Origin of the sequence: Sinorhizobium sp. BG8, assembly GCF_016864555.1 — a bacterium.
Lineage (GTDB): Bacteria > Pseudomonadota > Alphaproteobacteria > Rhizobiales > Rhizobiaceae > BG8.
The window spans coordinates 232501-290171 of the sequence record NZ_CP044011.1; the positions used below are offsets into that span (position 1 = coordinate 232501).

Below are 57671 nucleotides of genomic sequence, written 5' to 3' on the forward strand. Positions count from 1 at the left end.
TTTCTTGAACTTTTTTCCGGGATCACGGTTTTCCGGGCTGTTGCGGGTGGTGACACCCCGCAATCCACCGTTAGAACGCCTCTAAACACGGTTCTGCCTTCAGAAATTCACAATTGCGGGGGCAAAAGCGTCGAAGCAGCGTCGCGCGGCGCTTCGAATTTGACTCGCGCGGACGAACATGCGCATCTTTGCCTCCGCTGGACGGCGCCATATCTTTATAGGGACAGAACGCAATCGGCATGATGACGGACCGCAACCTGATCCGATCGCTCGGGAGCGAACCGCCTATATTGGCCGACGGCAGGCGTGCGCCCGACCGACGCGAGATTTCGCTTCGCTGGCTTTCGGGCACGTTCCTCACCGGCATCACATCTTCCATTCTCATGGGCGTGGCTCTCTTTGCCGCCCTCGACGGCAGGCAGCAGCTCGCCATTCCCGCCGAAGCCTATGCCTCGCTCGAGCCGCACGGGCGCGGGGTTCCACCCGCAAGCACCGTGACCCGCGGCGAGCGGATCGTGGAGCCGAGCATCGTTGCGAAGGCCGAGGACAAGAAGATCATGGAGGTTTCCACCATGATCCATGACGGCGAGAAGGAAGTGGTGCGACGCCAGCCCTTCGCGCTGGTGAAGATGGCGCTCGCCGCAAACCACGTGGTCAACGAGGACTATCCGCGCTTCGACCCCCTCTCCATCTTTTCCTCCTCCGCTCCGGACGAGCAGCCGGTCTCCCGCACGGGCACGATCTACGGTTCGGAGGTCGAATCGGAAGTCGCGCTGAAGACCGGCGAGTTCCCGACCGGCGGCTCGGCGCTCGACTACGCAGACCAGATGTCGCTCGACGAGGTCGAGGAGAATGTCCGCACCAACGGTTCCGTGCTGACCGACGGAAGCACGCAGCTCGCCTCCCTCTATTATGTCGACCCGCGGCGCTTCGCTTCCGACGCCTCGGACCTCGACCTGCTTCAGGGACTGACGGCGCGCATCGTCGAAGAGAACATGACCGTCTCCACCTTCGACAGCCTGACGCCGGACGACCCGGAATATGCCGAGGACGTGATCCCCGTGCGCCGCACGCAGGACATCGTCACCCTGATGACGGCGAACGGCTACACCAAGGCGCAGGCCGAGGATCTCTCCGCCTATCTCTCGAAGGTGATCGGCGGCACGGAAGTTGCCGAGGGTGACGTGCTTCGCATCTGCATCATCCAGAAGGGCAAGGAAGCCAACATCGTCAGGGCCAGCGTCTACGAGCGTGGCAGGCACCTGGCGACCGTGGCGCTCGACGACGACGGCGCCTTCGTCGCCGGATCCGAGCCGCCGGCGCTCGATGCGGTCGCGACCGCTTTCGACGACGACCATGGCCCGAGCATGATGAGCGGCCGCGACCTGCCGCGCGTCTATGACGGCATCTATCGGGCAGCGCTCTCCTACGGCATGGGGGCACGGCTCACCGGCGAGATGGTCCGCGTGCTTGCCAGCAACGTCGACTTCCAGGCCCAGCTGCGACCGAACGATTCGCTCGAGGCGTTCTTCTCCGTCGCCGATACCGCCGGTCTGGCCACCGAGGATTCCGAGCTTCTCTTCATCAACGCCAAGTTCGGCGACACGGAGACCCGCGTTTACCGCTTCCAGAACGGCGAGGACGGCTCGGTCGACTACTATGACGAGAACGGCAAGAGCATCCGGCAGTTCCTCTTGCGCAATCCCGTTCCGAACGGCCGCCTGAGCTCGGGATTCGGCATGCGGCGCCATCCGATCCTCGCCTTCTCGCGCATGCACACCGGCACCGACTGGGCGGCCCCGCGCGGAACGCCGATCATCGCGACCGGCAACGGCGTGGTGCTCGAGGCCGGCTGGTCGTCGAGCTACGGCAACCAGACGCTGATCCGTCACGCCAACGGCTACGTCTCGTCCTACAATCACCAGAGCGCCATCGCCAAGGGTGTTCGCGAGGGTGCGAAGGTCACGCAGGGCCAGGTCATCGGCTATGTCGGCTCGACCGGCCTTTCGACCGGCGCCCACCTGCACTACGAGCTGATCGTCAACGGCACCAAGGTCGACGCCATGAAGGTGCGCCTGCCGGGCGGAAAATCGCTCGAGGGCAAGGCGCTCGCGCAGTTCGAGATCGAACGCCACCGCATCGACGACCTCCTCGGCCGTGACGAGAACGCGCCCGAAGTCGCCCGCAAGGACTGAACCTTCCTCTTTTCGCAGACCGCGCGTGGTCGACGCTCCCGGGCGGCCGATCATTGTCCCGAATTTCGACACGGATCATAAGCTGGCGTGACCGCGAACCTGACGTGCCGCGATACGCATCCTGGCCGGCGTCTCGGCCGATGTCCTGGCCAGCCGGGCGCGAAAAAGGCGCGGACCATTCGATCCGCGCCTTCAGCATTGTCATGATGGGGACGTTTACGCCGCCGCCTTGCTTGTTGCCGGCCGTGCCGAGAACAGCAGCCGGTCCGAACCCGAGGTGATCTTGACCAGCGAACCGTCCGGAATGTTTCCGGCAAGGATCTTCTCGGCAAGCGGATCCTGCAGGTACTTCTGGATCGCCCGCTTCAGCGGCCGCGCGCCGTAGACGGGATCGTAGCCTTTGTCAGCCAGCCAGTGGATCGCCTCCTCGTCGAGCTCGATGACGATCTTGCGGTCGGTGAGCAGCTTGCGCAGCCGTTCCAGCTGGATGTTGACGATCGCGCCCATCTCCGAACGCCGCAGTCGATGGAACAGGATGATCTCGTCGATCCGGTTCAGGAACTCGGGCCGGAAGTGGGACTTCACCACGTCCATCACCTCGCTTCGGACCTTTTCGCTGTCCTCGCCCTCGGCGAGCTGGGTCAGGTATTCGGCCCCAAGGTTCGAGGTCATGATGATCATGGTGTTCTTGAAGTCGACCGTGCGGCCCTGGCCGTCCGTCAACCTGCCATCGTCCAGCACCTGGAGCAGCACGTTGAAGACGTCCGGATGCGCCTTTTCGATCTCGTCGAACAGCACGACCTGGTAAGGCCTGCGGCGGACGGATTCCGTCAGCGCACCGCCCTCCTCGTAGCCGACATAGCCGGGAGGCGCGCCGATCAGCCGGGCCACCGAGTGCTTCTCCATGTATTCCGACATGTCCACGCGCTGGATCGCCGTCTCGTCGTCGAAGAGGAAGCGGGCGAGCGCCTTGGTCAGTTCCGTCTTGCCGACGCCGGTCGGCCCGAGGAACATGAACGAGCCGATCGGCCGGTTCGGATCCTGGAGGCCGGCGCGCGAGCGGCGGACGGCGCGCGACACGGCCTGGACCGCATCACCCTGCCCGACCACCCATCTGGCCAGCTCGTCTTCCATGCGCAAGAGCTTGTCGCGTTCACCTTCCAGCATCTTGTCGACCGGTATCCCGGTCCAGCGCGAGACGACCTGGGCGATGTTGTCGGCCGTGACGACTTCCTGCACCATCGGGTCGATGTCTGCCGAATCGCGGTTTTCCGCGTCTTCGAGCTCCTTTTCCAGCTTCGGGATGACGCCATAGGCAAGCTCGCCCGCCCGCTGGAACTCACCCTTGCGCTGGACGATCGCCAGTTCGTTGCGGGCGTCGTCGAGCTGCTTCTTGAGGTCGGCGGCCAGTCCAAGCTTCTGCTTTTCAGCCTGCCAGCGCGCGGTCAGCGCCGCCGCCTGCTCTTCGAGCGAGGCGAGGTCGAGCTCGAGCTTCTCCAGCCGGTCCTGCGAGGCGCGGTCGGTTTCCTTCTTCAGGGCCTCGCGCTCGATCTTCAGCTGGATGATTCGCCGGTCGAGTTCGTCCAGTTCCTCGGGCTTGGAATCGACCTGCATGCGCAGCCGCGAGGCCGCCTCGTCCATGAGGTCGATCGCCTTGTCCGGCAGGAAGCGGTCGGTGATGTAGCGGTTGGAGAGCGTCGCGGCCGCCACGAGTGCCGCATCGGCGATGCGGACCTTGTGGTGCTGCTCGTACTTTTCCTTCAGTCCGCGCAGGATCGAGATCGTATCCTCGACTGTCGGCTCCTCGACCATGACGGGCTGGAAGCGCCGGGCGAGCGCCGCATCCTTCTCGACATGCTTGCGGTATTCGTCGAGCGTGGTCGCGCCGACGCAATGCAGCTCGCCGCGGGCAAGCGCGGGTTTCAGGAGGTTCGAGGCATCCATCGCCCCGTCCGCCTTGCCGGCACCGACCAGCGTGTGCATCTCGTCGATGAAGAGGATGATCTCGCCGCTCTCGGACTGGACTTCGGACAGCACCGCCTTCAGCCGCTCCTCGAACTCGCCGCGATATTTCGCGCCGGCGATGAGCGCGCCCATGTCGAGCGCCATCAGCTTCTTGTCCTTGAGGCTTTCCGGCACGTCGCCGTTGACGATCCGGAGCGCCAGGCCTTCGGCGATCGCGGTCTTGCCGACGCCGGGCTCGCCGATCAGGACCGGGTTGTTCTTGGTCCTGCGCGACAGTACCTGGATGGTACGGCGGATCTCGTCGTCACGGCCGATGACCGGATCGAGCCTGCCCTCGCGGGCTTCCGCGGTCAGGTCGCGCGCATATTTCTTGAGCGCGTCGAAACCCTGCTCGGCATTCGACGAATCGGCCGTGCGTCCCTTGCGGATATCGTTGATGACCTGGTTGAGCTTGGCCGGCGTCACGCCTGCCTTCTCGAGAATGGTCGAGGTCGCGGCGGATTTCTCGATCGCGAGCGCCAGGAGCAGCCGTTCGACGGTGACGAAGCTGTCACCCGCCTTCTTGGCGGCCTCCTCGGCCGTGGTGAAAACCTTGGCGAGCGGCTGCGACAGGTAGACCTGTCCGTTGCCGCCGGAAACCTTGGGAAGCTTCGCCAGTGCCGCGTCGTTTGCCAGCCGCGCTTCCTTGGCGTTGCCGCCGGCCCGCTCGATGAGGGACGAGGCCATGCCCTGGTCGTCGTCGAGCAGCACCTTCAGCACATGCTCCGGCGTGAACTGGGGATGCCCTTCGGCAAGCGCGTACGTCTGGGCGGATTGCAGGAAGCCGCGCACCCGCTCGGAATATTTCTCTATGTTCATTTTCTACCTCCATAGCTCGGCCGGCCCATGAGGCACCGGACGAAGGTTCAGGATCAGGCTCCCGATCAGGCGAGCCTGTCATTCTTATCGGTCGCTCGGCATTGCGCGCGATCAACCATCGGAGGTGAATATGGGGGAAGGTTTTTCGGAATTAAAGAGCGCGGTCTTCCGATGCGTGACGAAATCGGGCGGTGATCCCGGCCACCCGTTTACCCGCGACCAAAGGACGGGCCGAAGGCATCGCCCGTCCGGCCGCGCCAGCGCAAGGCTGTAGACGCGAAAAGCCCGGCATGGCCGGGCTTTCCTTGCATTCCTGACGATGAAGACGCGCCTTACTCGGAGGCGGCTTCCAGAACGGGGGCGTCGCCGCCTTCGGCCGGCGCTGCGTCCTGGCCTTCCTCACCCTGCTTGCCTTCGCCACGGCGAGGACGGCGGGCGCGGGGGGCGCTGCGTCGGCGAGACGGCGCGCGGGCGGCACCTGCCGCACCGGGCGTTTCCTCTTCGAGCGACACTTCCGCGGGCGTTCCCTCGATCACCGGCTGCGGGCCGGTTCCGTCGATGACGGGTTCGGCGACGGCCACGACCTGGGGCTGCTCCTGGACGGGCGCGTCCATATCGTCCCCGTCGCGCTCGAAGCCGTCGCGATCGTTGAAATCGTTCCGGTCGTTGAATTCGCTGCGCTCATCGCGCTGGAAGCGATCCTGCATCTGCGCCTGTGCGGCTGCGATGATGCGGTTGTAGTGCTCCGCGTGCTGCAGGTAGTTCTCGGCAATCACCCGGTCGCCAGAGCTCTGGGCGTCGCGAGCGAGTGCTGCATACTTTTCCGCAATGTGCTGGGCAGTGCCTCTGATCTTCACGTCCGGTCCGGAGCTGTCGTAGGTCCGGGTCAGAGGATTGCCGCCCTTCCGGTGGCCGTTGTTATTGTTGTTATTGTTGTTGCTGTTGTTGTTGTTACGCCCACGGCCGCGCTTGTTTTGCTGTCCTGGCCTCATATTCCGCTCACCCAAAGTATCTTGTCTCGATGATCATGTGTCTGCGCGCCTGATCGGATCGCGCCGGATCAAGCAATCCTCATCAGCGAGGAAACCACGCTGGTAGGTGGCCCTGCCGCCGTAAGACGTCAAATTAACAGGTACCCGCACAAGGCAGTCTTCAACCCTAGCAACTCTTCTGTGAGAGCAACCCTCGCGATCGGGCCATACCAGAACGAATCTTTGTTGTATGACCTCTTGCCTGGTGCGTAATCGCAACCTAGCCCGCTTCCTCGGTGATTCCAAGCCTTTTCTTCGTGCTGCGACAAGAACCCACGTCCGCGCAGCAATTTCAGGAAGTTACGACTGTGCGAAAGACCAGGCAACGGTCGTTTCCGCCCAAATCCCGGGCGCTGGCGCACAACGCGAAACCGTTCTGCGCCAGTATGTCGATCACCCCCGCCTTCTGGTCGTAGCCGATCTCGAAGGCAAGCACGCCGTTGCTTCTGAGGAAGCTCTTGGCTTCTGCGGCGATCGACCGGTAGGCATCCAGCCCGTCCTCGCCACCATCGAGCGCGAGTCTGGGATCGTGGCGCTTCACCTCTTCCGAGAGGGTCTCTACCACGGCGGATGCGATGTAGGGCGGGTTGGAGACGATGATGTCGAAAGTGCCGGTTAGGGCCTCGAACCAGTCGCTCCTGACCGCCTCGAAACGGTCTCTCAAATTGTTTAGATCGGCATTGCGGCGCGCCGTTTCAAGGGCGTCCTCGGAAAGATCCGCGCCGACGCCGCTGGTGCCGGGCACGCTGTCGAGCAGCGCAAGGCAGATCGCCCCCGTACCCGTGCCGAGATCGAGGATCCGGCACCCGCCCGTCGCCTCGACGATCCCGCGCGCGAAGGGGATGAGTTCGTCCACGATGATCTCGGTATCGGGCCGGGGTTCGAGCGTTCCGGCGGAAAGCGAAAGCGTCAGCCCGCAGAAGGGTCGCCAGCCGAGAATCCTGTAGACGGGCTCGTGCGCGAGACGCCTTAAAACGCCGTCCTCCACCTTTCGCGCCTCGTCTTCGCTGAGCTTGTTCGATCCGCCCGTGATGAAGGCGATGGCGTCGAGACCGAGAAGGCCGCCGATCAGGAGACGGGCCTCGCGGGCCGGATCGTCTATTCCTGCCCGCTGGAACCTGAGGCGCGCATCTGTCAGCGCCGCCGAAAGCGACCCGTCACCCTTCATCATCCCTGTTCGCCGAGCTGCGCCAGCTGTCCGGCCTGGTAGTCGGCCAAAAGGGCGTCCACCACTTCGTCGATTTCGCCCATCATCATCCTGTCGAGCTTGTAGAGCGTAAGGTTGATCCGGTGGTCCGTCACGCGGCCCTGGGGAAAGTTGTAGGTCCGGATGCGTTCGGAGCGGTCGCCGGAGCCGACCTGGCTCTTTCGCGAGGCGGAACGTTCGCTGTCGGCGCGGCTGCGCTCCATGTCGAAGAGCCGTGCGCGCAGGACCTGCATCGCCTTGGCGCGGTTCTGGTGCTGCGACTTCTCGGAGCTGGTGACGACGATCCCTGTCGGCAAGTGCGTGATGCGCACGGCCGAGTCGGTGGTGTTGACGTGCTGTCCGCCCGCGCCCGACGAGCGCATCGTGTCGATCCGGATGTCCTCGGGACGGATCTCGATGTCGATCTCCTCGGCCTCCGGCAACACGGCGACGGTGGCGGCCGAGGTATGGATGCGCCCGCTCGCCTCCGTCTCCGGAACCCGCTGCACCCGGTGCACGCCCGATTCGAACTTCAGCTTGGCAAACACCCCGCGCCCCGAAACGGTCGCGATGATTTCCTTGTAGCCGCCGGCCTCACCTTCGCTCACCGAAAGCACCTCGACCTTCCAGCCGTTCGCCGCCGCGAAGCGCTCGTACATGCGGAAGAGATCGCCCGCAAAGAGCGCGGCTTCGGAGCCGCCGGTACCGGCGCGTATTTCGAGGATGGCGCTCTTTTCGTCCGCCGCGTCCTTCGGCAGCAGCAGGATCTGCATGTCCTGCTCCAGCCCCTCGAGCCTGCGCCTGAGGTCCGGCAGTTCCATTTCGGCGAGGTCGCGCATCTCGCGGTCGGTCGCCTTGTCGGCAAGCAGCGTCTCGAGGTCGTCTATCTCGGCGACGGTCTTGTCGTGCTCGCGGATTTTTGCGACGACCGGCTGGAGCTCGGAATATTCCGAGGCGAGGCGCACATAGGTCTCGGAATCCGGCCCCGCGGACATGCGGGCCTCGATCTCGCCGAAGCGGCGCTCGAGTTCGCGCATCTTGTCAACGGGAAGCTTCGCCACCGGTCACTCCAGTACTATGAATTCAAAGGGGCACGCCATGCTCGGCGGCAAAGTCCGTCAGCATGGGGCGCAGGGACCCGATCGACTTGGTATCGTCGAGCGCCGGGTTCAGTACTCCGGCGAGCTTTTCGACGTCGAGCGCGAGCAGCATCGATTTGACCGGGCCGATCGAGGTCGGTGCCATCGAAACGGAACGGAAGCCGATGCCGAGCAGGGCCATCGCGGAAATCGGCTTGCCCGCCAGTTCGCCGCAGAGCGTCACCTGCGTATCGTTGCGCTCTCCCGCCCTGACGATGTCGCGCAGGATCCTGAGGAAAGGCCGGCCGAGCGGGTCGAAACGGTCGGACACCCGGGCGTTGCCGCGGTCGACCGCCATCGCGAACTGGAACAGGTCGTTCGATCCGACCGAGACGAAGTCCACCTCCGCCATCAGCTCGTCGAGCTGCCAGAGCAGCGCCGGCACTTCGAGCATGGCGCCGAACTGCAGTTTTCGCGGCAATTGCTCGCCGATCTTGGACTGGCGCTGGATTTCCTTTTGCAGAAGCTCGCGCACTTCTCTCAGCTCGGAGACCTCGGTCACCATCGGCAGCATCAGGCGAAGCTCGGCGCCCGCCGTCGCGCGCAGCATGGCGCGAAGCTGGGTGCGCAGCAGGCCCGGCCGGTCGAGCGACAACCTGATGGCGCGCCAACCGAGCGCGGGGTTCTCTTCCTCGTCGGCACGGAAATAGGGAACGACCTTGTCGCCGCCGATATCGAGCGTGCGGAACGTCACCGGCCGGCCGGCCGCCTGCTTCAGGACGCTGCGGTAGAAGGCTTCCTGCTCTTCCGCCTTCGGCATCGTCGAGGCGATCATGAACTGCAGCTCGGTGCGGAACAGGCCAATGCCCGAGGCGCCCGATTCGGTCAGGTGCGGCAGGTCGACGATCAGCCCGGCATTCATCTGCACGTTGATCGCCTTGCCGTCCTTCGTCACCGGCTCGACCGCGCGCAATGCTCGGTACTGCTCCTGCCGGCGGGCGCGGAATCGCACCTTTTCCTCGTAGGAGCGCTGGAGATCCTGCACGGGACGAAGGTGGACCAGCGCGTCGTCGCCGTCGATGATCACCGGATCGCCGTTTTCCGCAAGCGCCACGGCACCGGCCGACTGCCCGACGACGGGAATGCCCATGGCGCGCGCGACGATCACCACATGGCTGGTGACGGCGCCTTCTTCGAGGACCAGCCCGCGCACGTTCTGGCGCGGATAGTCGAGCAGCTCGGCGGCCCCCATGGCCCGCGCCACGATGATCGCGTCGTTCGGAAACGCATTGGCAGACAGCTTGGCGCCATAACCGGTCAGCTGCCGTAGCAGGCGATTGGCGAGGTCGTCGAAATCGTGCATCCGCTCGCGCAGGTACGGGTCCGTCAGCCGGATCATCCGCGCCTTGGTCTCGCTCTGCACCCGCTCGACGGCCGCTTCCGCCGTCAGGCCGTTGCGGATCGCTTCCTCGAGCTTGCGCACCCAGCCGCGATCATGCGCGAACATCCGGTAGGTCTCGAGCACCTCGCGATGCTCGCCCTCCATCGAGACGTCGCGCCTGGAGAGCATGTCGTCGATCGAGATCCGGAGCGACCCCAGCGCTTCGGCAAGCCGGCCCAGTTCGTGTTCGGAGTCCTCGTTGAGCAGATTGGTGACGACGATGCGCGGCTCGTGGAGCACCACATATCCGAGGCCGATGCCTTCGTTGAAGCCGCTGCCCTCGATGGTGACGGGGCGCGACAGGTCGAGTTCGAGGCCGGGCTTGGTGATCTTCTTCAGTTCGCCCGTCGCGACCATTTCGGCGATCACCATCGCCGTCGTCTCGAGCGCCTCGACCTCGTCCTCGCGGTAGGTCCGGCTGGCCTTGTTCTGCACGACGAGAACGCCGAGCGCGCGGCCGGTGCGCAGGATCGGCACGCCGAGGAAGGAGTGGTAGATCTCCTCGCCCGTTTCCGGGAGATAGGTGAAGGCGGGGTGCGACTGGGCGTCGGAGAGGTTGAGCGGGCGGGCGCTGGCGGCAATGGTACCGACAAGACCTTGGCCCATCTTCAGTTGCGCAAGGTGGACGGCGCCCGGATTGAGGCCCTCGGTAGCATAGAGCTCGAGGACTCCGTCGGAACGCAGCACGTAGACGGAGCACACCTCCGCCACCATGTTCTGCGCGATCTGGCGTACGATCTGGTCAAGCCGCTCCTGCGGCTCGAGCGGCTCCGCCATCAGTTCGCGCAGCCGCTTGAGAAGGACACGCGGACCTGCGGAGAGGTCTCTCATCACGCAACGTCTCCCCGAAAATGACGATACCAACCGTGCCCTTCGACGCCGGCTGATAAGCGGCGCGAAACTAACGGTGAATCACTTCTTATCGAGACCGTAGACGGAATGCAAAGTCCTGACCGCGAGTTCAGCATAAGGACCGTCGATAAGAATGGATATCTTGATCTCGGAGGTGGTGATTGCCCGGATGTTGATGCCCTTTTCGGCAAGCGCGCGGAAGGCCGACGCTGCAACGCCCGCATGGCTGCGCATGCCGATGCCGATGACCGAAACCTTGACCAGGCCCGCTTCGTGCTGGATCACGTCGCAGCCGACCTTTTCCTTGGCGGTCTCGAGCACCTTCAGGGCCTTGTCGACGTCACCCGAGGGGACCGTGAAGGTCATGTCGGTCTTGGAGCCGTCCTCCGAGATGTTCTGCACGATCATGTCGACGTTGATATGGGCCTCTGCGAGCGGGCCGAAGATCGCGGCCGAGACGCCCGGCCGGTCGGCGACGCGGCGGAGCGAGATCTGCGCTTCATCCTTGGCATAGGCGATGCCGGTTACGACTTCCTGTTCCACGATTTCATCCTCATCACAAATCAGCGTGCCGGGCGGGTTCATCAGATCGCCCATGCCCGGCGCATCGGGGTCTACGAAACTGGAACGGACGAAGGTGCGCACCTTGTGCACCATCGCGAGCTCGACCGAGCGCACCTGCAGCACCTTGGCGCCGAGGGATGCCATCTCCAGCATTTCCTCGAAGGCGATCTTCTTGAGGCGGCGCGCCTTCGGCTCGATGCGCGGATCGGTCGTGTAGACGCCGTCGACGTCCGTGTAGATGTCGCAGCGGTCCGCCTTCACCGCAGCGGCGATGGCGACGGCGGAGGTGTCCGAGCCGCCCCGGCCGAGCGTCGCAATGCGGTTGTCCGGGCCGATGCCCTGGAAGCCGGCGACCACGGCCACCTGGCCCTCGCCCATGCGGCGGATGATTTCCGAACCGTCGATGTCCATGATGCGCGCGGCGCCGTGGGCGTTGTCGGTCTTGATGGCGATCTGCCAGCCCTGCCAGGACCGGGCATTGATGCCCATCGACTGCAGCGCGATGGCGAGCAGCCCGGAGGTCACCTGCTCGCCCGAGGCGACGATGGCGTCGTATTCGCGCGCGTCGTAGAAGGGCGAGCTGGCGCCGGTAGCCTTCGGCATACCCTGAACCCAGGCGACGAGCTCGTTGGTCTTGCCCGACATGGCGGAAACGACGACGGCCACTTCGTGGCCCGCATCGACCTCGCGTTTCACATGGCGCGCCACATTGTGGATACGGTCCAGATCTGCGACGGAGGTTCCGCCGAATTTCATCACGATGCGTGCCATGGATATCTACCGGTACTGAATGTTCGCGCGAGCGCGGGAAGAGGTCGCGGCGTCTCATAGCGGAAGAGGACGCGGCGTGCAATGGCGAGCGGCATGTGGCCTGCCTTGGCGCTGTGCGGGAATTGCCGCGAAAGACGCGGCGTGGCTATGGTGGCGCGGATCTTGCCGCCGGGGAACGGATGGCGTTCCGGCTGGGAAGTGGAAAGGGAGAGCGATGTCTGCAGATGGCGGGCGGCCGCAGATCGGGTTGGATCGGCTGAAGGGAATCCTGGATTTCATTCAGGCGGCGGAAGGACTGAAGGACACGCTTCGCAGCGGCACCACCTCCAGGGGTCGGCGCGAAAGCACCGCCGAGCACACATGGCGCCTCTGCCTCATGGTGATGATGTTCGGCCGCGAACTTTCCGGCTGCGACCAGCACCGCCTTCTAAAGCTCTGCATCGTGCATGATCTCGGCGAGGCGATTTCCGGAGACGTCCCGGCGATCCACCAGGGCCTCGACGACGGGCGCGCCGCACGCGAGCGGGCGGATCTTTCAGCCCTTTGCGCGCCCCTGCCCGCCGACCTCTCGGCGGAAATCCTCGACCTCTGGGACGAGTACAGCGCGGCCGCCTCCCCGGAGGCGATCTTCGCCAAGGGCTTCGACAAGCTGGAGACGATGCTGCAGCACACGATCGGCGACAATCCCGCGGGCTTCGACTACGACTTCAACCTGACCTACGGGCTGCAGCACACCGATCGCCATCCGCTGCTGCGCGAAATCCGGTCGCTGGTGGACGAAGCCACCCGGAAGCGCGCTGAGGATCAGGGACCGCCCGGCTCATAGCGTGCGGCCTCGCGTCCCGCATCGTTGGCTTGCGCTGAATGCCACTCGATAGGCCGGAACCGAGCAGCCGCTCGGCCTCTGCGCGCGAGAGGCCGGCGTCGAGGAGCAGGTGATTGTTCCCACGCAGCACGATCATGGAAAGTGCTTGCCGCTCCGCCGCCGCCTGCCGATGGTCGCACCACAGCGTGAACAGCCGCGTCCAGATCCGTCGTGTTGATTCCGCCCATTCCATGAGGGCATTCCTCCGTTCATCCGTCGGAATCATCCTCCAGCGATAGACATTCGACAAACGAATAGTCATGATGCCAGCCATCAGGAAAAACGATTGCTCGAATGGATTTTCCCCTCGAAAGCGAACTACTGCGAACCTTCCTCGTTGTGGCCGAAACCGGGAACGTCACCCGCGCCGCAAACGCCCTCGGCCGCACGCAGTCGGCCGTCAGCATGCAGGTCCGGCGCCTGGAAGAAATCGTCTCGAGCCCGCTCTTCGCGAGAGGCGCGCGCGGCGTCGCGCTGACGGAGGAAGGAAGCCGGCTGCTTCCCTACGCCCGGCGCATCGTCGGGCTTGTCGACGAGGCCGCCGGCGCCATGCGGACGAGCCCGCTCGAAGGCGCTGTCCGTGTCGGCATTCCCGAGGAATATACCGAGACCATCCTGCCGCGGGCGCTCGCCGCCTTCGCGGAACGCAACCCCCGGACGGAGGTGACGGTCCGGTGCGGCTATTCCTCCCAGCAGCTCGCAGCGCTCGACCGCGACGAACTGGATCTCGCTGTCATCTTCGACTGGGACCACGCGACCTCCGGCGAGATCCTCGCCCTCGACCCGACCGTCTGGGTCACGGCGGACCTCCACGGAAGCCACCTGCGCAACCCCGTTCCCGTCGCGGTCTACTGGAACTCAAGCTGGTGCCGCGACTTCGCCATCCGATCGCTGGACCGCCACGGCATCTCCTATCGGATCGCCTACAGCTCTGACACGAGCAGTGGCCTGAGGTCCGCCGTCTCCGCCGGGCTGGCGATCGCGCCGCTCGCGCGCAGCAACATCCCGCCCAATGCGCGCGAACTGACGGCCGAGGACGGGTTCCCGCCGATTGACACGTCACGCGTGGTGCTGAGGCGCAATCCCCGCCGCGCGAGCCCCGCGGCCGATCGCCTCGCCGAGATGTTGCGCAGCGCCTTCGCCCCGCTCCGGCCCGCAGATGGAAGTGCTGGCTAGGGAACCGCGTCCTCGTTGCCCCTCCCCGGGGGAGTTCAGGCCACGGTGGGCGTGGCATCCATGCGGACAGCGGAGCCTCGTTCACCTCCGCCGACTGCTGACAGGGTCGAAAATTGATGTGGGTTCCCGCGCGGCGCCCGCCTCTCCCTCCTTCATTAATATTCACCCATACGGTTGACTATTAATCGAATTTTCTATATTCAACCATATGGGTGAACAAATGGACGAAGATGCCCTGTCACGAATTCTGAAGGCCGCCGGCGATACCACGCGGCGACAGATCCTGACGCTTCTCGTTCAGGAGGGAGCGTTGAGGGTGACGGCGCTCGCCGCCCATTTCGACATGTCCCTGAATTCCGTCTCCAAGCATATCAAGGTGCTGGAGGAGGCAGGCCTCGTCACCCGCAGGACTTTGGGCCGCGAGCATTTCATCGCGGCGGAGCTCGAACCGCTGGCCCTGACAGAGCGCTGGTTCGCGCAGCTGAAGTCGATCTGGGAACTGCGCCTCGCAGCGCTGGAAAACCTACTGGTTCCGAAGGAGGAAAGTGATGACCGAGCTTGAACTGACAGTCAGCCGCAAGATCGCCGCCCCGCGCGAGAAAGTGTTCAATGCCTGGCTTTCGCCGGAAATGCTGGCAAAATTCATGCGCCCCATCGCAGATTGCATCGAGCCCTCCAGGGTCAGCACCGACCCGGTCAAGGGCGGGCGGTTCCAGATCGTGATGGTGACCGCCGAACGGGAAATCCCCCACTCCGGCACCTACCTCGAGATCGATCCCCATTCGCATCTGGCCTTCACCTGGGAATCGCCCCACTCGCTCGACGACAGCGTCGTGACGATCGATCTGGCGGAACTCGATGCCCAGACGACCGAAGTGACACTGAAGCAGGTGAAGTTCCGCAGCGAGGATGCGCGGCTCGGCCACATCAAGGGCTGGACCACGATCCTGGACAATCTCGAGACATCCTTCGCCTAGGGCACGTCTCCCGAAAGGGGTTGCCCGCTCCGGCGGAGCGAGACATGAGACGACCTGAAGCGCGCACCGGTCCCTCGTATCGCATCGCGCTTCAGGCAAGCCCGCGGGATGCCTCCCGTCCGGCATTCCGCCCCTCCTCCCGCGGCAGTGCGGGCAGGATGCCGAAGATGTGATGACGGTTCGGGCTTGCGAATTCCGGCCGCGGCGGTAGGACTGTTCCTGTCCGGTTTTGCCCAAGAAGTCCGCATCGATGTCTGCAAGGTCCCATCTATCACGGCGCACACTGCTCCTCGGCGCAGTTTCGACGACTGCTGCTCTCACAGGCTGCACCACCTACGGAATCGGTCGCGCGCCCTTGCCCCAGGTCGCCCGCCGGCCGATCGTCGTTCCCTCGACTGAAGACCTCGACCTCATGTACGGCCCCGTCGAGGACGATGGCGTCCTGATCCCGCCGGTGCCCTACCAGCAGATCGACCCGAGATACTATCGCCAGCGCGTGATGGATCCGACCGGCGAACAGCCTGGCACGGTCGTCGTCGATACCCCCGGAAGGTTTCTCTACCTCGTCGAGCCGGGCGGCACGGCAATGCGCTACGGCGTCGGCATCGGCAAGGAAGGATTCGCCTGGGAAGGCGAAGGCACCATCCACTGGCGCCAGCACTGGCCGCGCTGGAAGCCGCCGGATGAAATGGTGGCGCGCCGGCCGGAGCTCGCAAAGTATTCGATCTCCAACGGCGGCATGGAGCCAGGTCTCGAAAATCCGCTCGGCGCCCGCGCCCTCTACATCTTCCAGGACGGCAAGGACACGCTCTATCGCCTGCATGGAAGCCCGGAATGGCAGTCGATCGGCCAGGCCGTGTCGTCCGGCTGCGTTCGCCTGATCAACCAGGACGTCATCGATCTCTACGCCCGCGTGCCCTACCACGCCCGGATCGTCGTCCGCCAGCAGCCTGCCCAGCCTGTCTACCAGGCGTTCTGAAGGGAATTCCATGCCCAGCCGCCTCGCCGCGCTCCAGCCCTATCTTCTCTCCGTCCTGCGCATCGTGACGGGCCTCGTGATCTTCAGCTACGGCACGCAGAAGATCCTGCGGTTCCCAGCCGCCGAGAGCGTACCGCCGGTCGGATCGCTTCCCTGGATCGCGGGCCTCTTCGAGCTCGTCCTCGGGCTTCTGGTGCTCGTCGGACTGAAGACCCGCCCTGCCGCCTTCGTGCTGTCCGGCGTCATGGCCTTCGCCTATTTCCTGCGCCATGCGCCCCAGGGCTTCTATCCCGCGCAGAACGGCGGGGTCGCGGCCATCCTCTTCTGCTTCATCTTCCTCTACCTGGCCGTCGCCGGCGCTGGCCCGATCAGCCTCGACGGACAAATGGGCGGCAAACAGGCCCGAACCTGAGAGAACCGCCGGTCGCAATCGCAGGAGCGCGTTGCGGCCCCCTCCCGCTTCACGTGCCGAAGCCGCGCAGGCTTTTCATGATCTCGCGCAACCCGCGCGTCAGGTGCTTGTCGCGCCTCATGACCATTCCCAGCTGTCGAACGAGCCGGGGTTTCAGCGGCGAGGTCGCAAGATAGCCCGCCCGCTCGCGTTTCAGGGCCAGTGACGGCAGGATCGACCAGCCGAGGCCGGCCGCCACCAGCTCCTTGATCGCCTCGACGCTGCCGAACTCCATCGCAGGTCGCGCGCGCTGGCCCGCGGCCTCCATCCATTGGTCCGTCGCCACGCGCGTATTGCCGCCCTCGTAGAGCATCAGGACTTCGACAGCCTCCGCAAGATACCGCGCATCGGGGCCACCCTCCGGCATGACCGCATCCCTCGGCGCGACCGCCAGAAGCTCGTCTTCGTAGAAGGGCTCGACCTCGAATGCCCGGCCGGGCGCCGGCAGCGTGACGACGGCGATGTCGAGCCTGTTCGCCTCCAGATGGCGCAACACGTCGTCCGTGTTTCCGATCGTGACGGTGACCTCCAGTCCGGGCATGCGTTTCCTGGCGGCAGAAATTGCGCGCGGCAAAAGGTGGATCGAGGCCGTTCCTCCGCTGCCGATCCGCACCCGGCCGGCGGTGCCGTCCCGGTAAGGCGCCATTGCCTCCTCCGCGGCGGCGCACTCGTCGAGGATCCGCCTGGCGTGCACCAGAAGCTCGATGCCCGCCGGGGACGCCTGCGCCCGACGCCCGACACGCTCGATCAGGCGAACGCCCAGGCGTTGCTCGAGGAGCTTGACCTGCAGGCTCACCGCAGGCTGCGTCAGGCCGGCCTTTTCCGCCGCCGCAGTGAACGTGCCGAGTTCGACCACGCTGACGAAGGCGGCAAGCTGGTCGAGATTGTACATAGAAGGAATCCTTATGGTTCGCATAATTTCCATAAGCTTCCTTTTGCAAACCCGCCAGCTCAAAGTCTCCTCACCGGCGCAGGTCGAAGGCCTTCCCTCGAAACGGCAGATGGCCCGGGACGGCCGGTAACGAATGGCACAAGGGGAGATCTGGCATGACGGCTGATATCGAAAACGCGCCGGCCCTCGGGCATCGAGGCCAACGTCTCTTCGCGAAGTGGATGGCGCGCCTCGCGGACGGGTTCGCCCGCCATCTGTGGAAACGGCGCAGCCGGCGGGCCCTTTCCGAGATGTCCGACGACCAGCTGAACGATATCGGCATCACCCGCGCCGAGGCGAGACGCGAAGCCGAACGATCATGGTTCTGGGACTAGGGCGCCTTGCTCGTCCGGAAGAACTTTCCCCGGGAAAGCCACTCGCTTCACCCGGTTTCGCTGCTGAGCCAGACACGCGCAAGCAGGACGGACAGCACGGCATGGAGCACGACAGCGGGCCACAGAAGGACGCCCGCAAATTCGCCGCCGAGGCCGAGATAGCCAAGATAGAGCGTGACGACGACGCTGTAGAACAGCATGCCGAGGAGAGCGGAATTTCTCCAGCAGGCCAGCCCCACCGCGATCAGCGCAAGTCCCGCGACGCGAGCAGTCGGTATCCCTGTACCGGCCAGGGCTTCGCCAAGCAGCAACTGCCCCACCAGCGATGGAGCAACCAGCAGGGCGAGGCCCGTGGCGATCTCGCCTGCAGCCGCGATGTAGAGGACAGGCTTCATCGGTCGGGTCACCGTCCTTGCTGTCAGTCTGTTCGTCGCGCCTGTTCATCGCTCAAGCGGCATGCATGAGGGGCGGGCGCCAAGCGTAGCGGCTCACGTTCGCCGCGACGCGTTTTCAGGGCGCGGTCTTGGCCTCGGGTTGCGGCTCCAGCGCGAACGTCAACTTGTCGATCTTGCCGGTGAAGCGGAACGGCGACTCGTAGCGGTACTCCAGAAGCGCGACGCCCGTGCGTGTGTCGAGACCGACGTCGAAGCTCTCATCCTCCGGGAACGTAACCGGGATGCCGTGATCGATGGTGTTCTTGGCGACCTCCTTGCCGTCAACCGACAGGACACCCGTGCCACCCGCGCCAAGTCCCTTTCCATCCGACTTGAAGTCGAACACGATCGTATGCTTGCCCGGTTCGAGTTCCGGCCCCTCCCACATCGTCCGCTTGAGGTCGAGAAGATTGTAGAGGAAGACGACCTTGCCGCGGCCGATGCCGAAGTCTCCCTTGCTGAGGAAGAGACCATAGCCGCCGAAACGCCCGCCTTCGGTGACGATCATGCCCTCGGCGCCGCCCTCGGGTATCTCGACCTCGGCCGTGATCGTGTAGGATTTGTTGAGCGTACTGGGCGCTGCACTTGCCGGTACGCCGCTCAATTCTCCCGAATAGGTGAACTCTGTCCGCCCCGCGGTCAGGCTCGGCCGCGGCGTGTTCCAGCGCGCGAGCGTGGAGTTGTCGAGCGGCAGCACGTTGTAACGCTTCGCCTCAGCGTAGAAGAGGTCCTGCATCTCCTTGAGCTTGTCGGGCATCTTGGCGGCAAGGTCCGTGAACTGCGTCGGATCCTCGTCGACGTTGTAGAGTTCCCAGTTGTAGCCGGTGATCACGTCCGGGGGCGTCTTGGTGCTCAGTTCCCACGGAAGTGTCGCGGGCGTCGTCGCCGCAACCCATCCGTCGTGATAGATCGCGCGGTTGCCCAGCATCTCGAAATACTGCGTCTTGTGCTGCGTCGGGGCGTCGGCCTTCGCCTTGTCCCACGCATACATCATGCTGACGCCTTCGATCGGCTCCTGCTTGATGCCGTCGATCGTATCCGGCTGGGAAATGCCTGCGGCCTCGAGGATGGTCGGCACGACGTCGATGAAGTGGTGGAACTGTCGGCGAATGCCGCCCGCGTCGTTGATGTGGCCCGGCCAGGACATCACCATGCCCTGTGCGGTTCCCCCGAAGTGCGATGGAACCTGTTTCACCCACTTGAAGGGCGTATCCATCGCCCAGGCCCAGCCGGCGGCAAAGTGTGGGAATGTTCGCTCCGATCCCCAGAAGGGATACCAGAGGTACTGGTCTTTCACCGGAACGGACACGCCGTTGAAGGTGGTGAATTCGTTCGGCGTGCCGTTCAGCATGCCTTCGGCGCTCGCGCCGTTGTCACCGCCGATATAGATGATCAGGGTATTGTCGAGCTGCCCGAAGTCCTCCACCGCCTGGATGACCCTGCCGATCTCGTGGTCGGCGTAGGCGAGATAGGCGCCGTAGACATCCGCCTGCCTGATGAACAGTTTCTTCTCTTCGATGCCGAGCGTGTCCCACTCGGGCAACCCTTTCGGCCATGGTGTCAGCTTGGCGTTTTCGGGCATGATGCCAAGCCGCTTCTGGTTGGCGAATATCATTTCGCGCAGCTTGTTCCAGCCCTCGTCGAAGAGATGCATGTCGCTGATCTTCTTCACCCATTCCGGCGTCGGATGGTGCGGCGCGTGCGTGGCGCCGGGCACGTAGTAGACGAGCCAGGGCTTGCCGGGGCAACCTCGCTCAATTGCTTGATGTACTGGATTGCCTCGTCGGCCATGGCCGTTTCGAGGTTCCAGCTCGGATTTCCTTCGAAGGGATAGATGGCGGTCGTGTTGCGGAAGAGGTTCGGTTGCCATTGGCTGGCATCGCCGCCGACGAACCCGTAGAAATATTCGAACCCCATTCCCGTCGGCCACTGATGGAACGGCCCGGCCTGGCTCGCCTGGTAGGATGGCGTGTTGTGGTTCTTGCCGAACCACGACGTGGCATATCCGTTCTCCTTCAGGATCGTGCCGATCGTCCCCTTCTCGATGGGGATGATGGAATCATATCCCGGATAGCCCGTCGCGATTTCGCCGACCACGCCAAAACCGACCGAATGATGATTTCGGCCGGTAATCAGCGCCGCGCGGGACGGCGAGCAAAGCGATGTGGAATGGAAGTTGGTGAAGCGCAGGCCCTGGCTGGCGACACGGTCCATGGCCGGCGTCGGGATGACGCCGCCGAACGTGCTCGGTGCGCCGAAACCCTGATCGTCGGTCATGATGAGCAGCACGTTGGGAGCACCCTTCGGAGGCACGATGCGCGGAGCCCACCATGGCCGCGAATCCGATGCCTTCTGTTCGATGACCCCGCCGAATTTCGGCGTCGGTCCGGGCAGTTGTCCGCCCTCCACCGTGGTCGTGGCCTCGGGTGTGCCAAGCACACCGGTCACCTGTTGCCCCCATGCGAAGGCGCAGCTCAGCGCGAAAAAGCCTGCGCCCGCAAGAATGCTGCGACCTATCCTCATGGCAGCAGATCCTCCGATCAAATGTGGGAACGCGTTAGTATTTTACGCATGCCTAAAATACAATAATTCCGTCGCAGCGGCAACCTTCGCAACCCTGCGCTTTGTCGCGAAGCTGCTCAGCGGGCTCGACGGAAGGCAACTCGCGGCCGCGCCATTGTGGCAACTGTCCTTCCGCTAGCGATCGATCGGCAAACGGGGAGTGATGCGAAAGGCGGTCGGCCGATACCGGCAATGAAATCAGGTTGTTGGGCGATATGCCCGGGCGGAATCTGCCGCCATTTTTCCCCGGCTCGCATCCGCGTGCCTAGAATCCTTGCGTCCCGCCATCGGATACACCGGATGAGCGTTGCCGGCGAGGCGGGACCGGTGCCCCTGCGGTTCGGCGAAAACGCACGCCGGTTGCCGGGGCCCGGGCAGAAAATGGTTTCCCCCTCGACTGGCCGCCCATGCGTCCGGACGGGGCGTGCCTGTGCGGCACATATGAATGGACCGGCGACTGGCCGGGATTGCCTGAAGCCGATCCGGGTTCGGAAAGGCCCGCAACCCCGACTTTCGTGCGCGCCACGGGGCCACTCCGAAAGGAGGGGGCCGGTGAGCCCACCCTGGAAAGGTGCCGGTATCCGCGCAGAGAAGCCGGAGTTGCCCGGGAAAAGACACCGAAGCGGGGCACGTCGCGTGTCATTGTTTGTTTGCTTGTTGAGGCACTCGTCGTGCCCCGGCCGATCCCGACCTCGAGGTCGGGTGGAATTCGGAAAATGAAGAGGAACATGCCCGGGGAACCCGCGCGTGAAGGTCTTGTCGCGTGCAAGGGAGAAGGCGATGACGCAGGACATTGCAGGCACCGATGCCGAACCAGGGAAAGAGGGGCTCTCGCCCGAGCTGCACGACTACGCCTGCAGACTGGCCAGTCGGATGACCGGATTGCCGCATGTCTTGTGCCGCCGGCGCCGCTGCCGCCGGGACCGGCGCTGTCTCGGCCCGCTGGCTTCCGTCTCCTTTTGCGGACCACCTGAAACTGGCTCGGAAATCTTCGAGGTGGATCTGCCGCCCTGCGTCCCCTCGCTCCCCGGCGACCAGTTCGCTGTGTTCGCAACTTACTTCGACAAGATCGAGGCCGTACTGGAGAAGGAACGCGAGTGTTCGCCCAGGGACTTCGACCTCCGCCTCCCTCGCGCACTCCGGGCTCTTCGCTAAAAAGCCGCCCGGAAGGTACCTTCCGGGCGGCTCGTCAGTCAGGGCCCAGGTCCGCTTGGGCCACTATCCACGTAGGATCAGTTGGACTGCCAGCTCTTGACGAGTTCGTCGTAGTTGACCGTCTGCGGCTTTTCCTTCTCGTTCTCGATCTTGAGCTGCGGAGCGAGGTTGCCCTTCGAGACGGCATCCTTGTTCCAGTACTCGAGGTCATGCTCCTCGGCGAGCTTCGGACCGATGTCGCCTTGAACGCCTGCGCGTTCCAGGCGGTTCAGGACCTGTTCCTGCTCGGCGCAAAGCGAGTCCATGGCTTCCTGCGCGGTCTTCGCACCCGAGGACGCGTCGCCGATCGCCTGCCACCACAGCTGGGCCAGCTTCGGATAGTCAGGGATGTTCGTGCCGGTCGGCGACCACTGGACACGGGCCGGCGAACGGTAGAACTCGATCAGACCGCCGAGTTTCGGGGCGCGATCCGTGAAGCTCTTGTGCCGGATCGAGCTTTCGCGGATCAGGGTCAAGCCGACATGGCTCTTCTTCACATCCACCGTCTTGGAGGTGACGAACTGTGCATAGAGCCATGCAGCCTTGGCACGATCTTCAGGGGTGGACTTGAGAAGCGTCCAGGAGCCCACGTCCTGATAGCCGAGCTTCATGCCGTCCTTCCAGTAGACGCCGTGCGGCGACGGGGCGAAACGCCACTTCGGCGTGCCGTCCTCGTTGACGACCGGCAGGCCCGGCTTCACGAAGTCGGCAGTGAACGCCGTATAGGTGAACATCTGTTGGGCGACTTCACCCTGCGAGGGAACCGGACCCGATTCGGAGAAGGTCATGCCCTGGGCGGCGGCCGGCGCGTAGGCCTTCAGCCACTGCAGGTACTTTTCGATCGAATAGACCGAAGCCGGGCCGTTGGTGTCGCCGCCGCGGGCGACGCACGAGCCGACCGGACGGGAATTCTCGTCGACCTTGATGCCCCATTCGTCGACCGGCTTGCCGTTCGGGATACCCCTGTCCCCGTTGCCGGCCATCGAGAGCCAGGCATCGGTAAACCGCCAGCCGAGCGACGGGTCCTTCTTGCCGTAGTCCATGTGGCCGTAGACCTTCTTGCCGTCGATCTCGCGGCCGGTGAAGAACTCGGCGATGTCCTCGTAAGCCGACCAGTTGACCGGAACGCCGAGGTCGTAGCCGTACTTCGCCTTGAAGTCCGCCTTGTTCTTCTCATCGTTGAACCAGTCGTAGCGGAACCAGTAGAGGTTCGCGAACTGCTGGTCGGGCAGCTGATAGAGCTTGCCATCCGGAGCCGTGGTGAAGGAGGTGCCGATGAAATCCTGGAGATCGAGACCAGGGTTGGTGACGTCCTTGCCTTCGTTGGCCATGAAATCGGTCAGCGAACGGGCCTGCTGGTAGCGCCAGTGGGTGCCGATCAGGTCCGAGTCGTTGACATAGGCATCGTAGATGTTCTCGCCGGACTGCATCTGCGTCTGCAGCTTCTCGATCACGTCGCCTTCACCGATCAGGTCGTGGGTGATCTTGATGCCGGTGATGGCGGTGAAGGCAGGAGCCAGCACCTTCGATTCGTATTCATGCGTCGTGATCGTTTCCGAAACGACCTTGATGTCCATGCCGGCAAACGGCTTGGCTGCACCGATGAACCATTGCATTTCGGCTTCCTGGCCAGCGCGATCGAGGCTGGAGAGATCACCGATTTCGGAGTCGAGGAACTTCTTGGCCTCGTCCATCCCGGCGAATGCCGTGCCCGTGAAGGCCAGCAGCATCGCTGCCGTAGTCGTCAAAAGGTGCCTTCGCATCATTGTCCTCCCTTTGGGTTGTGCGACTGCAGTTTGAAAGGCCGGGTTCCTCCCTGGCCCCCCGTCTTCATTGCCTCATGCGTAGCGGAACACGCCGATCGCGTAGACCACGCACAGGGCAAGTGCCCACCACAGGTTGGGACCCACGAGCCCCAGCCATGCGAGATTGATGAATGCTGAGCCGAGCAGCGACACGAAAAGCCGGTCGCCGCGTGTCGTCTCGAAGCGCAGGATGCCGACGCGCGGATTGCCGCCGGGCCGTGCGTATTCCCAGACCGCCATCGACGCCAGGAGCGCAAAAATGGTCAGGAAGAACATCGCGGATGGAAACGTCCAGGCCATCCACCCACCGGGGATGAGCGGCGCGAACCAGTCGCGTGCGCCGTCCTTGACCGGCAGCGACATGACCAGCATGCCGGTGGCCAGCGCATAGATGATGATGACGGCTGCGAATGCGACGGGCCAGCGATTGTTGCGGTTGGCGTTGGCAGCCATCAGACCCTCCCCAGGGCAAAGCCCTTGGCGATGTAGTTGCGGACGAAATAGATGACGAGGGCGCCGGGAATGATGGTGAGGACACCTGCGGCAGCAAGCACGCCCCAGTCCATTCCCGAGGCCGAAACGGTGCGGGTCATGATTGCCGCGATCGGCTTTGCGGCCGTCGTTGTCAGCGTGCGGGCGATCAGGAGCTCCACCCACGAGAACATGAAGCAGAAGAAGGCGGCGACACCGATGCCCGAGGCAATCAGCGGCACGAAGATCTTTGCGAAGAATTTCGGGAACGAGTAGCCGTCGATATAGGCGGTCTCGTCGATCTCCTTCGGCACGCCCGACATGAAGCCTTCGAGGATCCAGACGGCGAGCGGCACGTTGAACAGGCAATGCGCCAGGGCAACCGCGATGTGCGTGTCGATCAGGCCGAATGCCGAGTAGAGCTGGAAGAAGGGCAACGCAAACACGGCGGGCGGCGCCATACGGTTCGTCAGCAGCCAGAAGAACATGTGCTTGTCGCCGAGGAAGCGGTAGCGCGAGAACGCATAGGCCGCCGGCAGCGCCACGGCGACCGAAATCACCGTGTTCAACACTACGTAGGTGATCGAGTTGATGTAGCCCGAATACCAGGCCGGATCGGTGAAGATCACCGCATAGTTCCGGAGGGTCGGGTTCTGCGGCCACAGCGAGAACGTGCCTGTGATCTCCGTGTTCGTCTTGAAGCTCATGTTGACGAGCCAGTAGATCGGCAACATCAGGAAGACGATGTAGAGGGTGGGGACGATCCAGGACAGGTTACGGCGCGGCGCCTGCGTCGCTGCCGTGACCTTGCCGTGGGCTGCGGTCTTGGTTGGTGTGGATGCCTGTGAGGGTGCTTGTGTCTCAACGCGTGCAGTCATGTCAGCCTCCCTCACGCCTGCTCGTCGCTGCTGGTCATGACCGTGTAGAAGATCCACGACAGCAGAAGGACGATGAGGAAGTAGATGAGGGACATGGCGGCTGCCGGGCCGAGGTCGAACTGTCCGATCGCCATCTTGACGAGATCGATCGACAGGAACGTCGTGGAGTTGCCGGGGCCGCCGCCGGTGACGACGAAGGGTTCGGTATAGATCATGAAACTGTCCATGAAGCGCAGAAGGAAGGCGATCAGAAGCACGCGCTTCATCTTGGGAAGCTGGATGTAGCGGAACACGGCCCAGCGCGAGGCGCCGTCGATCTTGGCGGCCTGGTAATAGGCTTCGGGGATCGAGACGAGGCCGGCGTAGCACAGGAGCACCACGAGGCTGGTCCAGTGCCAGACGTCCATGACGATGAGCGTGATCCAGGCGTCGAAGACGTCGTTGACGTAATTGTAGTCGAGGCCGAGCGCCTTCAGCGTGAAGCCGAGCAGGCCGATGTCGACGCGGCCGAAGACCTGCCAGATCGTGCCGACCACGTTCCACGGGATCAACAGCGGCAGCGCCATCAGCACGAGGCAGACCGGCACTCCGAGGCCCTTCTTCGGCATGTTGAGGGCGATCAGGATGCCGAGCGGTATCTCGATCGTCAGGATTATCGCCGAGAAGAGCAGGTTGCGGCCGAGCGCCTCCCAGAAGCGGTCGGAGTGCAGGATCTCGACGAACCAGTCAGTGCCGGCCCAGAAGAACTGGTTGTTGCCGAACGTGTCCTGGATCGAATAGTTGACCACCGTCATCAGCGGCACGACGGCGGAGAAGGCGACCAGCAGCAGCACCGGCAGCACCATGAACCAGGCCTTGTTGTTCCAGGTCTTTTCCATGGATCAGGCCTCCCTGCCGACGCGCCAGGAATTGGCGTAGATGTTGATTGCGGATGGATCGAAGGTGATGCGGGCGTCTGCCGGGATCTCGCCGTCCTCAGGAACGACGATCGCGATCGGCTTGCCGGCGAACTCGGCCCGTACGATCTTCTGGCGGCCGATGTCCTCGACCTTGCTGACGCGAACATGCATGCCTTCGCGGCCAAGGCGGACGAATTCGGGCCGGATGCCGAGTTCGGTCTTAGCACCGGCGGCGACCTTGGGCTGGAAATCCAGGGCAATCCTGTCCGTCCCGAGCGTGACGGTGCTGCCGTCGATCTGCGCCGGCAACACGTTCATTCCCGGAGAGCCGATGAAATAGCCGACGAAGGTGTGGCTCGGCTTCTCGAAGAGTTCCGCCGGCGTACCGATCTGGACGATCTGGCCGTCATACATGACGACGACCTTGTCGGCGAAGGTAAGCGCCTCGGTCTGGTCGTGGGTGACGTAGACCATGGTGAAGCCGAACTGGCGGTGCAGCTTCTTCAACTGCGAGCGCAGCACCCATTTCATGTGCGGGTCGATGACCGTCAGCGGTTCGTCGAACAGGATCGCATTGACGTCGTTGCGCACCAGCCCCCGGCCGAGCGAGATCTTCTGTTTCTGGTCCGCCGTCAGTCCGCGGGCCTTCTTCTTTGCCCAGCCGGCAAGCCCGATCATTTCGATGATCTCGCGCACACGGCGGTCTACCTCCGGTTCGGGAACGTGGCGGTTGCGCAGCGGAAAGGCGAGATTGTCGTAGACGGTCATCGTGTCGTAGATGACAGGGAACTGGAACACCTGGGCGATGTTGCGCTGCTGGGTCGAAAGGTTCGTCACATCCCTGCCGTCGAAAAGGATCTTGCCTTCCGAGGGCTGGAGCAGGCCGGAGATGATGTTCAGCAGCGTGGTCTTGCCGCAGCCGGACGGGCCGAGCAGCGCATAGGCGCCGCCGTCGTTCCACTCGTGATGGACTTCCTTCAGGGCATAGTCGCCCTCCGACTTCGGCTTCTCGCCGTAGGCATGGCGGATATGCTCGAGATTGATGCGTGCCATGGCTTCCTCCTCAGGCCGCCGCCGGACCGGCGATGGCCCTGCCATCCGGGGCGAACGCCATCAGGTGGCGCGTATCGACATAGACGGTGATGTTGGCATCGGGTTCGATGTCATGGATGCCGGGCGCCAGCATGACCCACCGGGTGTCGGCGAATTCGACGTGCACGAAACTCTCCGAGCCGGCAATTTCCGAAATCGCGGTGCGGACCGTGACGGGTGCGGCGACCGGCGTCTGCGGCCTGAGCGCGAGGTGATGCGGCTGGAACGCCACCGTGCACGGGCCATCCGGGATGCCGGCCAGGTGCGCGGGAACCGACAGCACGGGCTCACCCTCGAGCACGAAATGCCCGTTTGCCTTGGTCAGCGCAAAGGTGTTCAGCGGCGGATCGGCGAAGGTCTCCGCGGTGATCAGGTCTATCGGGCGACGATAGACGTCGATGGTGGATGCAAACTGCGTTATCCGCCCTTCCGACATGGTCGCCGTATGGCCGCCGAGAAGCAGGGCCTCGGAGGGTTCCGTCGTCGCGTAGACGAAGATCGCGCCGGATGCGGCAAAGATCTTCGGAAGCTCCTCGCGCAGTTCCTCGCGCAGCTTGTAGTCGAGGTTGGCGAGCGGCTCGTCGAGCAGCACGAGGCTGGCGTTCTTCACGATGGCACGGGCGAGCGCCGTGCGCTGCTGCTGGCCGCCGGAGAGGTTGAGCGGCGTACGGTCGAGATAGGGCGTCAGCTTGAGAAGCTCCGCCGCCTTGCGCACCTCGCGATCGATCGTGGCGCTGTCCGCGCCCTTGATCCGCATCGGCGATGCGATGTTCTCGTAGACGGTCATGGCCGGGTAGTTGATGAACTGCTGGTAGACCATGGCGACGCTGCGGTCCTGGACCCGCACGCCGGTCACGTCCTTGCCGTCGAACCAGACCGAACCGAAGGTCGGCTTGTCGAGCCCGGCCATCAGCCGCATCAACGAGGTCTTGCCCGACAGCGTCGGGCCAAGCAGGACGTTCAGCGATCCCCGCTCGAGCACGAGGTTCGTCGGGTGGACATGCGTCTCCCCTCCGACGACCTTCGCGATATCCTTGAGTTCAAGCATTCATGTCTCCAATGTTCCTCCCAGCCATCGGAATTCACGCTAGTTCACGGACTTGGCAGCCTCCGTCATGTAGTCCTCCAGCGCTGCCGCCTCTGCGGCCGAGAGATGCAATCCGCGTTTCGTCCGGCGCCACAGCACGTCTTCCGCGTGCCGGGCCCATTCATTCTTCATCAGGAAGCGCACTTCAGCCTCGTAGAGATCGCTGCCGAAATGTCTTCCGAGATCCTCGATTGAGACGGCCGCCCCGAGGACGACCACTGCTTGCGTCCCATAGAGACGCACAAGTCGCCGCGCATGGGAAGGACCGAGAAAGGGGTAGCGCTTGCAAAGCGCCTTTACCTCTCCCTCGAAGCCATCAACCGAAAAGTCGCCTCCCGGCAGGTGCGACCGCGCGGTCCATTCGGACCCTTTCTCGCCGATCGCCTTGCCGATTTTGTCCAGAGCCGCCTCCGCAAGCCGCCGGTAGGTCGTGAGCTTGCCGCCGAAAATATTCAGAAGCGGCGCCTCGCCCCCCTCGCCTTCGACCTTCAGCACGTAATCGCGCGTTGCTTCCTGCGCCTTGCTGGCGCCGTCGTCGAAGAGCGGGCGCACGCCGGAATAGGTCCACACGATATCGTCCCGGGTCACGGGTTCTGCGAAATATTCGCTTGCGGCCGCGCAGAGATAATCGATCTCCTCGTCGCTGATATGCGCCGAGCCGGGATCGCCGTCATAGTCGCGGTCGGTCGTGCCGATCAGGGTGAAATCGTCCTCGTACGGGATCGCGAACATGATGCGGCCGTCCGGATTCTGGAAGAAATAGGCCCGCGGATCGGAAAACTTCTTCCTGACGACGATGTGGCTGCCCTGGACGAGGCGCACGTGGTGGGCGTCGTTGCGCCCGAGCGAGCCTGTCAGAACCTTGTCCACCCAGGGACCCGCGGCGTTGACCAGCATGCGCGCCCTGAAAGTCGCGCGCTCACCTGATTCCGTGTTCTCCGTGAGCACATGCCAATGGCCGTTCTCGCGGCCGGCCGAAACCACCTTCGTGCCCACACGGATCTCGGCGCCGCGGTCGGCGGCGTCGCGTGCGTTGAGAACGACGAGGCGCGCATCGTTGACCCAGCCGTCGGAATATTCGAAGGCCTTGGAGAACATGCGCTTGAGCGGCTTTCCGGAAGGATCGCGCGCCATGTCGAGGGTGCGCGTCGCCGGCAGGAGCTTGCGTCCGCCAAGATGGTCGTAAAGGAAAAGGCCGAGCCGGATGAGCCACGCCGGGCGTAGGCCGCCTTTCTGGTAGGGGAGGACAAAGCGCATGGGCCAGATGACGTGCGGCGCCATCGCCCACAGAACTTCCCGCTCCATCAGCGCCTCGCGCACCAGCCGGAATTCGTAATGTTCCAGATAGCGCAGACCGCCATGGATGAGCTTGGTCGAGGCCGAAGACGTGCCGGCGGCAAAGTCCTTCATTTCGGCAAGCACGACGGAATAGCCGCGCCCCGCCGCGTCACGGGCGATGCCGCAGCCGTTGATGCCGCCGCCTATCACAAAGATGTCCCGGATTGCCTCTTCCGCCAAATTCCCCTCCATTTTCGCATTGCACAATTTTGAGCAATTGCGAAAGCATGGAGAGTTAAAACGAAAATTTTTCGAATGTCAAACGAATGTGCATGGAAATCGACATCAGCTTCCAGCGCCGAGATTCGAGGTCTCGACAAGGCGCACATCCTGCTCCTGGCAGATGGTGCGGATGTTCTCCAGCGGACAACGATCGGTGATGAATGTGTGAACCTGCGAAAGGTGTCCGATGCGCACCGGCGCGGTGCGTTCGAACTTGGTCGAATCGGAAACGAGGATGACATGGCGGGCATTGGCGATGATGGCCTGGGCGACCTTTACCTCGCGATAGTCGAAATCGAGCAGCGCGCCATCATGGTCGATCGCGGACACACCGATGACCGCATAATCCACCTTGAACTGGCGAATGAAATCAACCGCGGCTTCCCCGACGATTCCTCCGTCGGTTCCTCTGACGACACCGCCGGTAATGACCACCTCGATCGAGGGAAATCCTCTCAACCTGTTGGCGACATTGATGTTGTTGGTGATGACCATCAGCTCCTTGTGGTCGAGCAGCGATTCGCCAACGGCTTCGGTCGTGGTGCCTATGTTGATGAAGAGGGAGGAATTGTCGGGAATCATCGCGGCGGCGGCCCTGCCGATCGCCTGCTTCTCCGTGGCTGCGATCGAGCGCCGCGCCTCGTACTTCACGTTTTCGTTTCCGCTCGGGAAGATGGCGCCACCGTGGATGCGCGTGAGCGCCTTGCTGTCGCAGAGGTCGTTCAGGTCCTTGCGGATCGTTTGCGGCGTGACCGAGAAGCGCAGCGCCAGATCCTCGACGAGAACCCGGCCTTCCGCCTTCGCCAGATCCAGTATTTCCGTCTGGCGTCCTGTGAGAAACATTCAGTCCTCCCTTGCTTTCGTTTTTTTCATCATATGCAAAAACGAAAGCCTGGCAATTCGTGTTGGTATCGGCGCGATTTGTTGTGATACTGGCCCATCAGCGATCTGTCCGGCGGCGTGTAGGAGGCACCCATGTTTCATCCTGCCTTGTTCAAGGGTTCCAACGTGGTGATCACCGGCGCAGGTCGCGGGATCGGGCTGGAAATAGCCCGTCAGTTCCTCGATTGCGGGGCGCATGTGCTGCTACATGGCGGCAGGGAACCGCGCGGCGCCATACCCGAGTTCCTGGAGACCGCGCTCGCCGAGGCACGCGCGCACGTCGTCCACGCGGATTTCCTGACACCCGACGGTATCGCCGCGCTCGCAAGACAGACGGACAGCCTGTTCGAGCAGGTGGATGTGCTGATCAACAATGCCGGAACAATGGTCGGCAGGTTCCCGGCAGGCGAACTGACGGACGCCCAGTACGAGACGGTGGTGCGCCTGAACCAGACCTCGGTCGTCGAGGTGACCCGCGCCCTGCTGCCCTTTCTGCAGCGGGCGCCGCATGCCGCCATCGTCAATACCGTCTCGATTTCGGCAAGGACCGGCGGGAGCCCGGGCTCAGCGATCTATTCCGCCACCAAGGCTTTCGTGACGACCTACTCCAAGGCTCTCGCCCGCGAACTGGCGCCGGATGGGATCCGTGTGAACTGCGTTTCGCCCGGAACCATCGATACGGATTTCCACCAGCGCTACTCATCGCCTGAAAAGCTGGAAGCGACCCGCAAGTCGATCCCGCTCCAGCGGCTGGGAACGGCGGAAGACTGCGCCCCCGCCTACCTCTTCCTGGCCTCCAACGCGCTCTCCGGCTACGTCACCGGCCAGGTGCTGGAGATCAATGGCGGCCAGCTGATCTGCTGAGGCCGGACGGTCGCGCTCAGCGCCGTACGTCGATGACCGCGCGCCCCTTGACGCCACCCTTGAGGATCAGCGGCGCGAGAGCCGGCAGGTCGCCGAGCCCGTATTCGACGATCATGTCCTCAAGCCTGTCCATCGGCAGGTCCGCCTCGAGCCGGTTCCAGGCATCGATCCGTTGATTGTAGGGTCGCATGACCGAATCGATGCCGAGCAGGCTGACGCCGCGAAGGAGAAACGGCACGACGGTGAAGGACGGGATGGCCGCGCCCGCCGCAAGCCCGATCGACGCGACCGCGCCGCCATACTTCATCTGCTTGAGTATCCGCATCAGCATGTCGCCGCCGGCCGCGTCGATTCCCCCCGCCCAGCGTTCGGATTCGAGCGGCTTGCCGTTGGCCTCGGAAAGCTCCGCGCGGTCGACGATCGAGGCCGCTCCGAGCTTGCGCAGATAGTCGGCAGTCTCCGGGCGGCCGGTCACGGCAGCGACCGTGTAGCCGAGCTTGTCGAGAAGCGCTACGGCAACCGAGCCGACGCCACCGGCAGCTCCGGTCACCACGATCTCGCCCTTGTTCGGAAAGATGCCGGCCTTCTCGAGTGCCATGACGGCGAGCATCGAGGTAAGCCCCGCCGTTCCGATCGCCATCGCCTGGCGGTTGGAGATCTCGGCCGGAAGCGGAACCAGCCAGTCGGCCTTCACCCTGGCGCGTGTCGCATAGCCGCCCCACCAGATTTCGCCCACGCGCCAGCCTGTCAGCACGACCCTGTCGCCGGGGCGGTAGCGCGGATCGTCCGAAGCCTCGACCGTTCCGGAGAAATCGACGCCCGGCACGTGCGGGAAGGTGCGCACCAGTCCGCCCTTTCCGAGAATGCACAGGCCATCCTTGTAGTTGAGCGTCGAATACTCCACCGCGACAGTGACATCGCCGGCCGGAAGGCGCGAATCGTCGAGCTCCTGGACCGCCGCAGAAACCGTGCCGTTCTCATCCTTGTCCACCAGCAGAGCGCGAAAACCCATCTCTCTCTTCCTTCCGGTTCAATCCCTGATGCAATCTATATGATCAGGCCTGTTGGTGCCGCCAGTGTTCTTTTGTATGAGAAGTGACTGGCCTCTGGTCCGGGCGGGGAACCAATGATCGACAAGCTGGAATACTTCATTGCGCTCGCCCGGGAGCGGCATTTCGCGAAGGCCGCGGAGGAATGCGGGATTTCCCAGCCGACCCTTTCGGCTGCGATCCGCCAGTTGGAAGACCAGCTGGGCGTCATGCTTGTCAATCGCGGGTCGCGCTTCCAGGGCCTGACGCCGGAAGGACAGCGGGTTCTCGAATGGGCACGCCGGATCGTCGGCGACGCCCGGACCATGCGCGAGGAGATGCGCGCGGCGCGCAGCGGCCTGTCCGGCCACATCCGGCTTGCCGCCATCCCGACGGCGCTCGCCATGGTGACACGGATTACCGCACCCTTCCAGGAGAAGCATCCGGACGTCACCTTCTCGGTCCTGTCGACGACGTCGCTCAAGATCCTCAGCCTTCTCGAAAACCTGGAGATCGATGCGGGTCTCACCTATCTGGAAAACGAGCCGCTCGGGCGCGTCACCAGCGTGCCGCTTCACACCGAGCGTTACCATCTGATCGTCGCGAAAGGCGGACCGCTTTCGGATCGCGAGAACGTGACGTGGAAGGAGGTCGCCGACCTTCGGCTTTGCCTATTGACTTCCGACATGCAAAACCGGCGCATCATCAATCAGCATTTCGCTGAAGCCGGCGTAACCGTGAAGCCGACGCTCGAATCCAATTCGATGATCGTGCTGCTCTCTCACGTGCGGACCGGGCGCTGGTGCAGCATAATGCCAATAAATATCGCGGAATCCTTCGGATTTCATGAGGAAGTTAGTATAGTTTCCATCCAGGATCCAAACCCGCATCACACGGTCGGGCTGGTGGCCACGCATCGCGAGCCCTTCACGCCTCTGGTTTCTGCACTGCTCCACGAAGCGAGAAACCTTGCAGAAAAGGGCGAATATCGATAGGATTTGCCTATCAAGCGACGGAACAGCTTTATTGACCGTCTGGCGCTTCCCTGAGAGACTTTTCAGACGCCAGGAAGTTGAGGATCGCCGGGGCTCCGGTGCCTGCCTGGTGTCGTAGTTCAACGGCACGCCGCATCCTGTCAGACGCTAAGGTTTGTTCGTGCCGCCCCGGGAGGTGTAAGCATGAATGTGCGGGTATCCGCCGAAGATATCGGAACGCGGACGTTGGCGATCGTCAGCGCGCTCAAGGAACTTGAAGGTCCGCTGCTTCCGATCCTTCACGAAATCCAGGCGGAGTTCGGCTACGTGCCCCCGGAAAGCCTGCCGGTGGTCGCGCGCGAACTGAACCTGTCGCGCGCCGAGGTCCACGGCGTCGTCACCTTCTATCATGACTATCGCGATCATCCCGCCGGCCGCCATGTGCTGAAGCTCTGTCGCGCCGAGGCCTGCCAGTCGATGGGAGGCGATGCCCTGGCGGAGCGCGTGAAATCGCTTCTCGGTATCGACTTCCACCAGACGACGCTCGATGGCGCCGTGACGCTGGAGCCGGTATACTGTCTCGGGCTCTGTTCCTGCGCGCCGTCGGCGATGCTGGACGGCGAGGTGCATGCGAGGCTCGACGCAGCCGCGGTGACCGAGCTCGTGGCGGAGGCACGCCGATGACCGTCAAGATTTACGTCCCCCGGGACACCGCCGCGCTTGCACTTGGCGCCGAGAAGGTGGCGCGTGCCATCGCGGCGGAGATCGAAGCGCGCGGCCTCGACACCGTGATCGTGCGCAACGGGTCGCGCGGCATGCACTGGCTGGAACCGCTCGTCGAAGTCTCGACCGGCCATGGCCGCATCGGCTACGGGCCGGTGCGGGCAGGCGACATCGCCGGCCTCTTCGACGCCGGCTTCCTGGAAGGCGGCAAGCATCCGCTCTGTGTCGGCCAGACCAAGGACATTCCCTTCCTGAGGCAGCAAACGCGCCTGACCTTCTCGCGTTGCGGCATCACCGATCCCCTGTCGCTCGACGACTATCGCACCTATCGCGGCCTGACGGGCCTCGAGAAGGCCGTGAAAATGGAACCGATGGACATCGTTCGCGAGGTCACCGACTCCGGCCTTCGCGGACGTGGCGGCGCCGGCTTCCCGACCGGGATCAAGTGGAAGACGGTTCTCGAGGCGGCTGGCGAGCGCAAGTACATCGTCTGCAACGCCGACGAGGGCGACAGCGGCACATTCGCCGACCGCATGATCATGGAAGGCGATCCCTTCGTGCTGATCGAAGGCATGGCGATCGCCGGCCTTGCGACCGGCGCGACCAAAGGCTTCATCTATACGCGGTCCGAATATCCGAACGCGATCGCCATCATGGGCGAGGCGATCGAGATCGCACGCGCCGCCGGCATTCTCGGCCCGTCCGTCCTCGGCTCCGGCAGGGCCTTCGACATGGAAGTACGGACTGGCGCCGGCGCCTATGTCTGCGGCGAGGAGACGGCACTCCTGAACAGCCTCGAAGGCAAGCGCGGCATCGTGAGAGCCAAACCGCCCCTGCCTGCGCACAAGGGCCTGTTCGACTGTCCGACTGTCATCAACAACGTCATCTCGCTCGCCTCCGTTCCGGTCATCCTCGACCAGGGCGCAGCCTTCTACCGCGACTTCGGGATGGGCCGGTCACGCGGCACGATCCCGATCCAGATCGCCGGAAACGTCAAGCATGGCGGCCTCTATGAAACGGCCTTCGGCTTGCCTCTCGGCGAAATCGTCGACGGGATCGGAGGCGGCACGGCGTCCGGCAGGCCGGTGAAGGCAGTGCAGGTCGGCGGTCCGCTGGGTGCCTATTTCCCGCGCGCCCTGTTCGACACACCGTTCGACTACGAGGCCTTTGCCGCAAAGGACGGGCTCATCGGCCATGCCGGCATCGTCGTCTTCGACGACACGGTCGACATGCTGAAGCAGGCCCGCTTCGCCATGGAGTTCTGCGCCGTCGAAAGCTGCGGCAAGTGCACGCCCTGCCGCATCGGCTCGACCCGTGGTGTCGAAGTGGCCGACAGGATCGCCCGCGGCGTCGAACCGGAAAAGAACCGCGAGCTGCTGGCCGACCTGTGCAACACGATGAAGTTCGGCTCCCTCTGCGCACTCGGCGGCTTCACGCCCTATCCGGTGCTGAGCGCCATGAACCATTTCCCGGAAGATTTTTCACCCGCGCCAGTCGTTGAAGCGGCCGAGTGAGGAGGACGAAAGCCAATGACCTTTGTTCCTGAAATCGACTTTGGCACTCCTGCCTCCATCTCCGAAAAGATGGTGACGCTCACGATCGACGGGCGCGAGGTGACCGTGCCCGAGGGTACCTCGATCATGCGCGCTTCCATGGAGGCCGGCATCGAGGTTCCGAAGCTCTGCGCCACCGACATGATGGATGCCTTCGGCTCCTGCCGCCTGTGCCTCGTGGAAATCCAGGGCCGTGCGGGAATGCCCGCCTCGTGCACCACGCCGGTTGCGCCCGGCATTGTCGTCTCCACCCAGACGCAGCGACTGAAGGACGTGCGCCGCGGGGTGATGGAACTCTATATCTCGGATCACCCGCTCGACTGTCTCACCTGTGCGGCCAACGGCGATTGCGAGCTGCAGGACATGGCGGGTGCGGTCGGCCTTCGCGATGTTCGCTATGGCTACGACGGTGAGAACCACGTCAAGGACCGCAACAACGGCGAAATCAACATCAACTGGGCGCCGAAGGACGAGTCCAACCCCTACTTCACCTTCGACCCGGCCAAGTGCATCGTCTGCTCGCGCTGCGTGCGCGCCTGCGAGGAAGTACAGGGCACCTTCGCGCTCACGATCGAGGGCCGCGGCTTCGACAGCCGTGTCTCCGCCGGCATGCACGAGCAGTTCGTCGAATCCGAGTGCGTCTCCTGCGGCGCCTGCGTCCAGGCCTGCCCCACCGCGACGCTCACGGAAAAATCTGTCATCGAGATCGGCCAGCCCGAACATTCGGTGGTGACGACGTGCGCCTATTGCGGCGTCGGCTGCTCCTTCAAGGCGGAGATGCGCGGAGAGGAACTCGTGCGCATGGTGCCGTGGAAGGACGGCCAGGCGAACCGCGGGCATTCCTGCGTCAAGGGCCGTTTCGCCTACGGTTACTCCACCCACCGCGATCGCATCGTCAATCCCATGGTCCGCGAGAAGATCACGGATCCCTGGCGCGAGGTGACCTGGGAGGAAGCCTTCTCCCATGTCGCGAGCGAATTCCGCCGCATCCAGTACCAGTACGGCCGCGACTCGATCGGCGGTATCACCTCCTCGCGCTGCACCAACGAGGAGACCTACCTGGTCCAGAAGCTGGTACGCGCCGGCTTCGGCAACAACAACGTCGATACCTGCGCCCGCGTCTGCCATTCGCCGACCGGCTACGGCCTCGGCCAGACCTTCGGCACATCGGCCGGAACGCAGAACTTCGATTCGGTCGAACAGACCGACGTCGTCATCGTCATCGGCGCCAACCCGACCGACGGACACCCCGTCTTCGCTTCGCGTCTGAAGAAGCGACTGCGCCAGGGCGCCAAGCTCATCGTCGTCGACCCCAGGCGGATCGACCTCGTGAAGAGCCCTCATGTCGAGGCGAGCTACCATCTGCCGCTGAAGCCCGGCACGAACGTGGCGGTCGTAACCGCTCTCTCGCATGTGATCGTGACGGAAGGCCTCTTCGACGAGCGCTTCATACGGGAGCGCTGCGACTGGTCGGAATTCGAGGACTGGGCCGCCTTCGTCTCTGAACCCAGGCATAGCCCGGAAGAGGTCGAGAAGCTCTCGGGCGTGCCCGCGGAACTGATCCGAGGCGCCGCACGGCTCTTTGCCACCGGCGGCAACGGCTCCATCTACTACGGCCTCGGCGTGACCGAGCACAGCCAGGGTTCGACGACCGTCATGGCGATCGCAAACCTCGCCATGGCGACCGGCAACATCGGTCGACCGGGCGTAGGCGTGAACCCGCTGCGCGGCCAGAACAATGTCCAGGGCTCCTGCGACATGGGCTCCTTCCCGCACGAGCTGCCCGGCTACCGCCACATCTCGGATGACGCCACGCGCGAGACCTTCGAGAAGCTCTGGGGTGTTGCGCTCAGCAACGAGCCCGGCCTGCGCATCCCGAACATGCTGGATGCGGCCGTCGACGGCACCTTCAAGGGCATCTACATCCAGGGCGAGGACATTCTCCAGTCGGATCCCGACACCAAGCATGTCTCGGCCGGTCTTGCCGCGATGGAATGCGTCGTCGTCCAGGACCTGTTCCTGAACGAGACGGCCAACTACGCCCACGTCTTCCTGCCTGGATCGACCTTCCTGGAAAAGGATGGAACCTTCACCAACGCCGAGCGGCGCATCAATCGCGTCCGCCGGGTGATGACACCCCGAAACGGCTACGGCGACTGGGAGGTGACCCAGAAGCTCGCCCAGACGATGGGGCTCGCATGGAACTACCGGCACCCGTCCGAAATCATGGACGAGATCGCCGCGACGACCCCGAGCTTCGCGCTGGTCTCCTACGACTACCTCGACAAGGTCGGCTCCGTGCAGTGGCCGTGCAATGAACAGCATCCGCTCGGATCGCCGATCATGCACGTCGACGGATTCGTGCGCGGCAAGGGCAAGTTCATCCGCACCGAGTATGTCGCCACCGACGAAAAGACCGGCCCTCGCTTCCCGCTCTTGCTCACCACCGGGCGCATCCTCAGCCAGTACAATGTCGGCGCGCAGACGCGACGCACCGACAACGTCTTGTGGCATCCGGAGGACCGGCTGGAAATTCATCCGCACGATGCGGAGAACAGGGGTATTCGCGAGGGCGACTGGGTAAGGCTCGCAAGCCGTGCCGGCGAGACTACGCTTCGCGCGCTCATCACCGATCGTGTCGCACCCGGCGTCGTCTACACGACCTTCCACCATCCCGACACGCAGGCAAACGTCATCACGACCGACTTCTCGGACTGGGCGACGAACTGCCCCGAATATAAGGTGACCGCCGTGCAGGTCTCGCCCTCGAATGGGCCGTCGCAGTGGCAGGTCGACTATGACGACCAGGCCCGCCAGTCCCGCCGGATCGCCGGCAAGCTGGAAGCGGCGGAGTAGGTCGGCAATGGCCAGCGCGTGGCATGTCCCCCTCGCCGTCTTGCCGCGCGCCTTCCCCGCAAGCGGCATGACGCGATGGAGCACGCCCGCGCTCGATGTCGCCCCGCCGGGCCGGCCTCGCGCCGTCGCGGAAGATCGAGGCCGGGGGTATGTCCAACCTTGCCCCGATCTGCCTCGGCACCGCGCGCCACGCCAACGCATGGCGGCACCGATCCGCGAAGGTATGGAGGAGGGTGGCGCTCACCCTGCTTCCTCATGAGCGCATCCAGAACTTCCGTCGAGGTCCCCGAACTCGCCCTGCGCGACGGGAAGCTGAGCCGCCGAACACGCGTCGTGCCCGAGGAGACTCCAGTCGCCTTCAGCTATGGCGGCTCGACCCACGCCGTGATGATGGCGACCCCTGACGATCTCGAGGACTTCGCGGTGGGCTTCAGCCTGACTGAAGGCATCATTTCCGATCCCTCCGAGATCGAGGAGGTGCAGGCGGTGTTCGAGGAAAAGGGCATAGACCTGCAGATCCGTCTTGCCGATCTCCAGAACAAGGCTCTGACCGCCCGCCGCCGGCACATGGCCGGCCCCGTCGGCTGCGGCCTCTGCGGCATCGAATCGATCGAGCAGGCAGTCCGTTCAACCCCCAGCGTGCGTGCGTCGACGCTTACCTTGAGCGAAGAGCAGGTGTCAGAGGCGGTGCGGCTGCTCGGCGGCCAGCAGCCACTGCATCTCCTGACGCGCGCCGTGCACGGCGCCGGCTTCTTCGTCCCCGGCAAAGGATTGATCGCGGTACGCGAGGATGTCGGCCGCCACAATGCCCTGGACAAGCTTGCCGGCGCGGCGGCCCGGGCAGGCTATACCGGCGCTGACGGCGCCGTCATCGTCACCAGTCGTGTCTCGGTGGAAATGGTGCAGAAGACCGCCATCGTCGGCAGTCCCTTCATCATCGCGATTTCCGCGCCGACGGCCCTTGCCATCCGTACCGCCGAAGAGGCTGGAATGACGCTGATCGCGCTTGTGCGCGGCGACGAGTACGAAGTTTTCACCGGAATGGAGCGGATCGTCCCGACGGTCGGGACCGAGGCGCTGAAGGCCGGAAACGGATAGAGAGGATCGGACCACATGTCCAACAGTACCAAGCTGGTTCGCATGGCCAACCAGATCGCCACCTTCTTCAACACCCAGCCGGAGGCCGAGGGCCCGAAGGGCGTCGCCAACCATATCAACAGATACTGGGAACCCCGCATGCGCCGCCAGCTCTTCGACCTCATCGACAATCACGCCGGCATCGGCCTCGATCCGCTGGTGATGAAAGCCGCTCCCCTGATCCGGAGGCCGCCGGCCGAAGTACCGCCGCCCGCGGCCGCAGCGAACCGTTAGAGCGCTTCCGCTTTCCTCTCCATCACGAAGCACAGCACAAACGCTTCTTTCGCAATTGCTCCGGTCACGAGCGACGTTTCGTCGCCGCTTGCCTATGGATGCGGACCTTGCCACACGCTGCCCGCATCCCTATATGGATGCCCGAGAGGACGACCTCCCCCAGATACGGGTGAAATTTCGGGACGACCCGAACCTTCCGATTTGGGGGTTGAGAAATGCGCTCTACACGCGATCGCGTCCGTCACGCGATAAGCTTCGAACTCATTGGCCTTGCTCTTGTCAGTCCGCTTGGCGCCTGGGCGTTCGGGATGCCCGTCGCCGAGATCGGCGTCGTTGGTGTCGTCGGCGCGACGCTCGCAACGGGTTGGAACTACATCTACAATCTGGGCTTCGATCACATCATGCTGCGCCTGAGAGGCGGAACGCAGAAGACGGTGCTCGTGCGCGTGCTGCACGCGGTCCTGTTCGAAGCGGGTCTGCTTGCGGCACTCCTGCCGCTGATTGCCTGGTACCTGGATGTGAGCCTCTATCAGGCCTTCCTGATGGATGTATCCTTCGCGCTCTTCTACATGGTGTACGCGTTCGTCTTCAACTGGGCCTATGACCGGGTCTTCCCGATCGCCGCCTGGCAGCCTGCGGCTCAACAGGAACACGGGCTCCGGTAAGGCTCGCCTCCTGCGCCGGCGAGGGTGGGATCGTCAGCTCTGCCGGTTCCACGTCTCGCCCCCGGCGCATGACTGGAAACGTCAGAACTCCTCCCAGCTCTCCATGGCGAGCGCCTGCGCCGCGCCACCCCGGCGCATCGGTCTCGCCATGGCCGGTACTCGCGGGGCCTGCGCGACCGCCTGCGGCCTGGCCGCCTGTTTCTGAGCGGGAACAGCCGGAGACGCGTTGGCAAGCCGGAAGTGTCGGAGCAACGCGTGCAGCGCATCGGCTTCCCGCGACATGGAGTGGCTGGCGGCGGTGCTTTCCTCCACCATGGCCGCATTCTGCTGGGTCGCCTGGTCCATCGAGTTTACGGACTGGTTGATCTCACGCAGGCCCGTCGACTGCTCGCGGGCCGCCTCGACGATCGCGGCGACATTCGTGTTGACCTCCTGCACCTGCGAGAGAATTTCCTCGAGTGCCGTGCCAGTCTGGCCGACGAGGGAGACACCGTTCCTGACGTGCTCGTTGGATGCCGAGATGAGGCTCTTTATGTCCTTTGCGGCACTGGCGGAGCGCTGGGCCAGTTCCCGAACCTCCTGTGCCACGACCGCAAAGCCCTTGCCGGCTTCGCCCGCGCGAGCCGCCTCCACGCCGGCATTGAGCGCCAGCAGGTTCGTCTGGAAGGCGATGTCGTCAATGACGCCGATGATGTTGGATATCTCGCGGGAAGACTGTTCGATCTGCCCCATGGCACCGATCGCGTTCTGGACCACGATGCCCGACTTCTCCGCGCCATCCTTGGTCTTGGCGACGAGCCGTCCCGCTTCCTCCGCCCGACGACTTGAATCGGCGACCGTGGTGGTGATCTCGTCCAGGGCGGCGGCCGTCTCCTCGACCGAGGCTGCCTGCTGCTCGGTACGCTTCGAGAGATCGTCAGCGGCCGAACGGATCTGACGCGCACCGGAGGCGATCGCCGTGGCATTGTCGCCGACCGTCTGCATGGCGTCGCGAAGACGCGCCACGGCCTCGTTGAAGTCGTGGCGAACCTTTTCCATGGACGGAACGAAAGGGGTGGCGAGCGTCTGGGCGAGATCTCCTTCGGCCAACGCCTTGAGCCCGCTCCCCAGCGACCGGATGGCAGACATGCGCTCTGTGACATCAGTGGCGAACTTCACCACCTTGAAAACCTTGCCGTCGAGGTCCCGTATGGGGTTGTAGGCGGCCTGGATCCAGACCTCTTTTCCGCCCTTGCCGTAGCGGACAAACTCATTGGCGATGAAGGTGCCCTCGGCAAGCTTCTTCCAGAATTCCGAATACTCGGCAGTGCGGACATAGTTCGGATCGCAGAACATGCTGTGATGCTTGTTCTTGATCTCCGACAGGTGATAACCGAGCCCCTTGCAGAAATTCTCGTTGGCGTCGAGGATCTCGCCCGTCGGCGTGAACTCGATGACGGCCTGGGAGCGGGAGATGGCCTCCAGCTTGCTGGCGTCTTCGGAAGCCTTCAGCTTCACCTTCGTGATGTCGATTGCGAACTTGATGACCTTGTACGGCTTGCCGTTTCTGAAGACAGGCGTGTAGGTGGCCTGTATCCAGATTTCCCGACCGCCCTTGGCAATGCGCTTGTAACAGCGCGAATCGAACTCGCCCCGCCCGAGACGCTCCCAGAATTCGCGATACTCGGACGATGCGGCATATTCGGCATCGCAGAACAGGCGATGGTGCTGGCCGACGATCTCGTCGCGCTGGTAACCTACCGCACGGCAAAAGTTCTCATTCGCGGTCAGGATCTTCCCGGTTGTGTCGAACTGGATGATGGCCTGCGACCTGGATATGGCGTCCAAGATGCGGCCGGGATCTGAATTCGCTCCGAATGAAAACATGGATGCCTTCTTGATATCCGATGGCGCGTGGAGCGGCGGCTCTCGAAACCGGATTCACCTCGTTCGTCACCACGTCCAGCGCGCGCGGCAAGGATGACTTGCCACTATGAAATTGTCCGCACGGGCCATGGCGGCGGCCTGCGCGGTGATTGGGTGATTGAGATCTCTGGGTTCGGCTTCATGCCCCTAGCCGCACGTATAATCCTATGATTGAATTTAATGAACTATGAATATAGCTACGCAACATCTTGGAAATGGGAGGCCATTCACGAGCAACGTGCTAATGTTCAAGGCGTTTCACCCCACGTGAGGAGGAATTTCGGCTCGCGTGATATGCAATCTATGATTGCTATTTGTATTATCATTGCCCGACGACCGAAACGACAAAGGCCGCCCACTCTTTCGAGTGGACGGCCCTGAAAATGGATGCTGCGATGCGCCTTGTTGTCAGGCGGCCATGTCTTCCATGTCACGTTCCTTGAACATGCGCGACAGGTTGAGGAAGCAGATCATGCCGTTGTCATGGGCGATGATGCCTTCCGCATAGGCCTTGTCGAACGAGGTCGTCACTTCCGGAACCGGCTGGATCTGATCGCCACGGATCGTCAGGATGTCCGAGACGCGGTCGACGACGAGGCCGACAACCATGCTGTGAACTTCAGCGACTACGATCGCGCTGCGCTCGTTGGCCTCGGTGCTCTTCATGCCGAGCTTGTGCGCGAGGTCAATGATCGGGATCACCGTGCCGCGCAGGTTCATGACACCGATGACGTCCGGCGGCGAATGCGGGATCGGGGTGGAGGGCGCCCAGCCGCGGATTTCGCGGATCGTGGTCGTCTTCACGCAGAACTCCTGATCGTGCAGACGAAACGCGATGATCTCCAGCGAATCGCCGTCAAAGCCGGTTGTTTTGATTGTCGTCATCAGAATTCATCCCCAAGGTCAGTTTGATGCCCTATGGGGCACAACATGACGGCGATGTTAGACGCAATCAGGTTAACAGTCCTTCAAGCTCGGGAGCCCGGATTGATCAGTCGCGAAGCACCGCCTCGAACTGCTCGAGCGCCCAATCCACCTGGTCGGCGGTGATGACGAGCGGCGGAGCTATGCGGATCGTGTCGCCGTGCGTGTCCTTTGCAAGGATGCCGCGGGACTTCAGCGCCTCGCAGTACTTGCGCGCGCCGCCAGCGGCCGGGTCGAGTTCGACGGCGAGCATCAGGCCGCGCCCGCGCACTTCCGTGACGATGTTCGAACGGATCTCCGAAAGCCCCGTCTGGAAGCGCTCGCCCATGCGCGCCGAATTGCCGATCATGTCCTCCTCGGTGAGCACCCGGAGCGAAGCGCGGGCGATCGCGCAGGCAAGCGGATTTCCGCCGAAAGTCGAGCCGTGCTGGCCGGGCTTCAGCACTCCGAGGACCTCCGTGTTGGAGAGGACCGCCGACACGGGATAGAAGCCGCCCGAGAGCGCCTTTCCAACAAGCGTCACGTCCGCCTCGATGCCCTCGTGCTCTTCGGCCAAAAGCCTGCCCGTGCGCCCGAGTCCGGTCTGGATTTCGTCGAGGATCAGCGTGATGCCGTGCTTCGTGCAAAGTTCGCGCACAGCCGGGAAATAACCCGCCGGCGGGATGATGACACCCGCTTCACCCTGGATCGGCTCGACGAGGAAGGCGACCGTGTTCTCATTGATCGCGGCGCGGAGCGCCTCGCTGTCGCCGAACGGCACGTGGCGGAAACCCGGCGCGAACGGCCCGAAGCCCATCCGGGCGTCGGGATCGGTGGAGAAGCCGACAATACCCATGGTTCGTCCATGGAAGTTGTTGGCGCACACGATGATCTCGGCCTTGTCGTCCGCGACGCCCTTTACCTCGTAGCCCCACTTGCGCACGGCCTTGATCGCCGTCTCAACCGCCTCGGCGCCCGAGTTCATCGGAAGCACCTTGTGCGATCCGGTGAGCGCCGCGATTTCCTCGTAGAAATGGGCGAGTTGGTCGTTGCGGAAGGCGCGGGAGGTCAGCGTCAGCTTCTGCGCCTGCTCTATCATCGCCGCCAGGATCTTCGGGTGGCAGTGCCCCTGGTTCACCGCCGAATAGGCCGAAAGGCAGTCGAGGTAGCGATTGCCGTCGATGTCCCAGACATGGACGCCCTCCCCGCGCGACAGGACAACGTCGAGCGGTTTGTAATTGTGGGCGCCGAGACGGTATTCGGTTTCGATCAGATTGGCTGCGTTGGGCGACATCAGGGGCTCCGTTCGGATCAGGCGCTGCGGGTGGGACGATCGAGGATGCGTCGGCCGAAGAGGCTCGCAGTCAGCTCCACGAGAATGCGGGCGCTCTTGCCGCGATCATCGAGGAACGGGTTGAGTTCGACGAGATCGAGCGATGAAACCAGGCCGCTGTCGCACAGAAGCTCCATGATGAGGTGGGCCTCACGGAAGGTCGCCCCGCCGGGTACGGTCGTACCCACGCCCGGCGCGATTTCCGGATCGAGGAAGTCGACGTCGAGGCTGACGTGCAGAAGGCCGTTCGCTGCCTTGATCGTAGCGATGACATCATGGAGGATCCGCGCCATGCCGGTCTCGTCGATCGCGCGCATGTCAAAGACATTGACGCCGTGCTCGGCGATTTCCTCGCGTTCACGCGCATCGACCGAGCGAATGCCGATCTGGTAGACGCGCTTCGGATCGACCAGCGGACGGTTGCGGTCGAGGATGGGCGAGAACTCCGCCTCGCCGCAGAAGTAGGCGACCGGCATGCCATGCATGTTGCCGGAAGGCGAGGTCGCTGGCGAATTGAAATCCGCATGCGCATCGAGCCAGAGCACGAAGAGCGGCCGCCCGACTTCGGCGGCATATCGCGCCATTCCCGAAACGCTGCCCATGGAGAGCGCATGGTCTCCACCGAGAATCAGCGGAAAGCGCCCTGCGCGAGCGGCGTCATGGACGGAAGCATCCAGCGCGCGGGTGAACGCGGCCACGACCTGCAGATGGTTGGCGCCCGGATGATTGGCGAGGTCACGTGCCGGCAGGGGCCTCAGGTCCCCTTCGTCAGTGACGGTGTGGCCGAGTTCGGCGAGCGTGGTGTCGATGCCCGCAATACGAAGGGCCGTGGGGCCCATTGCGGCACCGCGCCGGCCCGAGCCTTCCTCGAGCGGTGCGCCGATCAGGGCGATGTGTTGCTTGGTCTCAGTCATGGTTTCCCCGCAGGTCGCGATTTTCCGGTCTGTGCCGTTGTTGCGCGGGATTATACGCCTTCGCCTGTTGGCAAAAAGCGGGTAAACTGACAGATAGAAGGCCAAATTTGACACTTTGCGAAGATCGATTTGACATGATGATAAGTCTCGATGATCTCGATCATGCGCTGATCAGCGCACTGCGCCACAATGCCCGCACGTCCGTATCGACGCTTGCAGCCATGACGGGCGCTTCCCGGGCGACGGTGACGGCGAGGCTGGACCGCCTCGTATCCTCCGGAACGATCGCAGCATTCACTATTCGCACGGGTACGGAACTCTCGGGCGGAGGGGTTCGGGCGATCGTGATGATCGAGGTACACGGCAAGATGGCGGACCGTGTCGCCATGCAGCTGCGGGGGCTGCCGCAGGTCCGGGCCCTCCACTCGACCAACGGTCGATGGGATTTCATCGCCGAGCTCGAGGACAAGGATCTCGGCACGTTCGACGAAACGCTGCGACGGATCAGGCTTATCGACGGCATCAACCTGACCGAAACCAACATCCTGCTGAAGACCAGCAAGAATGCTCTCGCTTGAGGGTCAGGACCGGATGGCTCCGCGCCGCGACGCCGGCAATCCGGTCGCTCAGTACTCCCGCTCGTAGAAGATGCCGGCCCCTGAACCGCTGCTGCCAGCCTGGCCGCGCAGCTTGACGCCCCTGCCGACATCCAGGTTGATCGTCGCCTCGGCACCGCCGTTCTCGGGATCCTGGGTCACCTCCAGGTAGGTGCGCTTGTTGAGGTACTTGCCCGCCGTGACCTGGGCGCGCCCTTCCGCGTCGGTGGAGATATCCAGATCGTCAACGCCGAGCTTGCTTCTGAGGCTGCTGAAGAGGCCCCCGGAAGGTCCGCCGGCGAGCTGGCTCGCGGCGGCGGCGAGCTGCGCGATCTGAACGGCCGACAGGTTCGACATCGACCGGTTGAAGATCAGCTGCGCCAGGACCTCGTCCTGCGGCAGCGCTGGCGACGAGGAAAACTCGACCGTCGGGCTGTTGGCCTGCCCCGCAACCGTGACCGTGATCGTGGTCGAGCCGGCGGTGGATGTGGCAACGAGGTTCAGCGTGGGGATGAGCCCGCCTCCGAAGCTGATCGTGCCGCTGGTGAAATCCAGGCGCCTCGCCAGGATCTCCAGCCGGCCCCGCTTGAGCGTGAACGCGCCCGACACAGACGGATTGGAAGTGTTGCCGCGGATGGTAAGGTCACCGCCAAGTTCGGCATCCACTCCACGGCCGCGCACGAAGATCTGGCGGGGCGCACTGATCTTGAGATCGAGGCCGACGCCGCGACCCTCGGCATCGCCGCCGCCGCTGACCTGCTCGAGAGCCTTCACCATTGCGAGCACCGCAGGCGGCGCATTCCTGTGCCTGATGTCGATTTCGGAAAGTGATGCCGGCAATTTCTCGGGAATGGTGATGCCGGCCCGCCTGATCCGTACCTCGCCGCCGATCACGAGCCCGGTAAGGATCGGCCCCTTCAGCGTCAGGTCACCAGCGACATTGGCGGTAACCAGCGTTCCGTCGACATAGGTGAGATCGGTGAGAGTGACGGCGACATTGGCCGGATAGCCGGAGCCCGGAGCAATGCCCACGGTACCGGTAGCCGAGATCCTTCCCCCGGTCGCGAGCCTTCCGCTCAGTTGCTGGATCGTCGCCTGCCTGCCGTCGAGCGAGACGCGCGCGGTCAGATCGTTGACCGCAAGATTGCGCCTGACGTCGACCAACCTGCCCCCTGATGTGGAAATGGTACCGGCGATGACCGGGCTCTTCGCCGCGCCCGAGATCGACAGGTCGATGACGGCATTGCCCGTCAGCGAGAAGCCCTGCGCGGCGAGCCTGTCCCGGATCAGATCGAAGGGCACGGTTCCCGCAAGTTTCAGCGACAGCGGCATGTTGCCCGTCACCCCGACGGTGCCGCCGCCCTTGAAGGACAGGCCGCTGCCCGAAAGCGTGAGGTCCAGCCTCACCTGGTTGTTCGCGAAACCGCCCTGCGCGCCGATCTGAAGCGGACCGACACCGGCCGCCGCCGTCTGGCTGGTGCGGGCGCCCTGCCATTGAAGCTGGTAAGCGACGTTGGGTTGGGCCGGAGTTCCCTTGACCGTGACCGTCCCGCCGATCGTGCCCTCGGCACCGAGACCGGCTGAGAAGGTGTTGGCAAGACTTGCCGGAAGTGACGTCAGCTTCGCGGCGAGGTTAAGCGAGTGACCTGCCGCGCCGCTGACGGCGATCGTGCCATTGCCTGCGCCGATCGTGATTCCGTCGAGCGCGAGGTCCCCGCCACGCAGGGTGAAGGTCGTCGGCTTCGACAGCCGGATTGGGACCCGCCTCGGGGAAGCCTCGAAGGAAGCAAGCGAAATGCGGAGCTGATCGCCGGCCTGTTGGACTGTCCCGCGCGTGAGAAGGGGCGCACCATCGTATTGGCCGGCCACGTCGAAGATCGTTTCGTTGCCTTCACGCGTAAACGTCGCCTTGAGACGCTCGAGGCGGTTGCTCCCGGAGACTATCGAATCGGTACGCACTTCGCCCGAGATCGCAGCAGTCTGAAGATCGGCTATGCGAAGGTCGATCGACGGATTGACGACCTTCAGGGCGTCGCGGCTGATCCCCTTGCCCGATGCCTTTATCGTAAGCGCGGTCTTTCCATTAGTGTTCTCGATCACGGCGGAGCCCGCGAGGTCACCACTTGCCCTTTGCCCGGCCATTGCCGCGAGCAGTCCGATATCGGGAAACTCGAAAGTGACGTTGCCGACCGGCAGGTAGTCGGCGCCAAGCGTCACCGCACCCTTCAATATGTTCGGTCCGACCTTCGCCTCGAGGACCGGAATGGAGATCCTGCCATCCTGCGACACCACATCCGACTTGATGTTGATCGCCTGCCCGTCGAGCGCACCGGTTGCCGTCAGAGTGCCGGAGGGACTCTTGGGATCGGCCTTTCCATCTACGGTGAGAACAAGATCGCTGAGCGTTCGGCCGGCGAGCTTCGCGCCGCTCGATACCACCTGAGCCTTTACGCCGAGGGCAGCGAGCGGACCTGTCGCCGTGGCTTCGAAGGTGGCCTTGCCCTCTGCATCTGCAAGCAGCTTGCCAAGCGCGGGCAGCGTTCCCGAGACGCTTGCCTCCAAATTTCCGTTGGCGAGCTTCGCCGAGCCGGAGGCATCGAGCGTGCCGGACTTGAGCCTGGCGGCCGACACCTCGATGGCGCCGTCTTGAGCACGCTTCAGCCTGCCCTCCAGGGACACCGGCGTGTCGAACTTCGATGCGACCGCGGCCGGAAGCGCCTCAGCCGGCGCCGTCAGCTCGAAGGTAACGTCCGCGACGCCTGTCGGGGAGCGAAGGACCCGCTCGCCTTGGCGTTGGCGCCGGCGCTCGCGAGCGCGACCTCGTCGAATCCGATCAGTGACGGCTGCACGGAGAGGTTGGCGTCCAGCGTTACCGGCCCGGGCAGCACACGCGCGAGATCCGCGTTGACGAACTGCGTCTCGCCTACCTTGACGGACGCGGTCACCTGACCGCTTTGCTCGAGTATGTTGAAGGATGCGCTTTCAACCGCGAGCTCGGCATTTGCGATGCTGCCCTGCGGGAAAGCGGCGGAGGCGAGCTTCGCCGCGATGCTAAGCCTCGCGGACTGCATCTTCCCGACCATCGAGAGGTTAGCCGACTCGATGGCAAGGCTGGCCTCTTTGCCGTCGACCGGAAACTTCAAGTCGATCGGGCCGCCGGCCCGCGACAGATAGGCCCTGAGGTCGCTTTCGCCGGACGCGCTGAACGTGCCGGAGACCTCTGCCTCGGCAATGCCCGCGTCTATTGTCATGTGGTCGAAATTGACCGCGCCGTCGCGGATGGCGATCGACGTGGCCTCGGTGAGCCTCAGGGGATAGCCCTTGACGGTGGCTTCGAGACGACTGAGCGCCACAGTGGTCACGCCCTGAAGCTGCGACACGCTGCCTTCCGTTGCGAGCGGCGCATTCTCATAGCGCCCGGAGACCTTGAAGCCGGTCACGTCGCCCTGGTGGTTGAACTCCACGACGGGTCCCTGGAGATCGTTTTCCCCCGCAGTCACGCCGTCTGCCCGGATGATCCCGGTCGCCGCAAGGGCCCGAAGGTCCTCCACGGTCACGTCGATGACGGGCTTTGTCACGGTCACGTTATCGCGCGCGAGGTTGGAGCCCGTGGCATTGAGCACGAGGCCGGTCCTGCCCTCGGCGCGGGCAAAGGTGACCGTGCCGGCAAGATCGCCGGTCGCGGATTGTCCTGCGAGCGATGCCAGAAGCCCGACGTCGGGGAAGGCGAACTGCAGGGTTCCGTCGGGCATGAAATCGGCGCCGAGCGCAAGTGCGCCCTTCACCGTGTTGGTGCCGATCGTGGCCTCCACGACGGGCATCGAGATCTGCCCGGAGCTGGAGGTGACACTGGAGCGAAGGTTGATCTGCTGGCCGTCCAATTCACCGGAGACCGACACTTCTCCCGCCGGGCTGCTGCGATCGGCCTTGCCGTCGATGTCGATTGCGAGATTGGCGAGCGTCCGTCCGGCAAGGGCGACGCCTGCGGAACGGACCGCACCCTTCACCTGTGGTGCGTCGAGGTTTCCTGCCGCCGAAATGTCGAAGCTGGCCGCACCCTTCGCCTGCGGAAGGAAACGGTCGATCTCAGGCACCTGCCCCGACAGGGCGGCATCGAGCACGCCACCCTTGAGGGACACGCGCCCCGCGGCCTCCAGCGCATCGGACTTCAGCTGGAAATCCTGCAGATCGATGGCGCCTTCGCTGGACGCCGTCACGCGGCCTTCGGCGGAGATCGTCGTGCCGAACTTGGCCGAAAGGTTCTCCGGCAGCACGGCCGGGAGCGCGAACAGCTTGAAGGTTGCATCGGTCGCTCCCGTCCACAGGTCGTGGCGGCCCGTGATCGTACCGCCGAGCGTGGTGCTTTCGATCGTGACGGGCTCGAACAGGATCTGTTCCGGCGCGATTGCCAGAGTGGCGGCGATTTTCGCCGGTCCCTTGATCGCCCGGTTGACGTCTTCGCTGTTGAAGGCTGTCGCTCCGGTTTCGGCCAGCACGTTCACCGTGCCGCTGCGCTTTGCGAGATCGAATGCCGGGCTTCTGGCCGAGAGCCTGACGTCTTCGACCCGGCCCTGAGGAACCTCGACGGACAGTACGGTCGCGGCGACATCGAGCGCACTGGCGTCCGCCGGTCCCGTCAGCGAGACGGTTGCACCGTCGATCACGAACCTTGCCTCGCCGCCCGAGAGCGGCAGGCGGAGGTCTATCGGCTGCGTCGTGCCGGAGAGCGCCACATCGAGATCGTTCGCCCCCTTCACACTCGCCGTTCCGCTTGCCTTGAGGGTGAAGGCGCCGGTCGATATGTCGCCCTTCTCGATGCGCAGCAGGTCGGTCCCCTCGAACGCGGCAACGACATCGATCGCCGTCGTGCCGGCCATGAGTGAGCGCAACTGAGGCGGCATCAGGCCTTCGAAGGCGCCACCCCCGTGGAGCGAGATCGTGTGGAGGCCGGCCGTGGAAAGGTCGTGGCGTCCATCGAGCGAGAGGACCTCCTGGCCGTCGAGACCCGCCGAAAGCCGTCCGCCCCATGCAGAGAGAGGCCCCTCACCCTTGAGACGAATACCGACGGCGGGTTCGCCGGGAAGGCGCAAGAGGGTCGCCAGAATACCGCCCCGGGGTTCGGCGATGTCCGCATCGAGCCGCAACTCGTTGCCGGCGGGATTGAAGAGAATGTCCGCGTTCACGCGGGCGTCGGGCCGGGCCTGCTCGGAGAGGGCGACCTTCAGTGCGACGTAGTTCGCACCGGCGCTGCCGCTGCCGGAGAGCCGCAGCTCCTGCTCCCTGCCGAGGACACTCTCGCCGATGAGGATTTTCGGCATGTCGACACTGCCGACGCGCACCTCGACGGGAAGCGAGAAGGGCTTGCCGGAAGATGAGGACGCGGACGCCTCTGCCACGGGTTCCGGCAGGCGCAGCAGCGAGACGGAGCCGGCCGAGACCAACTGAGCCTTGAATTCGAGGAACGCCAGGGACAGCGGCGACCAGTCGACCGCGACATCCCGGACCTCGGCATAGGTTCCCTTGCGGTCGCCGAGAACGGCCGAACCGATCCTCAGCCTGCCGGTGAGGAGACCCGAAGGATCCCCAAGCACGACGGTGCGCTCCGGGGTGGAGATGAGCTTCTCCACATAGGACATCGCCATGCGGGCGCCGGAATCGGTGAAGCCGACGAAGGCCACAGCAGCGAGCAGGAGCACCACGCAAAGCGCCAGTCCGTAAAGCGCGATGCGAAAGAGACGGCCGAGAATGCGGAGCAAGACAGTCATTATTCTCCCTTAGCGTATCAACGCCGCTGAAGGAACGCCCGATGGCCGTTCCGGTGGGTCTGGCCGCCTGTCCGCCGACCCCACTTGGTACCCGCCGCGTCAGAAAGACTGGCCGATGCCCGCATAGATCCCATAGGACTCGCCGCCGTCATAGCGATTGAGCGGCACGGCCACATCCAGCCGGATCGGACCGAACGGTGTCGCGTATCTCAGTCCGAGACCAGCACCCGCGCGGATGTCGTCGAAGTCCGGAACCTCGTCGCGCGAAACCGTCCCCGCGTCCAGGAAGGGAACGATGCCAATCTTGTCAGTGACGTTGAATCGCGCCTCGGCGGAAACCTGCACATAGGAACGGCCGCCGAGAAGATCGCCGTCGCGATTGCGCGGCGAGATGTCCTGGTATCCGTAACCGCGCACGGATCCGCCCCCACCGAGGTAGAAACGCCGGGTCGCCGGAATATCGGAAAGCTGGCTGGCCCCGACGATCGTGCCTGCGGTGATTTCGCCCGCCAGCACCAGACGGTTACTCTCGCCTACGGCCTGGTAGGTCGAAAACGCCGTCTCGAAGCTGGAGAAGGTGGTGCCGCGATCCGCCTCGTAGCTCGGTTTGGCGTTGATCATCGCGCGGTAGCCCTTGGTGGGGTTCAGCTTGTCGTCGCGCGTGTCCCGCACATACTCGATGGGAAGGCTGTAGGTGAGGTACCGGTTGTTTCCGAAGGCATCGTCGATCTTGGCCCAGGAGATCTCGCCGCCGAACGTCAGCGTGTCGTAGTCCGAGAGCTCGAAGACCGCGCCGACGGCACCGGTCACCGTCTGGGCATAGTAGGCGTCCGGATCGAGGATCGCCGCCTTGACGCTTGCGGTGAAGGTGGAAGCAGGGCCGAATGCGCCCGGCTTCGCGAAGAGGATGCCCGTCGAATAGTCGAGGTCGCCAATGCTGCCTTCGCCCAACCGGTTCACGGATCCCTCGATCCGCAGCGATTCTGCCTCGCCGAACAGGTTCCGGTGCCCCCAGTATCCCTGCACGCCGAAGCCGTCCGTGGTGGAAAACTGCGCACCTGCTCCGAAGTAGCGATGCTTGCCCTCGGACACTTCGATCGTCATCGGAAGCGAGCCGTCCGGCGCCAGATGATCGGCCTGGCGGATGGTGATGCTCGAGAAGACCCCGAGCCGGCGCAACCGGTCGGATGCCTTGGTGAGGGCTTCGGGCGAATAGGGCTGGCCGGCGATCAGCCGCGAATACATCTTCACGAATTCGGGATTGACGCTCTTCGTGCCGGTGACGCTGACCTCACCGATCGGCGCGACCGGTCCGCCTTCCGCGCTGATGACCACGTCCACCGTGTTGGTCGCATGGTCGGCGGTGGCCTTCCGGTCGGTGAGCTTGGCAAGCGGCCGGCCTTGCGCCTTGAGATCATTCACGATGCGCTCGCCGGCCTTGAGGATGATGGTCGAATCGGCACGCGCACCCTTGACCATGCCGTAGTCAGCCGGCGTTCGCCCCTCGGCATCGCCGTTCAAAGTGACCTGGTCGAAGGTGAAGACCGGTCCAGGCGTCACGCGGACGGTGACCGGGATGTCCTGTTTCATGCCGAAATCGGGGTCCGGCGGCAGCGAATCGATCGCGCCGCCCTTGATCGACACATCCACGACGCCGCCGTAGCGCGCGTTTTCGTAGAGCGCCGCAAGAATGCGGTCGCGGTCGTCGCGCGCCTTGATGACAAGACCGAGGCCGCCCGAAACCGGCTTGGTCTCGTCCTGCTTGAGGTTGGAGGCCGTCTCGATGGCTTTCTTCAGGTCCTCGTCGTCGCCGCCGACCTCGAGCGTCAGCTTGTAGGTCACCGGATCGATGACGCTGTCGACATCCTCCTCATCCTCGAAGAACTTCATTCCGAAGATCTCGAAGGCGAGAGCGGGCCTGGCAATGAAGGGGGTGCACAGGAGCGCTGCAGCGACCGCAAAAACGGTGCCAGCTCTCAGATACGCAGAACTCCATTCCGGCCGGTTCACGACTTCCCGCAGCTTTCGATCGCCTTTCCGTTCCCGTGCGGGGCTGTTTCCGGCAACGATCCGGAGCGCCACACTGACTTCGTTGAAACCGTCTGACCTTCATGGCCGTTCGGTTTCAGGCTGGATTGGACCCTAACGCGTTAGGTTTTCCGTAAGATTAACGGCGGTTTTACACAGGTCGATCGGGAATTTGAAGCCGCAAAGGCGAATTTGTTGCGCCCTGTGAACTATCCCGGAAGCTGTAATGGAAACCGGCAAAGAAAAACCCCGGGTAGGTGTCCATCCCGGGGTTCGAAAATCGAAGCGAGTTTTCGCGCAGGTCTCAGCAATCGTCGATGTAACGGCGACCGTAGCGGTCACGATAGTAGCACTGACCGGGCTGATCCGCGACGTGGCCGATAACGGCTCCGCTCAGGCCACCGATGGCGGCACCCACTGCGGCCCCACGAACGTTGCCCGTGACAGCGCCACCGATAATGGCGCCAGAGGCCGCGCCGATGCCGGCGCCCTTTTCTGTCGCTGTGCAGCTTGCGGCAGCAAGGCCGGCCAGCACGAGCACTATGGCTTTCTTCATCAATCTCTCTCCAAAGTTGAGCGGCTGCGGAGCAGTTTACGCCCCGCCTTTCCACGTTCGTGAACCGGCACAGACCAGTTCACGCGCGTCAGCAATGTCGCCGCTAAGAGAAAATAAAGTTGAAAATACGGAAGTCTATGGGGGGCAACAGTATTTTTTTGAACGTCGGATGAGCATGTCTTCCGCAACGTCTGTGCGGCTCCATCTTCCGCCCGTCGAAAAATTTTGCCCCGTCGGTCAAGAAGCCGGTTGATCAGCGGTTGAAAAAGACAAATGATGCGGGAAGCACAAGCCCGGCCTTTCCGAAGCAGACAAGATTGCCGACCAGTGCTGTACGGAGGAGGAACGTACTGAAGCTTTCGATCAGTGAACCTGAGCCAAGCTAGCTTCGGCTGCACGCGACATCGGATCGATTGCTCCAGCATGACGGGGAAACCCACCAGGGAGGAACGAATGACGAAAGTTGTAATGACGGTCAATGGCAGGCAGGTGAGCGGTGAATGCGAGGACCGCACGCTCCTTGTTCACTTCATCCGCGAGAAGCTCGGCCTGACCGGTACGCATGTCGGTTGCGACACTTCGCAGTGCGGCGCCTGCGTCGTCCACATGGACGGCAAGTCGGTGAAGAGCTGTTCCATCCTTGCGGCCCAGGCCGCAGGCTCCACCATCACGACGATCGAGGGACTGGCCCAAGGCGGAGAACTCCATCCCGTGCAGGCCGCCTTCAAGGCCCATCATGGCCTGCAATGCGGTTTCTGCACCCCCGGCATGGTGATGACCGCGGTCGACATGATCAATCGCTACGGCGGCAGCCTTGACGAGAAGACGGTGCGCGAGAACCTCGAAGGCAACATCTGTCGATGCACCGGCTACCACAACATCGTGAAGGCTATCCTGGCCGCGGCAGCCGAAATGGGCGGAGCCCGCCAGGCGGCCGAATAGCCGCCAGGCAATTGAGACTAGCCAATGGCCAATAGGTAGAAGCCTGATGGGTGTTGGTGGTCGGATAAGGGTTTCTCTCGTCGCTAAATCCTACTGGCTGCTTCCTATCGGCTCGCTGTTTCTCGGGAGGAGATAACTGATGGGTGTTGAAGGTATCGGCGCACGCGTTGCGCGCAAGGAAGACAAGCGGTTCCTGACCGGCAAGGGCCGCTACACGGACGACATGGTCGTGCCGGGAATGAAGTTTGCAGTTTTCGTCCGCTCGCCGCATGCACACGCGAAGATCACGAGCATAGACACGAGCGCGGCGGAGAAGATGCCGGGCGTGGTCGGCGTGCTGAACGGCAAGCAGATGGTCGATGACGGCATCGGCAACCTGATCTGCGGCTGGATGATCCATTCCAAGGACGGTAGCCCTATGAAGATGGGCGCATGGCGTCCGATCGCCCATGAGACCGTCCGCTACGTCGGCGATGCCGTTGCCGTGGTGGTCGCCGACAGCGTGGCCGAGGCGCGGGACGCAGCCGAAGCCGTCGTTGTCGAATACGACGTGCTGCCCGCAGTCACCGACGCCGTGAAAGCCCTGGAAGCGGGCCAGCCGCAACTCCACCCGGAAGCGCCTGGCAACCTTATCTTCGACTGGCAGATCGGCGATGGAGCTGCGACGGATGCTGCGATCGCGGCAGCATCCCATGTGACCGAGATCACGATCCTCAACAACCGCCTTGCGCCGAACCCCATGGAGCCGCGGGCCGCTCTCGGCATCTACGACACCGCCGAGGACCATTACACCTGCTACACGACCAGCCAGAACCCGCACGTGGCACGTCTTGTCATGAGCGCGTTCTACAACGTCGCGCCGGAAAACAAGCTGCGCGTGATCGCACCGGACGTCGGCGGTGGCTTCGGATCGAAGATCTACATCTATCCCGAAGAGATCGTCTGTCTCTGGGCCTCGAAGCGCACGGGCGTTCCCGTCAAGTGGACCTGCGACCGGACGGAGGCGTTCCTCACGGATGCTCACGGCCGCGATCATCACTCGACCGTCAAGATGGCCTTCGACAAGGACAACAGGATCACCGCGCTGAAGGTGGACACGATCGCCAATTTCGGCGCCTACATGTCGCTGTTCTCGTCGGCCGTCCCGACCTATCTCTATGCGACACTGCTCTCCGGCCAGTACGCCATTCCGGCAATCCACGCCAATGTCCGCGCCGTCTACACAAACACGGTAGCGGTCGACGCCTATCGCGGCGCCGGGCGGCCCGAGGCCACGTACCTCCTCGAGCGCACCATTGAGACGGCGGCCCGTGAACTCGGCGTGTCTCCGGCCGAACTTCGGCGGACGAACTTCATCCGGACATTCCCGTACCAGACGCCCGTCATCATGAACTACGACGCCGGCGACTACGAAGCCTCTCTGGAAGCGGCAATGAGCGCGGCCGACTGGGCAGGCTTCCCGGCACGCAAGGCCGAGGCCGCGGGCCGCGGCAAGAAGCGCGGCATCGGCATGAGCTGCTACATCGAGGCATGCGGAATTGCTCCCTCCGCCGCGGTCGGTTCGCTTGGCGCGGGCGTCGGCCTCTGGGAATCGGCAGAGGTTCGGGTCAACGCCGTCGGAACCATTGAGGTTCTCACCGGCTCGCACAGCCATGGTCAGGGTCACGAGACGACCTTCGCCCAGCTTGTATCGGATCGCTTCGGCGTGCCGATCGACAACGTCTCCATCGTCCACGGCGACACCGACAAGGTCCAGATGGGCATGGGAACCTACGGCTCGCGCTCCGGCGCAGTCGGCATGTCGGCGATTGTCAAGGCACTCGACAAGGTCGAGGCCAAGGCCAAGAAGATCGCGGCCCATCTGATGGAAGCCGACGAAAGCGACATCGTGATCGAAAACGGCGAACTCAAGGTGGCCGGCACCGACAAGGCGGTTCCCTGGTTCCAGGTGGCGCTTTCCGCCTACACGGCACACAACCTTCCGGCCGGCATGGAGCCGGGCCTGAAGGAAGGCGCCTTCTACGACCCATCGAACTTCACCTTCCCCGCCGGCTGCTACATCTGCGAGGTGGAAGTCGATCCGGAAACGGGCAAGACGGAGATCATCCAGTTCGTCGCCGCCGACGACTTCGGCAACATCATCAACCCGATGATCGTCGAAGGGCAGGTTCACGG

The 57671-nt window shown here is 63.8% G+C and carries 44 protein-coding genes and 2 pseudogenes (1 of these 46 running past the window's edge); 20 read left to right on the forward strand and 26 right to left on the reverse strand.

Annotated elements, in window-relative coordinates:
• Nucleotides 1-239 precede the first annotated feature (239 nt).
• A complete protein-coding gene (locus F3Y30_RS01055; RefSeq protein ID WP_203424752.1) occupies nucleotides 240-2195 on the forward strand; it encodes a M23 family metallopeptidase in 1956 nt (651 codons plus the stop codon).
• A 216-nt stretch (nucleotides 2196-2411) separates the two neighbouring features.
• Here the strand turns inward: F3Y30_RS01055 and clpB are convergent, their stop codons facing one another.
• The 6 genes from clpB to F3Y30_RS01085 form a co-directional block, all read right to left on the reverse strand.
• A complete protein-coding gene (gene clpB / locus F3Y30_RS01060) occupies nucleotides 2412-5018 on the reverse strand; it encodes an ATP-dependent chaperone ClpB (RefSeq protein ID WP_203424753.1) in 2607 nt (868 codons plus the stop codon).
• A gap of 332 nt (nucleotides 5019-5350) precedes the next feature.
• Nucleotides 5351-6010 carry a DUF4167 domain-containing protein gene (locus F3Y30_RS01065; protein ID WP_203424754.1) on the reverse strand — a complete coding sequence of 220 codons (660 nt, stop codon included), beginning with the start codon at nucleotides 6008-6010 and terminating at the stop codon, nucleotides 5351-5353.
• Between the two features lie 331 nt (nucleotides 6011-6341).
• Nucleotides 6342-7220 carry a peptide chain release factor N(5)-glutamine methyltransferase gene (prmC, locus tag F3Y30_RS01070; protein ID WP_203424755.1) on the reverse strand — a complete coding sequence of 293 codons (879 nt, stop codon included), beginning with the start codon at nucleotides 7218-7220 and terminating at the stop codon, nucleotides 6342-6344.
• On the reverse strand, nucleotides 7217-8296 hold the full coding sequence (prfA, locus tag F3Y30_RS01075; protein ID WP_203424756.1) for a peptide chain release factor 1: 1080 nt from the start codon (nucleotides 8294-8296) through the stop codon (nucleotides 7217-7219). Before prfA ends, prmC begins: the two co-directional genes overlap by 4 nt.
• 22 nt (nucleotides 8297-8318) lie before the next feature.
• Nucleotides 8319-10586 carry a phosphoenolpyruvate--protein phosphotransferase gene (gene ptsP / locus F3Y30_RS01080; RefSeq protein ID WP_203424757.1) on the reverse strand — a complete coding sequence of 756 codons (2268 nt, stop codon included), beginning with the start codon at nucleotides 10584-10586 and terminating at the stop codon, nucleotides 8319-8321.
• A gap of 81 nt (nucleotides 10587-10667) precedes the next feature.
• A complete protein-coding gene (locus tag F3Y30_RS01085) occupies nucleotides 10668-11942 on the reverse strand; it encodes an aspartate kinase (protein WP_203424758.1) in 1275 nt (424 codons plus the stop codon).
• Between the two features lie 214 nt (nucleotides 11943-12156).
• Between F3Y30_RS01085 and F3Y30_RS01090 the strand changes: the two genes are divergently transcribed.
• The 6 genes from F3Y30_RS01090 to F3Y30_RS01115 all read left to right on the forward strand — a co-directional run bounded on the left by F3Y30_RS01090 (nucleotide 12157) and on the right by F3Y30_RS01115 (nucleotide 16351).
• Nucleotides 12157-12768, forward strand: a complete 612-nt coding sequence (locus tag F3Y30_RS01090) for an HD domain-containing protein (protein ID WP_203424759.1) — start codon at nucleotides 12157-12159, stop codon at nucleotides 12766-12768.
• Between the two features lie 333 nt (nucleotides 12769-13101).
• The gene (locus tag F3Y30_RS01095; protein ID WP_203424760.1) at nucleotides 13102-13983 is read left to right on the forward strand and encodes a LysR substrate-binding domain-containing protein; all 882 of its coding nucleotides are present in this window, start codon (nucleotides 13102-13104) and stop codon (nucleotides 13981-13983) included.
• 220 nt (nucleotides 13984-14203) lie between these two features.
• A complete protein-coding gene (locus F3Y30_RS01100) occupies nucleotides 14204-14545 on the forward strand; it encodes a metalloregulator ArsR/SmtB family transcription factor (protein WP_203424761.1) in 342 nt (113 codons plus the stop codon).
• Nucleotides 14532-14960: an SRPBCC domain-containing protein gene (locus F3Y30_RS01105; protein ID WP_203424762.1), complete on the forward strand. Its 429-nt coding sequence runs from the start codon at nucleotides 14532-14534 to the stop codon at nucleotides 14958-14960. The genes F3Y30_RS01100 and F3Y30_RS01105 overlap by 14 nt, the downstream gene beginning before the upstream one ends.
• Before the next feature lie 250 nt (nucleotides 14961-15210).
• Entirely contained in the window at nucleotides 15211-15939 is a 729-nt protein-coding gene (locus F3Y30_RS01110; protein ID WP_203424763.1) for a L,D-transpeptidase, read from the forward strand.
• A gap of 10 nt (nucleotides 15940-15949) precedes the next feature.
• Nucleotides 15950-16351, forward strand: a complete 402-nt coding sequence (locus F3Y30_RS01115) for a DoxX family protein (protein ID WP_203424764.1) — start codon at nucleotides 15950-15952, stop codon at nucleotides 16349-16351.
• 49 nt (nucleotides 16352-16400) lie between these two features.
• On the opposite strand, the gene F3Y30_RS01120 is transcribed toward F3Y30_RS01115, so the two are convergent.
• The gene (locus F3Y30_RS01120; protein WP_203424765.1) at nucleotides 16401-17282 is read right to left on the reverse strand and encodes a LysR family transcriptional regulator; all 882 of its coding nucleotides are present in this window, start codon (nucleotides 17280-17282) and stop codon (nucleotides 16401-16403) included.
• Nucleotides 17283-17437: 155 nt separating this feature from the next.
• Here F3Y30_RS01120 and F3Y30_RS01125 point away from each other — a divergent pair, with 155 nt between their 5' ends.
• Nucleotides 17438-17656, forward strand: coding sequence for a DUF1127 domain-containing protein (locus F3Y30_RS01125; protein WP_203424766.1), 219 nt, complete (start codon nucleotides 17438-17440; stop codon nucleotides 17654-17656).
• Between the two features lie 47 nt (nucleotides 17657-17703).
• On the opposite strand, the gene F3Y30_RS01130 is transcribed toward F3Y30_RS01125, so the two are convergent.
• A complete protein-coding gene (locus F3Y30_RS01130) occupies nucleotides 17704-18051 on the reverse strand; it encodes a hypothetical protein (protein WP_203424767.1) in 348 nt (115 codons plus the stop codon).
• A 115-nt stretch (nucleotides 18052-18166) separates the two neighbouring features.
• Nucleotides 18167-20613, reverse strand: a pseudogene (locus tag F3Y30_RS01135) (arylsulfatase).
• Nucleotides 20614-21432: 819 nt separating this feature from the next.
• Here F3Y30_RS01135 and F3Y30_RS01140 point away from each other — a divergent pair.
• Complete coding sequence (locus F3Y30_RS01140; RefSeq protein ID WP_203424768.1) at nucleotides 21433-21807, forward strand: hypothetical protein; 375 nt, start codon at nucleotides 21433-21435, stop codon at nucleotides 21805-21807.
• A gap of 77 nt (nucleotides 21808-21884) precedes the next feature.
• On the opposite strand, the gene F3Y30_RS01145 is transcribed toward F3Y30_RS01140, so the two are convergent.
• From F3Y30_RS01145 to F3Y30_RS01180, 8 genes and pseudogenes are all read right to left on the reverse strand, one after another.
• Nucleotides 21885-23609 carry an ABC transporter substrate-binding protein gene (locus tag F3Y30_RS01145; RefSeq protein ID WP_203424769.1) on the reverse strand — a complete coding sequence of 575 codons (1725 nt, stop codon included), beginning with the start codon at nucleotides 23607-23609 and terminating at the stop codon, nucleotides 21885-21887.
• Between the two features lie 75 nt (nucleotides 23610-23684).
• Nucleotides 23685-24104 (reverse strand): DUF2160 domain-containing protein, encoded by a 420-nt coding sequence (locus tag F3Y30_RS01150; RefSeq protein ID WP_203424770.1) that lies wholly within the window; start codon nucleotides 24102-24104, stop codon nucleotides 23685-23687.
• A pseudogene (locus F3Y30_RS01155) lies at nucleotides 24104-24889 on the reverse strand (carbohydrate ABC transporter permease); the annotation flags it as partial. The pseudogene F3Y30_RS01155 and the gene F3Y30_RS01150, both read right to left, overlap by 1 nt.
• Before the next feature lie 122 nt (nucleotides 24890-25011).
• Entirely contained in the window at nucleotides 25012-25878 is an 867-nt protein-coding gene (locus F3Y30_RS01160; protein ID WP_203424771.1) for a sugar ABC transporter permease, read from the reverse strand.
• A 3-nt stretch (nucleotides 25879-25881) separates the two neighbouring features.
• Nucleotides 25882-26952 carry an ABC transporter ATP-binding protein gene (locus tag F3Y30_RS01165; RefSeq protein WP_203424772.1) on the reverse strand — a complete coding sequence of 357 codons (1071 nt, stop codon included), beginning with the start codon at nucleotides 26950-26952 and terminating at the stop codon, nucleotides 25882-25884.
• Between the two features lie 10 nt (nucleotides 26953-26962).
• Nucleotides 26963-28039 (reverse strand): ABC transporter ATP-binding protein, encoded by a 1077-nt coding sequence (locus F3Y30_RS01170; RefSeq protein WP_203424773.1) that lies wholly within the window; start codon nucleotides 28037-28039, stop codon nucleotides 26963-26965.
• Between the two features lie 39 nt (nucleotides 28040-28078).
• Nucleotides 28079-29596, reverse strand: a complete 1518-nt coding sequence (gene glpD, locus F3Y30_RS01175) for a glycerol-3-phosphate dehydrogenase (RefSeq protein ID WP_203424774.1) — start codon at nucleotides 29594-29596, stop codon at nucleotides 28079-28081.
• A 105-nt stretch (nucleotides 29597-29701) separates the two neighbouring features.
• The gene (locus tag F3Y30_RS01180; RefSeq protein WP_203424775.1) at nucleotides 29702-30481 is read right to left on the reverse strand and encodes a DeoR/GlpR family DNA-binding transcription regulator; all 780 of its coding nucleotides are present in this window, start codon (nucleotides 30479-30481) and stop codon (nucleotides 29702-29704) included.
• Nucleotides 30482-30613: 132 nt separating this feature from the next.
• Between F3Y30_RS01180 and F3Y30_RS01185 the strand changes: the two genes are divergently transcribed.
• Entirely contained in the window at nucleotides 30614-31384 is a 771-nt protein-coding gene (locus F3Y30_RS01185) for an SDR family oxidoreductase (RefSeq protein WP_203424776.1), read from the forward strand.
• 16 nt (nucleotides 31385-31400) lie between these two features.
• On the opposite strand, the gene F3Y30_RS01190 is transcribed toward F3Y30_RS01185, so the two are convergent.
• Nucleotides 31401-32396 (reverse strand): MDR family oxidoreductase, encoded by a 996-nt coding sequence (locus F3Y30_RS01190; RefSeq protein WP_203424777.1) that lies wholly within the window; start codon nucleotides 32394-32396, stop codon nucleotides 31401-31403.
• Nucleotides 32397-32510: 114 nt separating this feature from the next.
• On the opposite strand from F3Y30_RS01190, the gene F3Y30_RS01195 reads away from it, so the two are divergent.
• From F3Y30_RS01195 to F3Y30_RS01225, 7 genes are all read left to right on the forward strand, one after another.
• Nucleotides 32511-33407, forward strand: coding sequence for a LysR family transcriptional regulator (locus F3Y30_RS01195; protein ID WP_203424778.1), 897 nt, complete (start codon nucleotides 32511-32513; stop codon nucleotides 33405-33407).
• A 183-nt stretch (nucleotides 33408-33590) separates the two neighbouring features.
• Nucleotides 33591-34070 carry a formate dehydrogenase subunit gamma gene (locus tag F3Y30_RS01200; RefSeq protein WP_203424779.1) on the forward strand — a complete coding sequence of 160 codons (480 nt, stop codon included), beginning with the start codon at nucleotides 33591-33593 and terminating at the stop codon, nucleotides 34068-34070.
• Entirely contained in the window at nucleotides 34067-35623 is a 1557-nt protein-coding gene (locus F3Y30_RS01205) for an NADH-quinone oxidoreductase subunit NuoF (protein WP_203424780.1), read from the forward strand. Before F3Y30_RS01200 ends, F3Y30_RS01205 begins: the two co-directional genes overlap by 4 nt.
• Before the next feature lie 15 nt (nucleotides 35624-35638).
• Nucleotides 35639-38518, forward strand: coding sequence for a formate dehydrogenase subunit alpha (fdhF, locus tag F3Y30_RS01210; protein ID WP_203424781.1), 2880 nt, complete (start codon nucleotides 35639-35641; stop codon nucleotides 38516-38518).
• A 255-nt stretch (nucleotides 38519-38773) separates the two neighbouring features.
• Nucleotides 38774-39616, forward strand: a complete 843-nt coding sequence (gene fdhD / locus F3Y30_RS01215; RefSeq protein ID WP_203424782.1) for a formate dehydrogenase accessory sulfurtransferase FdhD — start codon at nucleotides 38774-38776, stop codon at nucleotides 39614-39616.
• A 15-nt stretch (nucleotides 39617-39631) separates the two neighbouring features.
• Nucleotides 39632-39889: a formate dehydrogenase subunit delta gene (locus F3Y30_RS01220; protein WP_203424783.1), complete on the forward strand. Its 258-nt coding sequence runs from the start codon at nucleotides 39632-39634 to the stop codon at nucleotides 39887-39889.
• 215 nt (nucleotides 39890-40104) lie between these two features.
• Nucleotides 40105-40554 (forward strand): PACE efflux transporter, encoded by a 450-nt coding sequence (locus F3Y30_RS01225; RefSeq protein ID WP_203424784.1) that lies wholly within the window; start codon nucleotides 40105-40107, stop codon nucleotides 40552-40554.
• Between the two features lie 81 nt (nucleotides 40555-40635).
• On the opposite strand, the gene F3Y30_RS01230 is transcribed toward F3Y30_RS01225, so the two are convergent.
• The 4 genes from F3Y30_RS01230 to rocF all read right to left on the reverse strand — a co-directional run bounded on the left by F3Y30_RS01230 (nucleotide 40636) and on the right by rocF (nucleotide 45609).
• Nucleotides 40636-42420 carry a PAS domain-containing methyl-accepting chemotaxis protein gene (locus F3Y30_RS01230; RefSeq protein ID WP_203424785.1) on the reverse strand — a complete coding sequence of 595 codons (1785 nt, stop codon included), beginning with the start codon at nucleotides 42418-42420 and terminating at the stop codon, nucleotides 40636-40638.
• A gap of 447 nt (nucleotides 42421-42867) precedes the next feature.
• Nucleotides 42868-43344 (reverse strand): chemotaxis protein CheW, encoded by a 477-nt coding sequence (locus F3Y30_RS01235; protein ID WP_203424786.1) that lies wholly within the window; start codon nucleotides 43342-43344, stop codon nucleotides 42868-42870.
• A 106-nt stretch (nucleotides 43345-43450) separates the two neighbouring features.
• Nucleotides 43451-44656 carry an ornithine--oxo-acid transaminase gene (rocD, locus tag F3Y30_RS01240; protein WP_203424787.1) on the reverse strand — a complete coding sequence of 402 codons (1206 nt, stop codon included), beginning with the start codon at nucleotides 44654-44656 and terminating at the stop codon, nucleotides 43451-43453.
• Between the two features lie 17 nt (nucleotides 44657-44673).
• Nucleotides 44674-45609, reverse strand: coding sequence for an arginase (gene rocF / locus F3Y30_RS01245; protein WP_203424788.1), 936 nt, complete (start codon nucleotides 45607-45609; stop codon nucleotides 44674-44676).
• Nucleotides 45610-45746: 137 nt separating this feature from the next.
• Here rocF and F3Y30_RS01250 point away from each other — a divergent pair, with 137 nt between their 5' ends.
• Nucleotides 45747-46187: an Lrp/AsnC family transcriptional regulator gene (locus tag F3Y30_RS01250; RefSeq protein WP_203426434.1), complete on the forward strand. Its 441-nt coding sequence runs from the start codon at nucleotides 45747-45749 to the stop codon at nucleotides 46185-46187.
• A gap of 48 nt (nucleotides 46188-46235) precedes the next feature.
• Here the strand turns inward: F3Y30_RS01250 and F3Y30_RS01255 are convergent, their stop codons facing one another.
• The 4 genes from F3Y30_RS01255 to F3Y30_RS01270 all read right to left on the reverse strand — a co-directional run bounded on the left by F3Y30_RS01255 (nucleotide 46236) and on the right by F3Y30_RS01270 (nucleotide 54554).
• Nucleotides 46236-48884 (reverse strand): translocation/assembly module TamB domain-containing protein, encoded by a 2649-nt coding sequence (locus F3Y30_RS01255; protein ID WP_203424789.1) that lies wholly within the window; start codon nucleotides 48882-48884, stop codon nucleotides 46236-46238.
• 53 nt (nucleotides 48885-48937) lie between these two features.
• Complete coding sequence (locus F3Y30_RS01260; RefSeq protein ID WP_203424790.1) at nucleotides 48938-51970, reverse strand: hypothetical protein; 3033 nt, start codon at nucleotides 51968-51970, stop codon at nucleotides 48938-48940.
• Nucleotides 51971-52069: 99 nt separating this feature from the next.
• Complete coding sequence (locus F3Y30_RS01265) at nucleotides 52070-53860, reverse strand: autotransporter assembly complex family protein (protein ID WP_203426435.1); 1791 nt, start codon at nucleotides 53858-53860, stop codon at nucleotides 52070-52072.
• A gap of 442 nt (nucleotides 53861-54302) precedes the next feature.
• Nucleotides 54303-54554, reverse strand: a complete 252-nt coding sequence (locus F3Y30_RS01270) for a glycine zipper domain-containing protein (protein WP_203424791.1) — start codon at nucleotides 54552-54554, stop codon at nucleotides 54303-54305.
• Nucleotides 54555-55007: 453 nt separating this feature from the next.
• On the opposite strand from F3Y30_RS01270, the gene F3Y30_RS01275 reads away from it, so the two are divergent.
• Both F3Y30_RS01275 and F3Y30_RS01280 read left to right on the forward strand, forming a co-directional pair.
• On the forward strand, nucleotides 55008-55496 hold the full coding sequence (locus F3Y30_RS01275) for a (2Fe-2S)-binding protein (RefSeq protein WP_203424792.1): 489 nt from the start codon (nucleotides 55008-55010) through the stop codon (nucleotides 55494-55496).
• Between the two features lie 139 nt (nucleotides 55497-55635).
• On the forward strand, nucleotides 55636-57671 hold the 5' portion of the coding sequence (locus F3Y30_RS01280; protein WP_203424793.1) for a xanthine dehydrogenase family protein molybdopterin-binding subunit. It continues 313 nt past the right edge of the window; only the first 2036 of its 2349 coding nucleotides appear in the window; its start codon is at nucleotides 55636-55638; its stop codon lies beyond the right edge, outside the window.

Coding starts and splice junctions, on each gene's coding strand:
- F3Y30_RS01055 (WP_203424752.1), top strand. CDS start 240: ATGATGACGGACCGCAACCTGATCCGATCGCTCGGGAGCGAACCGCCT.
- clpB (WP_203424753.1), bottom strand. CDS start 5,018: ATGAACATAGAGAAATATTCCGAGCGGGTGCGCGGCTTCCTGCAATCC.
- F3Y30_RS01065 (WP_203424754.1), bottom strand. CDS start 6,010: ATGAGGCCAGGACAGCAAAACAAGCGCGGCCGTGGGCGTAACAACAAC.
- prmC (WP_203424755.1), bottom strand. CDS start 7,220: ATGATGAAGGGTGACGGGTCGCTTTCGGCGGCGCTGACAGATGCGCGC.
- ptsP (WP_203424757.1), bottom strand. CDS start 10,586: ATGAGAGACCTCTCCGCAGGTCCGCGTGTCCTTCTCAAGCGGCTGCGC.
- F3Y30_RS01085 (WP_203424758.1), bottom strand. CDS start 11,942: ATGGCACGCATCGTGATGAAATTCGGCGGAACCTCCGTCGCAGATCTG.
- F3Y30_RS01090 (WP_203424759.1), top strand. CDS start 12,157: ATGTCTGCAGATGGCGGGCGGCCGCAGATCGGGTTGGATCGGCTGAAG.
- F3Y30_RS01095 (WP_203424760.1), top strand. CDS start 13,102: ATGGATTTTCCCCTCGAAAGCGAACTACTGCGAACCTTCCTCGTTGTG.
- F3Y30_RS01100 (WP_203424761.1), top strand. CDS start 14,204: ATGGACGAAGATGCCCTGTCACGAATTCTGAAGGCCGCCGGCGATACC.
- F3Y30_RS01105 (WP_203424762.1), top strand. CDS start 14,532: ATGACCGAGCTTGAACTGACAGTCAGCCGCAAGATCGCCGCCCCGCGC.
- F3Y30_RS01110 (WP_203424763.1), top strand. CDS start 15,211: ATGTCTGCAAGGTCCCATCTATCACGGCGCACACTGCTCCTCGGCGCA.
- F3Y30_RS01115 (WP_203424764.1), top strand. CDS start 15,950: ATGCCCAGCCGCCTCGCCGCGCTCCAGCCCTATCTTCTCTCCGTCCTG.
- F3Y30_RS01120 (WP_203424765.1), bottom strand. CDS start 17,282: ATGTACAATCTCGACCAGCTTGCCGCCTTCGTCAGCGTGGTCGAACTC.
- F3Y30_RS01125 (WP_203424766.1), top strand. CDS start 17,438: ATGACGGCTGATATCGAAAACGCGCCGGCCCTCGGGCATCGAGGCCAA.
- F3Y30_RS01130 (WP_203424767.1), bottom strand. CDS start 18,051: ATGAAGCCTGTCCTCTACATCGCGGCTGCAGGCGAGATCGCCACGGGC.
- F3Y30_RS01140 (WP_203424768.1), top strand. CDS start 21,433: ATGACGCAGGACATTGCAGGCACCGATGCCGAACCAGGGAAAGAGGGG.
- F3Y30_RS01145 (WP_203424769.1), bottom strand. CDS start 23,609: ATGCGAAGGCACCTTTTGACGACTACGGCAGCGATGCTGCTGGCCTTC.
- F3Y30_RS01150 (WP_203424770.1), bottom strand. CDS start 24,104: ATGGCTGCCAACGCCAACCGCAACAATCGCTGGCCCGTCGCATTCGCA.
- F3Y30_RS01160 (WP_203424771.1), bottom strand. CDS start 25,878: ATGGAAAAGACCTGGAACAACAAGGCCTGGTTCATGGTGCTGCCGGTG.
- F3Y30_RS01165 (WP_203424772.1), bottom strand. CDS start 26,952: ATGGCACGCATCAATCTCGAGCATATCCGCCATGCCTACGGCGAGAAG.
- F3Y30_RS01170 (WP_203424773.1), bottom strand. CDS start 28,039: ATGCTTGAACTCAAGGATATCGCGAAGGTCGTCGGAGGGGAGACGCAT.
- F3Y30_RS01180 (WP_203424775.1), bottom strand. CDS start 30,481: ATGTTTCTCACAGGACGCCAGACGGAAATACTGGATCTGGCGAAGGCG.
- F3Y30_RS01185 (WP_203424776.1), top strand. CDS start 30,614: ATGTTTCATCCTGCCTTGTTCAAGGGTTCCAACGTGGTGATCACCGGC.
- F3Y30_RS01190 (WP_203424777.1), bottom strand. CDS start 32,396: ATGGGTTTTCGCGCTCTGCTGGTGGACAAGGATGAGAACGGCACGGTT.
- F3Y30_RS01195 (WP_203424778.1), top strand. CDS start 32,511: ATGATCGACAAGCTGGAATACTTCATTGCGCTCGCCCGGGAGCGGCAT.
- F3Y30_RS01200 (WP_203424779.1), top strand. CDS start 33,591: ATGAATGTGCGGGTATCCGCCGAAGATATCGGAACGCGGACGTTGGCG.
- F3Y30_RS01205 (WP_203424780.1), top strand. CDS start 34,067: ATGACCGTCAAGATTTACGTCCCCCGGGACACCGCCGCGCTTGCACTT.
- fdhF (WP_203424781.1), top strand. CDS start 35,639: ATGACCTTTGTTCCTGAAATCGACTTTGGCACTCCTGCCTCCATCTCC.
- fdhD (WP_203424782.1), top strand. CDS start 38,774: ATGAGCGCATCCAGAACTTCCGTCGAGGTCCCCGAACTCGCCCTGCGC.
- F3Y30_RS01220 (WP_203424783.1), top strand. CDS start 39,632: ATGTCCAACAGTACCAAGCTGGTTCGCATGGCCAACCAGATCGCCACC.
- F3Y30_RS01225 (WP_203424784.1), top strand. CDS start 40,105: ATGCGCTCTACACGCGATCGCGTCCGTCACGCGATAAGCTTCGAACTC.
- F3Y30_RS01230 (WP_203424785.1), bottom strand. CDS start 42,420: ATGTTTTCATTCGGAGCGAATTCAGATCCCGGCCGCATCTTGGACGCC.
- F3Y30_RS01235 (WP_203424786.1), bottom strand. CDS start 43,344: ATGACGACAATCAAAACAACCGGCTTTGACGGCGATTCGCTGGAGATC.
- rocD (WP_203424787.1), bottom strand. CDS start 44,656: ATGTCGCCCAACGCAGCCAATCTGATCGAAACCGAATACCGTCTCGGC.
- rocF (WP_203424788.1), bottom strand. CDS start 45,609: ATGACTGAGACCAAGCAACACATCGCCCTGATCGGCGCACCGCTCGAG.
- F3Y30_RS01250 (WP_203426434.1), top strand. CDS start 45,747: ATGATAAGTCTCGATGATCTCGATCATGCGCTGATCAGCGCACTGCGC.
- F3Y30_RS01260 (WP_203424790.1), bottom strand. CDS start 51,970: ATGACTGTCTTGCTCCGCATTCTCGGCCGTCTCTTTCGCATCGCGCTT.
- F3Y30_RS01265 (WP_203426435.1), bottom strand. CDS start 53,860: ATGAAGTTCTTCGAGGATGAGGAGGATGTCGACAGCGTCATCGATCCG.
- F3Y30_RS01270 (WP_203424791.1), bottom strand. CDS start 54,554: ATGAAGAAAGCCATAGTGCTCGTGCTGGCCGGCCTTGCTGCCGCAAGC.
- F3Y30_RS01275 (WP_203424792.1), top strand. CDS start 55,008: ATGACGAAAGTTGTAATGACGGTCAATGGCAGGCAGGTGAGCGGTGAA.